The 57134-nt window shown below is 58.4% G+C and carries 51 protein-coding genes (1 of these 51 running past the window's edge); 19 read left to right on the forward strand and 32 right to left on the reverse strand.

Features of this window, described 5'->3' with window-relative positions:
• The first annotated feature begins 240 nt into the window (after positions 1-240).
• Positions 241-1761, forward strand: a complete 1521-nt coding sequence (locus AC24GY_RS13330) for a S1 family peptidase (RefSeq protein WP_487683656.1) — start codon at positions 241-243, stop codon at positions 1759-1761.
• A 6-nt stretch (positions 1762-1767) separates the two neighbouring features.
• Here AC24GY_RS13330 and AC24GY_RS13335 read toward each other — a convergent pair whose 3' ends face one another.
• The gene (locus tag AC24GY_RS13335) at positions 1768-4005 is read right to left on the reverse strand and encodes a redoxin domain-containing protein (protein WP_487683659.1); all 2238 of its coding nucleotides are present in this window, start codon (positions 4003-4005) and stop codon (positions 1768-1770) included.
• A 119-nt stretch (positions 4006-4124) separates the two neighbouring features.
• Between AC24GY_RS13335 and AC24GY_RS13340 the strand changes: the two genes are divergently transcribed.
• Positions 4125-5237, forward strand: coding sequence for an NHL repeat-containing protein (locus AC24GY_RS13340; protein ID WP_487683662.1), 1113 nt, complete (start codon positions 4125-4127; stop codon positions 5235-5237).
• Entirely contained in the window at positions 5237-5866 is a 630-nt protein-coding gene (locus AC24GY_RS13345; protein WP_422315942.1) for a hypothetical protein, read from the forward strand. The genes AC24GY_RS13340 and AC24GY_RS13345 overlap by 1 nt, the downstream gene beginning before the upstream one ends.
• On the opposite strand, the gene AC24GY_RS13350 is transcribed toward AC24GY_RS13345, so the two are convergent.
• Both AC24GY_RS13350 and AC24GY_RS13355 read right to left on the reverse strand, forming a co-directional pair.
• Positions 5821-6519, reverse strand: coding sequence for a 3-keto-disaccharide hydrolase (locus AC24GY_RS13350; RefSeq protein ID WP_487683666.1), 699 nt, complete (start codon positions 6517-6519; stop codon positions 5821-5823). The two genes, AC24GY_RS13345 and AC24GY_RS13350, sit on opposite strands and share 46 nt — an antisense overlap.
• A 174-nt stretch (positions 6520-6693) precedes the next feature.
• On the reverse strand, positions 6694-6858 hold the full coding sequence (locus AC24GY_RS13355) for a hypothetical protein (protein ID WP_487683669.1): 165 nt from the start codon (positions 6856-6858) through the stop codon (positions 6694-6696).
• Between the two features lie 90 nt (positions 6859-6948).
• Between AC24GY_RS13355 and AC24GY_RS13360 the strand changes: the two genes are divergently transcribed.
• Positions 6949-7158, forward strand: coding sequence for a hypothetical protein (locus tag AC24GY_RS13360; RefSeq protein ID WP_397381378.1), 210 nt, complete (start codon positions 6949-6951; stop codon positions 7156-7158).
• 53 nt (positions 7159-7211) lie between these two features.
• Here the strand turns inward: AC24GY_RS13360 and AC24GY_RS13365 are convergent, their stop codons facing one another.
• The 4 genes from AC24GY_RS13365 to AC24GY_RS13380 form a co-directional block, all read right to left on the reverse strand.
• Positions 7212-7640, reverse strand: a complete 429-nt coding sequence (locus tag AC24GY_RS13365) for a hypothetical protein (protein WP_487683673.1) — start codon at positions 7638-7640, stop codon at positions 7212-7214.
• 285 nt (positions 7641-7925) lie between these two features.
• Positions 7926-8516, reverse strand: a complete 591-nt coding sequence (locus AC24GY_RS13370; protein WP_487683676.1) for an RNA polymerase sigma factor — start codon at positions 8514-8516, stop codon at positions 7926-7928.
• A gap of 84 nt (positions 8517-8600) precedes the next feature.
• On the reverse strand, positions 8601-9089 hold the full coding sequence (locus AC24GY_RS13375; protein ID WP_487683679.1) for a Spy/CpxP family protein refolding chaperone: 489 nt from the start codon (positions 9087-9089) through the stop codon (positions 8601-8603).
• 20 nt (positions 9090-9109) lie between these two features.
• Positions 9110-9493, reverse strand: coding sequence for a hypothetical protein (locus AC24GY_RS13380; RefSeq protein ID WP_487683682.1), 384 nt, complete (start codon positions 9491-9493; stop codon positions 9110-9112).
• 147 nt (positions 9494-9640) lie between these two features.
• Here AC24GY_RS13380 and folD point away from each other — a divergent pair, with 147 nt between their 5' ends.
• The 5 genes from folD (at position 9641) to AC24GY_RS13405 (ending at position 17301) form a co-directional block, all read left to right on the forward strand.
• A complete protein-coding gene (gene folD, locus AC24GY_RS13385; protein ID WP_422315957.1) occupies positions 9641-10513 on the forward strand; it encodes a bifunctional methylenetetrahydrofolate dehydrogenase/methenyltetrahydrofolate cyclohydrolase FolD in 873 nt (290 codons plus the stop codon).
• A gap of 86 nt (positions 10514-10599) precedes the next feature.
• Positions 10600-12135 carry a S10 family peptidase gene (locus AC24GY_RS13390; RefSeq protein ID WP_487683686.1) on the forward strand — a complete coding sequence of 512 codons (1536 nt, stop codon included), beginning with the start codon at positions 10600-10602 and terminating at the stop codon, positions 12133-12135.
• A 60-nt stretch (positions 12136-12195) separates the two neighbouring features.
• Entirely contained in the window at positions 12196-13641 is a 1446-nt protein-coding gene (locus tag AC24GY_RS13395) for a sulfatase family protein (RefSeq protein ID WP_487683689.1), read from the forward strand.
• 117 nt (positions 13642-13758) lie between these two features.
• The gene (locus AC24GY_RS13400; RefSeq protein WP_487683692.1) at positions 13759-15963 is read left to right on the forward strand and encodes a DUF1549 domain-containing protein; all 2205 of its coding nucleotides are present in this window, start codon (positions 13759-13761) and stop codon (positions 15961-15963) included.
• Between the two features lie 42 nt (positions 15964-16005).
• Complete coding sequence (locus tag AC24GY_RS13405; protein ID WP_422315965.1) at positions 16006-17301, forward strand: DUF1501 domain-containing protein; 1296 nt, start codon at positions 16006-16008, stop codon at positions 17299-17301.
• Positions 17302-17396: 95 nt separating this feature from the next.
• On the opposite strand, the gene AC24GY_RS13410 is transcribed toward AC24GY_RS13405, so the two are convergent.
• Positions 17397-18485, reverse strand: coding sequence for a PEP-CTERM sorting domain-containing protein (locus AC24GY_RS13410; protein ID WP_487683695.1), 1089 nt, complete (start codon positions 18483-18485; stop codon positions 17397-17399).
• Positions 18486-18767: 282 nt separating this feature from the next.
• On the opposite strand from AC24GY_RS13410, the gene xseB reads away from it, so the two are divergent.
• The 3 genes from xseB to AC24GY_RS13425 all read left to right on the forward strand — a co-directional run bounded on the left by xseB (position 18768) and on the right by AC24GY_RS13425 (position 22458).
• Positions 18768-19115: an exodeoxyribonuclease VII small subunit gene (gene xseB / locus AC24GY_RS13415; RefSeq protein WP_422315969.1), complete on the forward strand. Its 348-nt coding sequence runs from the start codon at positions 18768-18770 to the stop codon at positions 19113-19115.
• Between the two features lie 4 nt (positions 19116-19119).
• A complete protein-coding gene (dxs, locus tag AC24GY_RS13420; protein WP_422315971.1) occupies positions 19120-21012 on the forward strand; it encodes a 1-deoxy-D-xylulose-5-phosphate synthase in 1893 nt (630 codons plus the stop codon).
• A 504-nt stretch (positions 21013-21516) separates the two neighbouring features.
• On the forward strand, positions 21517-22458 hold the full coding sequence (locus AC24GY_RS13425) for a formylglycine-generating enzyme family protein (RefSeq protein WP_487684184.1): 942 nt from the start codon (positions 21517-21519) through the stop codon (positions 22456-22458).
• Between the two features lie 70 nt (positions 22459-22528).
• Here AC24GY_RS13425 and AC24GY_RS13430 read toward each other — a convergent pair whose 3' ends face one another.
• The 3 genes from AC24GY_RS13430 to scpB all read right to left on the reverse strand — a co-directional run bounded on the left by AC24GY_RS13430 (position 22529) and on the right by scpB (position 25037).
• Positions 22529-23101, reverse strand: coding sequence for a CAP domain-containing protein (locus AC24GY_RS13430; protein ID WP_487683700.1), 573 nt, complete (start codon positions 23099-23101; stop codon positions 22529-22531).
• A 128-nt stretch (positions 23102-23229) separates the two neighbouring features.
• Positions 23230-24315: a chorismate mutase gene (gene pheA / locus AC24GY_RS13435; protein ID WP_422315977.1), complete on the reverse strand. Its 1086-nt coding sequence runs from the start codon at positions 24313-24315 to the stop codon at positions 23230-23232.
• Positions 24316-24335: 20 nt separating this feature from the next.
• Complete coding sequence (scpB, locus tag AC24GY_RS13440; RefSeq protein WP_422315979.1) at positions 24336-25037, reverse strand: SMC-Scp complex subunit ScpB; 702 nt, start codon at positions 25035-25037, stop codon at positions 24336-24338.
• 93 nt (positions 25038-25130) lie between these two features.
• Between scpB and AC24GY_RS13445 the strand changes: the two genes are divergently transcribed.
• Complete coding sequence (locus tag AC24GY_RS13445; protein ID WP_487683703.1) at positions 25131-26288, forward strand: hypothetical protein; 1158 nt, start codon at positions 25131-25133, stop codon at positions 26286-26288.
• An 8-nt stretch (positions 26289-26296) separates the two neighbouring features.
• Here the strand turns inward: AC24GY_RS13445 and AC24GY_RS13450 are convergent, their stop codons facing one another.
• Together AC24GY_RS13450 and AC24GY_RS13455 are read right to left on the reverse strand one after the other, a co-directional pair.
• Positions 26297-26710: a cupin domain-containing protein gene (locus AC24GY_RS13450; RefSeq protein ID WP_422315983.1), complete on the reverse strand. Its 414-nt coding sequence runs from the start codon at positions 26708-26710 to the stop codon at positions 26297-26299.
• A 77-nt stretch (positions 26711-26787) separates the two neighbouring features.
• Positions 26788-27048, reverse strand: coding sequence for a hypothetical protein (locus tag AC24GY_RS13455; protein ID WP_487683708.1), 261 nt, complete (start codon positions 27046-27048; stop codon positions 26788-26790).
• A 49-nt stretch (positions 27049-27097) separates the two neighbouring features.
• Here AC24GY_RS13455 and AC24GY_RS13460 point away from each other — a divergent pair, with 49 nt between their 5' ends.
• Positions 27098-28060 (forward strand): phosphoglycerate dehydrogenase, encoded by a 963-nt coding sequence (locus AC24GY_RS13460; protein ID WP_487683711.1) that lies wholly within the window; start codon positions 27098-27100, stop codon positions 28058-28060.
• 15 nt (positions 28061-28075) lie between these two features.
• On the opposite strand, the gene radC is transcribed toward AC24GY_RS13460, so the two are convergent.
• The 9 genes from radC to AC24GY_RS13505 form a co-directional block, all read right to left on the reverse strand.
• Positions 28076-28771, reverse strand: coding sequence for a RadC family protein (gene radC, locus AC24GY_RS13465; protein WP_487683714.1), 696 nt, complete (start codon positions 28769-28771; stop codon positions 28076-28078).
• 37 nt (positions 28772-28808) lie between these two features.
• On the reverse strand, positions 28809-29819 hold the full coding sequence (locus tag AC24GY_RS13470) for a polyprenyl synthetase family protein (protein WP_487683717.1): 1011 nt from the start codon (positions 29817-29819) through the stop codon (positions 28809-28811).
• Between the two features lie 101 nt (positions 29820-29920).
• The gene (locus tag AC24GY_RS13475; RefSeq protein ID WP_487683720.1) at positions 29921-30478 is read right to left on the reverse strand and encodes an N-acetylmuramoyl-L-alanine amidase family protein; all 558 of its coding nucleotides are present in this window, start codon (positions 30476-30478) and stop codon (positions 29921-29923) included.
• Positions 30479-30543: 65 nt separating this feature from the next.
• Positions 30544-31041: a LysM peptidoglycan-binding domain-containing protein gene (locus AC24GY_RS13480; RefSeq protein ID WP_422316678.1), complete on the reverse strand. Its 498-nt coding sequence runs from the start codon at positions 31039-31041 to the stop codon at positions 30544-30546.
• Positions 31042-31080: 39 nt separating this feature from the next.
• Entirely contained in the window at positions 31081-31488 is a 408-nt protein-coding gene (locus AC24GY_RS13485) for a hypothetical protein (protein ID WP_422316680.1), read from the reverse strand.
• A 176-nt stretch (positions 31489-31664) separates the two neighbouring features.
• The gene (locus tag AC24GY_RS13490; RefSeq protein ID WP_487683725.1) at positions 31665-32084 is read right to left on the reverse strand and encodes a type II secretion system protein; all 420 of its coding nucleotides are present in this window, start codon (positions 32082-32084) and stop codon (positions 31665-31667) included.
• Positions 32085-32234: 150 nt separating this feature from the next.
• Entirely contained in the window at positions 32235-32969 is a 735-nt protein-coding gene (locus AC24GY_RS13495) for a TlyA family RNA methyltransferase (RefSeq protein ID WP_487683728.1), read from the reverse strand.
• Positions 32970-32980: 11 nt separating this feature from the next.
• Entirely contained in the window at positions 32981-33550 is a 570-nt protein-coding gene (locus tag AC24GY_RS13500) for a hypothetical protein (protein WP_487683731.1), read from the reverse strand.
• A 46-nt stretch (positions 33551-33596) separates the two neighbouring features.
• Positions 33597-34487, reverse strand: a complete 891-nt coding sequence (locus AC24GY_RS13505) for a hypothetical protein (RefSeq protein WP_422316688.1) — start codon at positions 34485-34487, stop codon at positions 33597-33599.
• A gap of 317 nt (positions 34488-34804) precedes the next feature.
• Here AC24GY_RS13505 and AC24GY_RS13510 point away from each other — a divergent pair, with 317 nt between their 5' ends.
• The 3 genes from AC24GY_RS13510 (at position 34805) to AC24GY_RS13520 (ending at position 37178) form a co-directional block, all read left to right on the forward strand.
• Positions 34805-35062, forward strand: a complete 258-nt coding sequence (locus tag AC24GY_RS13510; protein ID WP_487683734.1) for a hypothetical protein — start codon at positions 34805-34807, stop codon at positions 35060-35062.
• Positions 35063-35151: 89 nt separating this feature from the next.
• Positions 35152-36411: an MFS transporter gene (locus tag AC24GY_RS13515; protein ID WP_422316692.1), complete on the forward strand. Its 1260-nt coding sequence runs from the start codon at positions 35152-35154 to the stop codon at positions 36409-36411.
• Positions 36408-37178 (forward strand): carbon-nitrogen family hydrolase, encoded by a 771-nt coding sequence (locus AC24GY_RS13520; protein ID WP_487683738.1) that lies wholly within the window; start codon positions 36408-36410, stop codon positions 37176-37178. Before AC24GY_RS13515 ends, AC24GY_RS13520 begins: the two co-directional genes overlap by 4 nt.
• Here AC24GY_RS13520 and gmk read toward each other — a convergent pair whose 3' ends face one another.
• Positions 37179-37781, reverse strand: a complete 603-nt coding sequence (gene gmk / locus AC24GY_RS13525; RefSeq protein ID WP_487683741.1) for a guanylate kinase — start codon at positions 37779-37781, stop codon at positions 37179-37181. It lies immediately after the preceding gene.
• A gap of 89 nt (positions 37782-37870) precedes the next feature.
• Here gmk and AC24GY_RS13530 point away from each other — a divergent pair, with 89 nt between their 5' ends.
• The gene (locus tag AC24GY_RS13530; protein WP_487683744.1) at positions 37871-39211 is read left to right on the forward strand and encodes a Gfo/Idh/MocA family protein; all 1341 of its coding nucleotides are present in this window, start codon (positions 37871-37873) and stop codon (positions 39209-39211) included.
• A 49-nt stretch (positions 39212-39260) separates the two neighbouring features.
• Here the strand turns inward: AC24GY_RS13530 and AC24GY_RS13535 are convergent, their stop codons facing one another.
• Positions 39261-40535, reverse strand: a complete 1275-nt coding sequence (locus AC24GY_RS13535; protein WP_487683747.1) for an efflux RND transporter periplasmic adaptor subunit — start codon at positions 40533-40535, stop codon at positions 39261-39263.
• Between the two features lie 138 nt (positions 40536-40673).
• On the opposite strand from AC24GY_RS13535, the gene AC24GY_RS13540 reads away from it, so the two are divergent.
• Positions 40674-41477, forward strand: a complete 804-nt coding sequence (locus tag AC24GY_RS13540; RefSeq protein WP_422316702.1) for an alpha/beta fold hydrolase — start codon at positions 40674-40676, stop codon at positions 41475-41477.
• Positions 41478-41580: 103 nt separating this feature from the next.
• Here AC24GY_RS13540 and AC24GY_RS13545 read toward each other — a convergent pair whose 3' ends face one another.
• From AC24GY_RS13545 to AC24GY_RS13580, 8 genes are all read right to left on the reverse strand, one after another.
• Positions 41581-44676: a PAS domain S-box protein gene (locus AC24GY_RS13545; RefSeq protein ID WP_487683750.1), complete on the reverse strand. Its 3096-nt coding sequence runs from the start codon at positions 44674-44676 to the stop codon at positions 41581-41583.
• A gap of 59 nt (positions 44677-44735) precedes the next feature.
• Positions 44736-45602, reverse strand: a complete 867-nt coding sequence (locus tag AC24GY_RS13550; protein ID WP_487683753.1) for an alpha/beta hydrolase — start codon at positions 45600-45602, stop codon at positions 44736-44738.
• 22 nt (positions 45603-45624) lie between these two features.
• A complete protein-coding gene (locus AC24GY_RS13555; RefSeq protein ID WP_487683756.1) occupies positions 45625-46914 on the reverse strand; it encodes a hypothetical protein in 1290 nt (429 codons plus the stop codon).
• Between the two features lie 33 nt (positions 46915-46947).
• Positions 46948-52947: an alpha-2-macroglobulin family protein gene (locus AC24GY_RS13560; protein ID WP_487683759.1), complete on the reverse strand. Its 6000-nt coding sequence runs from the start codon at positions 52945-52947 to the stop codon at positions 46948-46950.
• A 93-nt stretch (positions 52948-53040) separates the two neighbouring features.
• Positions 53041-54183 (reverse strand): 1-deoxy-D-xylulose-5-phosphate reductoisomerase, encoded by a 1143-nt coding sequence (locus AC24GY_RS13565; protein WP_487683762.1) that lies wholly within the window; start codon positions 54181-54183, stop codon positions 53041-53043.
• A gap of 19 nt (positions 54184-54202) precedes the next feature.
• Positions 54203-55108 carry a phosphatidate cytidylyltransferase gene (locus AC24GY_RS13570; RefSeq protein ID WP_487683765.1) on the reverse strand — a complete coding sequence of 302 codons (906 nt, stop codon included), beginning with the start codon at positions 55106-55108 and terminating at the stop codon, positions 54203-54205.
• 147 nt (positions 55109-55255) lie between these two features.
• A complete protein-coding gene (locus tag AC24GY_RS13575) occupies positions 55256-56245 on the reverse strand; it encodes an aminoglycoside phosphotransferase family protein (protein ID WP_487683768.1) in 990 nt (329 codons plus the stop codon).
• A 61-nt stretch (positions 56246-56306) separates the two neighbouring features.
• Positions 56307-57134 carry the 3' portion of a nucleotidyltransferase family protein gene (locus AC24GY_RS13580; RefSeq protein WP_487683772.1) on the reverse strand. Its footprint extends 93 nt past the window's final position, so 828 of the gene's 921 nt are visible here — the last part of the coding sequence; its start codon lies off the right edge, out of view; the stop codon is at positions 56307-56309.

Consider the following 57134-nt stretch of genomic DNA (forward strand, 5'->3'; position numbering starts at 1 on the left):
ATCCAAGCTTGATGCCTACAAAGGCCTCAATGCTCAATAATCCCCACCACCATGCTTACCTCACCCAAGTTTTGGCTTCTGGTTGTAATCGGCGGCGGCCTCGGTGGTTACTTTTAGCATGATCATACCGCCAAGCTCAAGGCATCAGAACTGGCTGTGCAGGAGGTCACTGCCCGACTTGCCGACCAACGCAGTCTCATCGCTCAAAAGAAAGCGTTCCTGAATCAACGCCGCGATACCATGGAAAAAAATCAGGTGCTTCTGAAGGCCAAGGGCATCCTCGACAAGCGCCTTGAAAAAATCAACGCCGACCTGGCGCAGAACACCGACTCATTCAAAATGGCAGTGGAGAACGCACGTTCCTCTGCCGCTGGCAAGGAATTGGGAGATTTCACACTAACAAATGGCAAGCTGGTCCGGTCTGCCAAAATCCGCAAAGTGGATGAAGCAGGCATCTCATTGATCTATGCCGATGGCGTTGGCACTGTTACGGTGGGTCTGCTGCCTGAGAATTTGAGAGAGAAATATGATCTGGGAGCGAACGCCCTGATACCCAAGCTGATTGCTGCAGTTACGGCTTTTAAAACATCACCACCAGAAGCAGCGCTCACATCAAAGCCCCCAACCAGTGAGCCAACACCGCCGGAAATGGCCAAGGCTCAAGCACCAGCCACCCCCAGCGTGACGACAACCACACCTGCGCTGGCGGCGGGTTCATCCTTTGATGCCGGTTGCCTCATCATCATCAAAACAGACCATGGCAGCGGCTCAGGTTTCATCGCCCAGGTGGGTGGCAAGACCTACGTCTATACCAACGCGCATGTCATCTGCGGCACTCCCAAAAGTTTCACCTCCAAGATTGAAAGCATCAAAACGGCATCGGGACGGAATATCCCGATTCCTTACGAGATCGAGCTTTCGAACACATACGATCCTAATTCATCCAATGGCCTTGAAGACGTTGCACGTTTCCCTGTGACACTCAAAGAGGGCGAAACTTCCTATGCCCTCGTAGACACCAATTTTTCAGTCAACGTCAATCAAAGGGTGATCGCCTATGGCAACAGTCTGGGAGGCGACGCTGTGACTTCGCTTGATGGTGCGGTGCTTGGTTTGGGAAGTGACCGAATCGAAGTCAGCTGTCAGATCGTACCTGGCAACAGCGGCGGGCCAGTTGTACTCACAGACACAAAGCAGGTACTAGGTATCTCAACCTACCTGGATTCAGGCAAAGGTGACATCTGGACCCGGGGAACCGTTTTCGAAAATGTAAGACGCTTTGCGGTGAGGCCTGACAAGGTGACCCAATGGCGGAAAATGCAATACACCTCACTGATGAGTTCCTTGGCCGAGCTGAAAGCTTTCCACCGTGATACTTTGACTTTGGCTGCCGCATGCTATCTCGACCCCAAGCCCAATCGCGGAGGGTTTGACATTCCCAGCCGGCCCCGCGGTGACTACATTATCCGCCAGGTCATTGTGGATGGCAGCAGATTTACATTAGGAGCGGCCATCAGCAACGGCATTGCCAAGGTCAATCAACGGCTGGGGTTCACGAAAGGCACAATGGCCATCACCCAGGTGGTTCCTGTCTTCGCTGAATTCTTTGGCTCCGTGGCCCAGGTTTCATCATCACAAATAAGCATGCTCTCCAATGCAGACCGAGCTCCCTATCTGAAGCAGTTCATTCCTGAATTGTTGGAGATCAGAAAAACGATTCATGCCAATTTCCTCAATGAAGGCGCCACGCGCTATCGCTGAGAAATATCACTTCCTCACGTCGGCGACCTCCGGGTTCAACGGCGTGTAGTGCTCCATGTAGCCGATCATCATCTCGTCGAAGGTCTGCTGTCCCCAGCGGACGGTTTTGGTGGGATCAGGGTTGGCCGGATTGCCAGAGCTGTTATCATACACGGCGGTGATTTTCACCGTGCTGCCGCGGGGCAGGAAATGCGGCACGGCATAGTCGTAGCGGAGCTGCCAGTTGAAGTCGTATTTGGGGATGTCCAGCAGCGTCTCGCTCTTGCCATCGGGCAGAGTGACCTCGAATTTGAAGGCCTTGCCGCGCACGTGCATGTGGGCCATCCAGGCCATCACATTGACGTCCACGGGCAGCGTACGCTGGGCCAACTCCACATGATTGGCCTCTCCCGGGGGGATGCTCAGGCGCGTATTGGACAGGCCGGTGGTGTGAACGACATATTTCGGTGGTGTCTTGGAAAACAGCAGCCCCATTCGGATCGTGTCTTCCACCGCTTTGCCGTTCGGCGTGTAGTGAATCTGGAAACTCACCGTCGCGCCCGCAGGCAGCTTGCGGGCAAATCCCTCGGGGTAAATCTGCTTCGTATTGCCAGGAACATAGGCCGCCCAGTAGCCTTCGGCGCCTTCATCGCCACCACCGCGCACTTTGCTGCCTTTTTCATGCACACTGACAATGACGTGATGCACCACCTCGCGGGCGCTCGGAAGAATCTCATAACCGCGCACCCAGCGGTCTTCGGGAAATTCGGTGACCACAGTCACGTGCTGGTAGGGCATCGTGCCTTCGGCCTTGATGGCAATCGGCTTTGCGGCGGCGATGATCGCATCCGGCTTGCCAATGCTCCATTCGCTGGGAAAAACACGAGGTTTGGGCGCATCCGCAATGTCGCCCTTGGCACGATCCGCACTCAGCCATGCCAGCAAATCTGAACGATCACGTGCCGATAAAGAACGGTCATTGATCCAAGGCGAGTGAGCACGCCCTTCGAGCGGAGCGGCAAACCACGGCGGCATGGCTCCGCGCTCCACCTGCTTGCGAATCATTCCAGCGTGCTCGATCACCGCCTCATATGAATCCAGTGCGAACGGCCCAACGCCGCCCTTGTGATGGCACTCCACGCAGTTTGCCTGCATGATGCGCGCGATGTCACGGTGATAAGTCACGGGTGTGCTGGCGATGCCTTGTTGCGACGGCAGATCCAGCGCACATCCCGGCGCACTGGTCGCGACCAGTTCTGCCGGCTCGCCACGCAGCATCGCGGTCACCGCATCGCGCAGGTAATGATGCTGCGGCGTGTCCTTTGAGTAGCCCAGGCCGTATTGATCATTCAGTGCACCGCGATAAACGAGCGTGCGTGCAGCATCGAGCAGGAACACCTCTGTGGTTGTCGTTGCCGTCAGTAGCTGCGCGAGTTTGCCATCCGCATCTGTGGCGACCGGAGACACCAGCTTGTGATCTGCGATGAACTGCGTGATCTCCTCGGCTTTCTGTCCCGGCGGAGCGTTCACCAGCAGCATGCCCACACATTGTTCCTTCAGTGACTCTTCAAGCCGGGCGGTCTCGGGTGCCAGCTTGCCGCTGATTGGGCAGCTCGCGCTGAACAGTGCAATCACGAGGCCGTTCTTGCCTGCGGCGCTGCTCAGTTTGACTTCACTTCCCTGCAAGGTCTTCAAAGCGAGATCGGCCACCATGCGCCCCACCCCATGATCGCTGCCCTTGAGCAATTCGGGCGCTTCCTTGAAGGAAGGATCCTCGGAGGCGGGTTTGATCGGGCGCTCAGTGGCCGCGCTTCCCGTGCTGCCGCGCTTGCGCAAAGTGGCGATCACCTTCTCCGCCTCTTCCAGCGTCACCGAGCCGTCTTTGTCCGTATCAAGGCCGTTAAACCATTTCTTGTTCGGCAACTCTTCAGCCGTCAGCTTGCCATCGCTGTTCTTGTCCATGCGCTTAAAGAGGACGGGCGTTGGCTCATCTCCCACTCCGGCGGGCAGATTGCCCGAGAGCTTGCGCATTTTCTGGACGGCTTCGAGCGCTTCGTCATGCGTCAGCTTGCCATCCTTGTTCAAGTCCAGCCGGGGCAGGTAGTTCGCGCCGTTCATTTCACTCCCGCTGATGATGCCGTCGCCGTTCTGGTCGAACGCTTTGAATTTTTCATCAAATTCGGTGAGCTGTGCCTGCGCACGCAGACCGACAACGGACACCGCCAGCGCCGCGCTGCCGAGCAGAATGAAGAGAGCTTTTTTCATGGGAAGATGCATGGGAACACGCTGTGTGACCTGAAGTTTCCTGCCGTATGACAGGATCATCCAGCAAAATCACCGTTGTACGATTGACGCTGCCTCTGCGTTCCGTTTGAATCCGCCTGATGAGCAACCGCATCCTCTCCCTCCTGTCCGTCATGGCCCTCGCCAGCACTGCTGCTGCCGAAGTGGCCTATGAATTCGTCCCGAACTTCATCACCCCGCCTCCTGGTAAAGAAACCATCGGCGACGGCCACGGCGAAATCGCCGTGGATTCCGCCGGCAACATCTACGTGAGCGTGCAGGACAAAGACCCCGCCCTGGCTGGCCTGCAAGTATATGGCAAGGACGGCAAGTTCATCAAAACCCTCCCCCTCCCCCCTTCCCTGCATGGCTTTGTGATTCGCAAGCTTGGCGGTGGTGAGCACATCTACGCCGCCGTGCTTGGCGAACAAAAGGTCATCAAATGCAATCTGGATGGCAGCATCGTGATGGAGATCCCGACCAGCGCCTTCCCTGCTGAGCAGCGTGATTTTGTGAGTGTCACCAAAACCGACGAAACCGACCCCAAAAAGAAGACCCCCATCGCATCGGGCCTGAAAATCGCAGATACCAAAACGGAGATCACCCTGAAGCTCGCTGACGGCACCGAGAAGAAAATTGCCAAGGAAAAAGGCGTCGCCGCAGCCGGCGGTCTCAAGCTTACCAACTGCGACGTGGCTCCCAACGGTGACATTTACGTCGTCGACGGCTATGGTCGCAGCTTCATCTTTGTGTTCAGCGCCGATGGCAAGTTCAAGAGCGTTTTCGGCGGCCCCGACAAGCCCTTGGCGCTGGCAAACGCCCACAAGATCTTCATCGACACACGCTTTGAGCCCGCCCGTGTCATGATCTGTGACCGCGGCCACAAGCGCATGCTGCACACCGACCTCGCAGGCAATTTCATCGGTGAAATCGCCACCGAGATGCGCAACCCCAGCTCCGCCAGCTTCCACGGCGATCTGATGTGCGTGGCCGAAATCGCCGGCAACGTCAGCGTCTGGGACAAGGCCAACAAGCGTGTGGCCGATCTCGGCACCAGCCCGGAAATGACCAACACCCCCGGTATTGCTCCCAAGGACTGGAAGCAGGGTGTCGTGACCAGCCCTCATGGCATCACCTTCGACAACGATGGCAACATCCTCGAAACCGAGTGGAACAAGTGGGGCCGTGTCTTGAAGTGGAACGTGAAGAAGTAATGATGCGCCTCGCGCGATCCATCCTCATTCTCGCCGCAGGGGGAGCCGTTCTGGCCCCCCTGTGTGCTTTGGGGCATGGAGCAGAGTTTTTGAGCGCCAAGCTCACCCTCCTGCCGGATGCAGAGGTGCTGCTGGAGGTCACAGCCGACTACGGCAGCAACCCGCTCATCATGGATGAATCTGCCGCGCTGGATGCGCTGGCTGACCCGGTGCGCCTGAAGCAGCACGAAACTCTGGTGCCGCTTGCCACTCTGGCCACGGCAAGCATCTCGCAGCATCACAACTGGGAGGATTACGCCCCTGCCGCCTACCTGCCGTCCGGCACTGAAGGCGAGGCTCATGCCTTGATCACCTCAGCCTGGCGCTGGCGCAGCGCCGAGCCAGAGATTGTTTTTGAAATGCCCAAGGGCAAACTGCACGACGTGCTGCTCTGGACACACGATGCGACGCATCCTGATGTAGCGCCCAAATGGATGCTCCTGCTGGCGGGAGATCGTTCCCGTCCCATTCCCATCCAGCTCACGCCTTGGTGGCGCAGCTGGATGGCGGCCGCAGGAGCAGGCGGCCTGGCTTTGATCGGAATTTACTTCGTTTCGCGGAACTTCACATTGCGCCAGCGAACGCTGTAGGGGCCCGTGCCGCCCTTGATGCCGTGCACTTGGAAGCCAATGCAGCCTTCGGGGTCATTGGGCTGGGTGAAGTCGGCGGCAGGCACTCCGTTGACGAAGCTCTGATAATGATCGCCTTTCACCACGATGCGGTAGTGGTTCCACTCGCCTTTTTTGAAGGCTGCCTTTGCGGCATCGGTCCGCACCGCGTCCGTTTTGGTCAGAATGCTCCACCAGGTACCGCGACGTGCTTCATCATAGAAATCACCGGCAGTGCCGTTGATGGCGATCTCGCACTGCGGTCCGTAGAGGCGTCCGGCTGGGAGCTTGCCTTTGGCGCCCTCAGGTACTGGATCGCCTTCTTTGGCGATGTGGCTGCGCACCTGCACGCCTGAATTCAGCGCATCATCCACATTCACTTCGAACTCGAGTTCGAAATCTTTAAACGGGCCGATGGCGAGGAAAGTGTTCGGACTGCCTTCGGTGGTAGTACCGGTGAGCATGCCGTTTTCGACTTTGTAGGTGGCTTTGCCGCTGATGATCTGGCCGCCTTGCAGTGAGCCGTCGGCAAACCAGTTCTGCCAGCCACCTTCATCCTTGGTTTGGGCGTTCAGACTGAGAATGGCTGCCCCAAGCAGGGCGGCAGGGAGAGAGATACGGAGTAAGCGTTTCATAGGGATTGGGCGGTTTTGAACGCTGTTCGAGACCGTTTTCCATCGCTAACCACCAGATACTTAACAAACCTTAAATAAAATCGGGGTTTTTATGGGGTTAAAACCCCAAATTAATGGAAGCCAACCTTGACCATCGGGTCAAGTTGGAATTAAAATGGGGTTATTACCCGGTTATTATTGGATGGCCCGCCCCTCAAACACATTCGACTCATTGTCACTGACGATCGCGATCACACCGCAGATCAAGCAGTACCTCGAAGACATGACCTTGAAGGGCACGTTTGGCAGCAGCCCCGCCGAGGCGGCGAGGATGCTGTTAAGCAATGGGATCGATGCCATGTTGAACTCGGGTGCTTTGGACAGACGCAAATGGACTCTCAAGAACGGACAGCTCGTTCTTTTGACGCCGGATCAACCTTCACTATCATCATGACACTGCAACACGATCCTCAGGCTGACTCCACTGTCTTCTCCACCCTCGTTGAAGTCGAAATGACCGACATGGACCGCAGCAAGAAAGGCAGTTGGAAATCCGAAACCCGGCTCTCGATGCTCTCGCACGAGATCACCCGCTACATGCCTGAACTCGCCGCCCTGCTGGCTGAAGGCGGCAAACAGAAGCTGCTGGCTGCAGCCTGAGGTGGTAGCCGCCAGACGCGCGGCTGAATGGAGTTGAAGTAACGCCAATAGAGTTACCGCTTGCCACTGAGCAGGCCCCAGGGACCCAGCCGTTCGGCGGCTTTTTTGCGCAGGATCGCCTGCTTTTCAGCAGGGAGATGCTGGCAAATACGATCAAGCGAACCCGACACGCTTACGCCGGCCTTCTGCCAGACTTCACGGCGCAATGCCTTGAATTCTGTGGCGGCTTGCAGCAGTTCCGCATGCACCGCGCTACGCTCGGAATCCGTGAGATCAAGCTCCGCCACCATCTGGGATTCGATCTTGCCCACGACCCGGTCAACCGGAGCGTGTGACTCATCAGGATGTACCATGGCATGCTGAACGATTCGACGCAGCACAAGCAGTCCTCCGCCGATGCCGCAACCTGCCCCCAGAGCAAAGACCAGCAGCAGAAGAAGAACGGCTTTCCAGCGTGACGAGGTGTTGGATGGAGGGTTCATGGAGATCAAATGCCTGCGAACACGGGGCCCTGAAGCTGCCAGATCCAGGCAATTTCATTCACGACTTCGAGGCTCTCGAAGCAGGCCAGAACGGCTGCAACAGCGAGACACGCAAAACTAGTCTGCAGCCATCGGGAACGAAAGAGACTGAGAACATCGTCAATTAGAGACGCGGCTTGTGACGGGGAGGAGGTGATTTCAGCGCGAATGGCAGCACGCAGATCCATGTCTGCTGGCGCAGGAACCGATCGGGCGTGGAGTGTGATCTGGTCCCACGAAGTGGGTTTACGAGAGGGTGTATCCATGACGTGTGAGAATGGTTTTAAGTCGCTGCCGTGCGCGGAAGGCTTTCACCTTGGCGTTGACTTTGCTCCAGCCGAAATGCGCGGCGATGTCACCCAGCGGCATTTGTTCGAGGTGGAGCAGCGTGAGCAAGGCACGGTCATCCGGCGGGAGATGCGAAAGGATGAACTGCGCACTGGCGAGAGCGTCGCTTGCAGTTGGGACGTCGTCAGCACTGGCGATGTGGTCGAGAGGATGTGATTCATCGGTCGGCTGAACGAGGCGCGAAAAAGGTGAGCGCTGATGCTTGCGGCAGAATTCGAGGCCGATGTTGGCAGCGATCCGCTTGAGCCAGTGCAGAAAGGGTTTGTCCGGCCGCCACTGCGGCAGTGCGCGCCAGGCACGCACAAACGTCTCCTGCACCATGTCCTCAAGATCGGCACGGTTGGCGGAGAAGCGGTGAAGCATGGCGGTCATGGTAGACTGGTGGCGTGTGATGATTTGATCAAAGGCATCGAGATCTCCAGCCTGCGCCGACTGAATCAGGACGAGGTCATCGTCCACGAGGCTTTCAGTTTGAGCGGCGGCGGTCACAGCTGGTAACGCAGGTAATTCCAAAACGGAGAATGGCAACGAGGCAGACCTAAGAAGATCAAGCCTCGTTGCCGTGGAGCGCATTCAGCGCAGCGCTGAGGCGAGCGCGCCATCGACCATGCCTTCGATCTCTGTGCGGGCTGCTTCGAGCTGTTTTTGCTGCTCCGGCGTGAGCAGGGGCCGGACCTGCGCACCGATGCGGGCCATAAGCAGCGCACGATCTCGTGCGGCATCGCCGATCTTTTCCGCAGCAGCCTTGGCGCTGCCGTTTTCTTTGACGGCCGCCTCCATGGCATGGCGAGCGGCGCGGCTCTGGTTGATCTGCGCATGAATTTCCTCACGGTGCTCTGCGAGGATCTTGCTGATCGCCGCCTTCTGTTCTTCGTTGAGCGGCATCTGCTTGCGGAAGTTCAGGAAGTGACGCACCGCCGTGCGCACGATCTCGCGGATGGAGGAGCGTGTTTGATCAGGGATGATTCCTTCGCAGATGTCGGCGCTGCGGCCGAACGCCATCGCAGGGATGGCGGTGGCAAGGCCAAAGACGGCGAGCAGTGACAGTGTCAATGTTTTCATAGGTTGGCAGTGTTGGAGGTTTATTGATTCTTTGTCGTGGTGGTGGTTGCGGATTTCGTCTGTCCGTTCGGCCCCGTGGCGCTGCGGGTGGCGGTGCGGGTACCATCGGCATGTGTCACGGAACCACTGGTCGTGGCAGTTTTGCCATTCGGGCCGGTGACCGCACCACCGGAGGCGCGACCGTTTTCGATGCGAGTCACCTGCTGGCTGGCGGTGGCAGTTTTGCCTTTGGCTCCAGTCGTGGCGGCGGTGCGACTGGCACCGGTGCCAGGAGTGACATTACCAGCAACTGCACGCGAGCTGGTGCCTCGTTTGGTGGTAAATGAGGAACTGCGGCCGAAATCGCGCGCATGCACGCTTCCGAGGGTGAAACCGAGAGTTAGGAGGATGAGGATAGTTTTCATGATGTGATGTGGGTTTGGATGGATCGCGGCTTGAGAACCGCACAGTGAGCCGAATGCCGGGCAGAACCGTGTGGTTACAGAAAAAGCCGCCCTGCGGTTTTTGGCGTCGGCTGTTGACTCGCCGCCACGTCTGCATGACCAGAAAACATGCAGATCATCTCAGGAACCGCCGTCGCCGAAAAAGTCCTCGAAGAATGCCGTCGCGAAATCGCCGAACTGGCCGCGCAGGGGCGCAAGCCGGGCCTCGCGGTCGTCCTCGTGGGTGATGATCCGGCCTCACGGGCCTATGTGCGTTCCAAAGATAAAAAGTGCCGTGACCTGGGCCTGCACTCCGTCAAACTCGAACTCCCGGCCACAACGACGCAGGACGAACTGCTGGCCCATGTGCACGCCTTGAACAACGATCCGGCGATTCATGGCATCCTGGTGCAAAGCCCGCCGCCAAAGCACATCGATGAGGCCGCCATCGTGCGAGCCATTGATCCGGCCAAGGATGTGGACGGCTTTCATCCGGTCAATGTGGCCAAACTTGCGCTGGAAGATCCCACGGGATTCGTTCCCTGCACCCCGCTGGGCTGCCAGCGACTGCTGATCGAAGCCGGCATCGAAACGAGCGGCGCCCATGCCGTCGTGGTCGGCCGCAGCATGATCGTGGGCAAACCCATGGCCCTGCTGCTCATGGCCAAGGGCAAAGGCGGCGACGCCACCGTGACCGTCACGCATTCCCGCACACGCGATCTCGCCGCGATCACCCGCACGGCGGACATCATCATCGCCGCGATTGGCCGCCCGCATTTCATCAAGGCCGAGCATGTCAAAGAAGGCGCAGTCGTGATCGACGTGGGCATCAACCGCGTGGACGATCCCACCACCGAAAAGGGGTACAAGCTCGTCGGCGACGTTGCCTACGATGAAGTCGCGCCGAAATGCCGTGCGATCACCCCCGTCCCCGGCGGCGTCGGTCCGATGACCATCGCCATGCTCATGGCGAACACGATCAAGGCCTGCAAGCAGGCGTGACCGTGGTGGTTTCATGCGGATTTTGATTCTCAAGGCGTGGCGCGCATGCCATGCTTCCGGTCACCATGCGTATCCGACCGACCCTTTTGACCTCCGTACTGGCCCTGGCGATGCCCGTTTGCCTTGCCGCTGAAGAAGACAAGCTCGCCAAACCTGAAGCACCCCCTGCCGAGAAAAAGGAAGGCAAAGCGGATGAGAAAAAAGAAGCCAAGAAGCCTGATGCCGACAAGCCTGTGGTAACGAGCGGCAAGGTGACCATCGGCGGCAAAGAAATCGCCTATGAAGCCAAGGCTGGCACGCTGCCCATCCTGAAGCCAGACGGCAAACCTTCGGCGCAGGTCTTTTATACGGCCTACACCATGAAGGATGTGAAGGACGCGGCCACGCGGCCTGTGACGTTTTGCTTCAATGGCGGCCCGGGCAGCAGCTCGGTGTGGCTGCATCTGGGAGCCTTCGGACCCAAGCGTGTGGATTTACCAGCGGATGGACTGACGCCCCCGCTGCCCCCAGGCGGACTGGTGAACAATGAGTTCTCCCTGCTGGATGTCACCGATCTGGTGTTCATCGACCCGGTGAACACTGGCTTCAGCCGTGCCGAAGATCCGAAGAATCTCAGCGAGTTTCTAGGCGTGCAGGAGGACATCGCCAGCGTGGGCGAGTTCATGCGCTTGTGGGTCACGCGCGAGCAGCGCTGGCGGTCACCCAAATTCATCGCGGGTGAAAGTTACGGTGGCATTCGCGGTGGCGGGCTGGCGGAGCATCTGCAGCAGCGGCACCGCATGTACTTGAATGGCATCGTGATCGTGTCCGGCCTGCTCGATTACGCGACTCTGATCCCCGGACCGCTGAATGAAACACCGTATCTGGTGGGATTGCCTGCGATGACCGCGACGGCTCACTACCACAAGAAGCTGCCGGCGGATTTGCAGGCGGATTTCAAGAAGGCCGTGGCGGAATCGCGCGCGTTTGCCTTCGGTGAATACGCTTCGGCCCTGCTCAAGGGAAGCGAGCTGACAGCCGCAGAGCGTGAGGCGGTGGTGAAAAAACTGGCCCGATTGACGGGTCTGGAACCGAAGCTTATTGAAGAGCAGGAACTGCGGATCGACAGCGGGGTGTTTCGCGAGCGGCTGCTGCGCAAAGAAAAGCTGGTGCTCGGTGCCTACGATGCGCGGGTGACAGGGCGGGATGGCGATGAGTCGGAAAATCGCCCACAGATAGAGCCTTTCATGCGCGTGGTGGGCAGCATCGCTGCGGCTTCGATGAACGCCTATTTGCGCGAAGAATTGAAGTATGAAAAAGACCTGCCGTATGAAGTGCTGGCACCGCAGCCGAACTGGAACCATGGCAAGGGCAACAGCTACACGAGCGTGAGCGGCCAACTGGCGGAGGCGATCAAGCAAAACCCCCATCTCAAGGTGCTGGCATTGGTGGGCTGGCGTGACTTGGTGACACCGCCTGACAACATGCTGCTGAGCGTGCGCCAGATGCACCTGCCGGATGAACTGCGCGGGAACATCGAATTCGCCGAATATGAGTCCGGCCACATGATGTACACGAACCGCCCCGATATGGAGAAAATGCATGCAGACATCGCCGCATTCATCGCCAAGGCCCTGAAGTAACATCTGCCCAAGTCATCCATGAAAAGCTGCTGGATCGCTCTGATGCTCGTTTCTGCGACCATGGCCGCGGACAAACCCAATGTGGTGCTGCTGTATGCGGACGATCTTGGATACGGAGATGTGTCCTGCTACGGCGCCAAGACCATTTCGACCCCGCATATCGACAAGCTGGCGGCTGAGGGGCTGCGCTTCACGGACGGACATTGTGCGGCGGCGACCTGCACGCCCTCACGATTCGCGATGCTGACAGGCGAGTACGCGTTCCGGCAAAAAGGGACGGGCATTTTGCCGGGGGATGCCAAGATGATCATCCCACCGGGCCGGGCGACTCTGGCCTCAGTCTTCAAAGGCACAGGCTACCAGACCGGAGTGGTCGGGAAATGGCATCTGGGGCTGGGCGACGGTGCTATGGATTGGAATGGCTCGATCCAACCAGGACCGCTGGAGATCGGCTTCAACCACTGCTTCATCATGGCCGCCACGGGTGACCGGGTGCCTTGTGTGTTTGTGAAGGATCATCAAATCGAGGGACTTGACCCAGCAGACCCGATCCAAGTGAGCTACAAGCAGCCTTTTTCTGGAGAACCGACGGGCAAGGCCAACCCCGAACTGCTCAAGATGCACCCCAGCCACGGGCATGACATGGCCCTGATCAATGGCATCAGCCGCATTGGTTATATGAAGGGAGGAAAAGCGGCCCTTTGGAAGGATGAGGACATGGCGGACACTTTTACCAGCCAAGCCGTGAAGTTCATCGAGGCCAGCAAGGACGGCCCTTTCTTCCTGTACTTCGCAGCGCATGATCCTCACGTGCCGCGCGTTCCCCATCCGCGTTTTGTCGGAAAAAGCGGCATGGGACCGCGAGGAGATGCCATTTTGCAGTTCGACGACAGCGTGGGCACAATCCTAGCCACACTCGACCGACTGGGCCTGAAAGACAACACCCTTGTCCTCCTCAGCAGCGATAATGGCCCCGTGGTGGATGATGGATATCAGGACCAAGCGGTCGAAAAGCTCGGCAAGCACAAGCCCGCCGGCCCCCTGCGGGGTGGAAAATACAGCGCGTTCGAGGGCGGGACGCGGGTGCCTTTCATTGTTCGCTGGCCCGCGAAAGTGAAGCCGGGTGTGAGTTCCGCCCTCGTCTGCCAGGTCGATTTTCCCGCCAGTTTTGCCGCTTTGACCGGCCAGCCAACTCCACCCGCCGCCGTGGACAGCCAAAATATACTGCCCGCCCTTCTGGGAATGGACATGACTGGCCGGACACAACTGGTCGAACAGGGCGGTCCAGTTAGCCTGCGGGATGGGAACTGGAAATTCATCCCTGCCAGTCCCGGCGCCGCCAAAAATAAGAACACCAATAGTGAGACCGGAAATGCCCCCGACCCTCAGCTCTATGACTTGTCCCAGGACCTTGGGGAAAGCCAAAACTTGGCTAAAACAAGGCAAGATCGGGTCAAAGCCATGTCATCCGCGCTGGAAAAAGCTCTTTTGAGGCCGGGTAAATAGGTCCTTTCCCGCGTCCCAGCTTGCCGAAACTGCAAAAAAACCGCTAATTAGCCTAATTGGATGCCCCTCCGGCACGTTCAAACCATTGGAATTCCATTCCCTTCATTCCACACCACCATGAAACAAACCACGAAACTGCTCAGCAGCCTGCTTGTTTCCGCGCTTTGTGCGTCTTCCGCCTTGGCGGAAATTCGCACTTGGACGGACACCTCGGGCCGCCAAGTCACCGCCTCATTCATCGGACTCGATGGTGAGGACATCATTCTGAAAACCGCAGACGGCGCCACTCACAAGTTTGCGCTGACCAGATTGTCTGCGGAAGACCAGGCGCTGGCAAAAAGCATGAAGCCTTCGGACCAGCCGGTGATGCTGGCGAACGCCACGGTAGCCCAGGCATCCGCCTCAGTTGACCGCCTCGTGGCCAATGGCCTTGTACGTGCCAATCCTGAGCGCGCCAAGGGTGGCAAAAAGCCGATTACCGGATTCAACCCGCTGGCAAGCGACGAGCAGTTCGTGCGCCGCGTTTATCTCGACATCGTCGGTCGCATTCCGAATTACGCGGAAACCAATCAGTTCGTTTCGGACAGCAATCCGAACAAGCGTGCCAAACTGATCGACATGCTGCTCGACAGCCCCGGCTACAACAGCAACACGTTCAACTACTTTGCAGAAATGCTGCGTGTGAAAGACCGCCTCGAACAGGACAACCTTCGCGGCGTTCCCTACATCAACTGGATGCAGCACGAGATCGAGAAGAACACCTCGTGGGACAAGATGGTGTTTGAGATGCTGACCGCCAAGGGGAAGATGTGGCAGGATGGTGCCGCTGGTTATCTCCTCCGTGACGCAGGCATGCCGCTGGACAATCTGGCCAACACGCTCGCTGTGTTCCTGGGCACCGACGTGGCCTGCGCCCAGTGCCATGACCACCCGTTCTCCGACTGGACTCAGCACCAGTTCTATGAAATGGCCTCCTTCTTCGGCGCCACCACCACCACGATGCGCGCTTACGGCAAAGGCAAGGGCAAAGAAAGCCCCGGCATGGCCATGAACGCCATGAATGATCTGATGCCTAAGATTGAAGAAATGGTCACCCAGAGCGGCCAGGACATCAAGCGCATCCGCAATGGCATCCGCAACTACATGGGAGCCAACCGCTACATCGTCGGTGACATGGACACCAACACCATGAAGCTGCCGCATGACTACAAGTATCCTGATGCCAAGCCCAATGACCCGGTGGAACCCAAGTTCATCACCTGGAGCAAGGACGACAAAAATCTTCCTGCCTACAAGCAGAAGATGAAGTCCGCAGAAGAGCTTCGTCCGGCATTCGCCAAATGGGCCACGGATCCAAGCAATCCCCGCTTCGCCATGGCGATCGCCAACCGCATGTGGAAGCGTGCTTTCGGCCAGGCCATCTGCGAGCCAGTGACCAACATTGATGACCCCAAGCAGTCCGTGAATCCCGAACTGCTCATCCATCTGGCTGAAGAAATGAAACGGGTGAAGTTCGACATCAAGAGCTTCATGCGCATCATCTACAACACCCGCGCTTATCAGTCTGAGGCCACCTCGGAAAAGATTGCCATGGGTGAACCCTACTACTTCCAGGGCCCCCTCCTCCGCCGCATGAGCGCTGAGCAGGCCTGGGACTCTTACATGACCTTGGTGCTCGGCGACCCCGACAAGTATGCCAAGCCGCTTGAAGATCTCTACAGTCGTTCCATTGACCTGGACCTCAGCAATCCAAAACTGGATGCGCAGACCGTGCTGGTGAAGTATGACGCCTTCCGCAAGATGGCAGAAAAAGAACGCGCCCTCATGGGTGGTGGTCTTGCCGAAGCCGGTGGTGACGACATGATGATGGACAGCGGCAAAGCCAAAGGAAAGGCAGAAGCCAAACCTGCAAGCGGCATGATGGAAAACGCCTCCCTGACCTACAACGGCATGGTTCTTCGCCGGGCCTCCACTCTGGAGCAGCCTGCTCCAAACGGCCACTTCCTCATCGACTTCGGTCAGTCCCCCCGCTCCCTGATTGACGGCAGCGTCAAGTCCGGCTCGGTTCCCCAGGTGCTGATGATGATGAACGGCAAGGCGCAGCAGATGCTCACCAGCCCGGATTCACTGATCTTCCGCACGATGGCGCAGGTGAAGTCCCCACCTGAAAAGGTTGAGGCTCTGTTTGTCTCCGTGCTCAACCGCCGCCCAACGCTTGCGGAAAAGGACATCGCCAAGCGCGCCCTCTCCGGAGGTGATGACGGCTATGCCAACATGATCTGGGCGCTCATCAACACCCGCGAATTCATCTTCATCCAATAATCCCAAGTTTAACCGACAACACGTAACGCGCAGACATCTCTTATGAAACCAGCACTCAACAAGCTCAACCCTATCGCCCGTCGTGACTTCATGATGCGCACGGCTCAGGCCGCGCTCGGCGTGACCGTCATGCCCTCTCTGAATCTGGCGGCTGCCGGCACCACCGGTGCAGGCACCCCCGGCTTCGGCAAGGCCAAAAACGTCATCTTCCTCTGGATGGGTGGCGGCATGACCCACATCGACACTTGGGATCCAAAAGACGGCCCAACCAAAGGCCCTACCGATCCTATCAAGGCAAATGCTGGCTCCGGCAACATGGACCGCCTTGGCGGGACCATGGAGAAGATGGCCAAGGTGGCCAACAAGTTCTCCATCATCCGTTCCATGAGCTCCAAGACCGGTGTGCATGATCAGGGCACTTATGTCATGAAGACCGGCTATGAGCCGCGCGGCACGATTGTCCATCCTTGCATCGGTGCCTGGGCCTCCCATTTCCTGGGCCGTATCAAAGGGCCAACCCTCCCAGACAGCGTGGTCGTCAACAGCGGCAATGCTTTCCCTGGTGCAGGCTTCTTCCCCACCACGATGAGCCCCATCCCGATCTCCAATCCAGAGACCGGGCTGCAGAACATCAAACCGACCACTTCGGAAGATCAGTTCAAAAAGCGTCTGTCCCTGACCGATGAATTCGACACCTCCTTCCGCAAAAAGTTCCAGTCAGACGATGTGAAGTCCTATTCCGAGTTCTATGACGAAACCGTCAAGCTCATGAAGAGCGAAGACCTGAAGGCCTTCGACCTCAGCCAGGAACCAGCAGCGGTGCGTGAGAAGTTCGGCAGAAACAACTTCGGCCAGGGAGCCCTCCTTGCCCGTCGTCTGGTGCAGGCCGGTGTTCGTTTCGTCGAAGTTCAATCCGGCGGCTGGGACATGCACAACACCATTGACACAGCTCTTGGTACAACTGCAGCGACAATGGACAGCGTCTTCGCCGCCTTGATCGAAGACCTTGTTTCCAATGGCTTGTTTGAATCCACGATGATCGTCATGGGTTCAGAATTCGGTCGCACGCCGGACATCAACGAAAATGATGGCCGTGACCACTACCCGCTCGCCTACTCCACCGTCTTCGCAGGCGGCGGCGTCAAAGGCGGCTTCGTCTACGGTTCCACCGACAAGGAAGGCCGTCGCGTTGCTGACAAGCAGTGCACACCGCAGGACTTCCAGGCCACCATCGGCCATGCCATGGGCCTGCCTGTGGATGAAGTGGTCATGTCTCCCTCCAACCGTCCGTTCACGGTCGGCGACAAGGGCGTTCCTGTCCTCGACATCTTCGCGTAACCACTCGCAGGATCATCTCCTCAATGAGAAGCACCCGGTCGCAAGACCGGGTGTTTTTTTATGGGGTCTTGTTCAGCTTAACCCGCACCTAGAGCTCACGCACGCCGGCGTCGGGCATGCAGCAATGCGACGCCTAGGATTAAGAGCAACGCGCTGCCGGGCTCGGGCACTGGTATGACTGAAGTGATCGCAAAGTCAAAGTCGTCAAAGCTTTGAATGTAGCTCACCGCACCATTGTCCAGACTGCCTCCGCGTAAATCCCACTGCAGTCCGGTAATCGCGCCGCTGACCAGCCCAAGACTTTGACTGTTGAGTACGCCAATGCTGCTTCCCAGCATTGAACTTCCGTCATTGAAGGCGCTTATGCCGAGAGTTGCGGTGTTGTTCAGTGTATCCAGCGCCACGGTGATTTCTGACCAGCCCAGCGTACCCATTTGATAGGCTGTCGTTTGCCAGGCGTCGCCCATCATGCGGTACTGCAGGAAGTTGTCGCCGGTGTACCCCACTTCAAACACGGGCTGATTGGCCGCATCAAGCAGCGATAGCCCCATCATATTACCAGTGTCCGGGTCATCCCAGTCCGAGGGCTTGACCCAAAACGACATTTGCACCTGCAATCCCGCCGTACTCGCGGGAGTAATCCCGTCATAATCGCGCGAATCCATGCTGTAGCGGTAACTGAAGCTTTGATCCGAAGCCATCAGGTTCAGGGTCTGCGACCCGGAGTTCGGCATGGTGTTCCGGTAAGCGACGATCTGATTCCGATAGTACTGGCTCCCATAATAATAGGGGGCCGAAGCATCCTCGTACAGTCTGCCTCCTGACAGCACTTGCCAAAGGCCTGTGCCGTCGGCAATGTCCGTCGCCCCTCCTCCGGGGCCTGAGTGGTTGGTGCCATATTGACCCGCGTTATAACGTGTGACGTCGGGCCCGTTCGTGCCGTCCCCCAAAGAGTTGGGGTAGGCACCCAGCGGCACCACCCCGGTATAGCCGTTGACGGAGTTATTGTTGAGATAGAATTGGGCATCCCCCGCCAGATAAGCAGACAGAATTTGGCCGTTCATGGGGACCCGATAACCATCTTGCTCCTCAAAACTGCCCAAATAGGCAAGAGCGTCATGGGACCAGATCATGGCCCCAATGACGCACGCATGGAGACAAAATCTGCGTTCGAGGATCTTCACGGGCTAAATATTACCTTAGCCAATATGAATATAAATTCAATAATTAACGTAATATTCCATATTCGAGAGGGTCTTAACTCTTGGCCATCGGTGAGCTTGGATATGCTGAGGGCGTCAAAACCAACCACACGCCACCTCCATCCCACGCGTCATTTTGAATCCTCCATCACCGCCAAAGGGGGGGCAAATGCCTTTCAAGCACGCCTTTTCCTGCTTGCGGCCTCCTATGAAGCCCGGATAATGACCGCCCTTCCGTGCCTCCTTGGCTAGTGATAAACACACATGAGCAAACCCAGCCCCAAGTCCGACGAACCCTCCTTTGAAGACGCCATGCAGCGCTTGGATGAGATCGTGGCGGGAATGGAGGACGGCCAGCTTTCCCTGGAGGAAATGATCTCCAGCTACGAAGACGGGGTGCGACTCCTCAAACTTTGCCGGCATCGTATCGATGGTGCCCGCCGTCGTGTGGATGTGATCAGTGCCGATCTTGAAGGTGGCAAAGCCTCGCTCAGTTCATTTGACGATGCCGCTGATAACGACGAGAGCGCCGAAGACACCGAAAAACTCCGCTCCCCCGCCCGCCGCCGTAAAACCGCCGAGCCTGAAGGTGGCGAAATTCGACTTTTTTAGACCTGTGGATACCCAACTGCCTGCCATCAACTCCCCTGCCGACCTCAAAGCCCTGCCGCTGGAGAAACTGCCCGAACTTGCGGAGAAAATTCGCCAGACGCTCATCGAGACCCTCAGCCAGACCGGCGGCCACCTCGGCCCAAATCTTGGTGTCGTGGAGCTTAGCATCGCCCTGCATCGGGTGTTCGACACCCCCAAGGACCGCTTCGTCTTCGATGTGGCTCACCAGGGCTATGTACACAAAATGCTCACCGGCCGCTGGGACCGCATTCACACCATCCGCCAGCATGACGGCCTGAACGGCTTCCTCCTTCGCACTGAAAGCGAACACGACTGCTATGGTGCAGGCCACGCTGGCACCGCCCTCTCCGCCGCCCTCGGCATGGCCACGGGTCGTGACCTTTGCGGAACGGACGAAAACGTCATCTGCGTGGCCGGAGACGCCGCCTTCACCTGCGGCCCGGTGTTTGAAGCGATGAACAATGTCGCTGCGCACACCAAGCGCCTCATCGTCGTGCTCAACGACAACGAATGGTCCATCGACCGCAACGTCGGCGCCATCGCGAAATACTTCAATTCAATCGCCACACACCCTGCTTACGCGAACCTTCATCAGAAAGCCGGCAAACTGCTTGAGTTCATTCTCGGTGAAGACGCACGCCGCATTGCCAAGAAAGTCGAAGACCACGCCAAAAACATTCTGCTACCGCAGAGCCAGACCCCGTCCAATCGCAGCTCGCTCTTCGACGAATTCGGCATCCGCTACTACGGCCCGATCGACGGACACAACATCCCCCTGCTCATCCAGACCTTCGAGTTCCTCAAGACTCAGGATGAGCCGGTGATCCTGCACATCATCACCGAGAAAGGCCGCGGCTACACCCCTGCCCTCAACGATCCCGGCAAGTTCCACGGCCTCGGCAAATACACCATCGAGACTGGCGAGACTCCCACCAGCGACAAGCCCACCTACTCCCAGGTCTTCGCCCGCAGCGTCACCGATTTTGCGAAATCCGACACAAAAATCGTCGCCATCACCGGAGCCATGCCCGGCGGCACTGGCTTGAGCGTCTTCAAAAAGGAAATCCCAGAGCGCTATTTCGACGTGGGCATCGCCGAAGAGCATGCGGCGCTTTTTGCCTGCGGACTTGCCACCCGGGGGCTGAAGCCCTTCCTTACCATTTACTCCACCTTTATGCAGCGCGCGTTCGACATGATCGTGCATGACATGGCAGTCCAAAATCTCCCCGTGCGCCTCTGCATGGATCGTGGCGGACTCAGCGGCGATGACGGCCCCACGCACCATGGGCTTTTCGACATCGCCTACCTCCGGGGCGTCCCCGGCATCGTCCACATGCAGCCGCGCAATGAAGACGAGTTTGTGGACATGCTGTGGACCATGGCCTGCTACGAGAGCGGTCCCATCGCCATCCGTTATCCGCGTGGCAACGGCCCGGGCATCATGCCCAAGGACAAGCCCGTCCGCCTCGAAATCGGCAAGGCCGAGGTCATTGCCGACGGCAACGATGTCGCCCTCATCGCCCTTGGTGATATGTTCCCCATCGCTGAAGCCGCTAAAATTGAACTCGAAGCCAAAGGCCTCTCTGTCGCCCTCATCAATCCACGCTGGATCAAACCCCTCGACATGGACTGCATCTCATCCTTCGCTAGAAAAGTGAAGGTTGTCTGTACCCTTGAGGACCACGTCCTGCGCAATGGATTCGGCACCGGCGTCATCGAACAGCTCAGCGACGCAGGCATTCATACTCCTGTCGTCCGCATCGGCTGGCCCGACCAGTTCATCGAGCACGGCACCCCCTCGGTCCTTCGTAAAAAACACGGCCTTAGCGTCGAAAACACCGTCGCGAAGGTGCTCGGTGCTCTAGGCCAGGCGTAATGCCCGGTCTGGAGTGATGGCAGCGTTGGGAGGAGCTTGCTGAATCGTCTTTTCGAGAAAGCCGAGACAGCCATCCTAAATATTGATTTATCTGTGATGTTCCGCTGCTTTCTTTCTGGAAATGTCAGCGCCATTGAATCATCCTCTTTTTGCTCTGGGCCACGCATGACAATGGTCAGGAGAACAAGAATGTTTGTATTCAGTTTTGCAGCTATTGAAAACTGCTGATCAGACCTTTTCACAGGCCGCTCTAGAGTCCCAATGCTATTTCGTGATGATGCCGTTATTCCTCTTTCGCCCCAACAATTGGGTGATGCCGGAGGGCTGATGAACAGGGCACGTAACCGGGCAGGGCTGGCTGAAGATGGCCAAAAATCACGTGCGACCCATGCTGCGCCGACCGAGGTGATATGGAGCAATGAGAGGCCGTTCTACAGCCGCCCCGCTCAGTGCAATCGGCGCATGCAGCCTTTTCAAAAATGGTTCGTTGCAGCAGGCTTTCTAATGGCCGCCCTTCTAGGCTACCTTCTCGGCCTCAGTCATCGACTCCCCACATCTCGGCCTGACCTTCCAAGCAAGGATCTCGCATCTTCGTCAGCGATGAAGTCAGGAACGGAACTAGTGCCGCTCAAGGGGGGAAGCTACTCCATGGGGGACCCCTTGGGTGAATTGAAAGATGCACGGCCTCATCAGGTCACTCTGGCGCCGTTCATGATTGCCAGACATGAGGTCACCTTGGAGCTATGGGACAGCGTCATGATTTGGGGACGGGAGCATGGCTATCCAGATCTCCCTGCTGGCAACGGCAAAAGGCACAACCACCCTGTCTATGGCATCTCCTGGGGCGACGCTGTGAAATGGTGCAACGCGCTCAGCGAAAAAGAAGGCCTCACGCCTTGCTACTATACCGGAACCACCGGGCAGAACGTCGCACGCAAAGACAGGGTGGACATCGGCAACCAGCATGTCAACTGGGAGGCCAATGGTTACCGCCTGCCCACGGAGGCTGAATGGGAGTTTGCCGCCCGTGGGGGCCTCGCAGACAAACGTTTCCCCTTGGGCAATGAGATCACCCATGAGCAGGCCAACTACCATGGATCACCCCTCATCGAGTATGACAAAAGTCAGCGTGAAGGAACTGTACCTGCTCTGATGAGCAGCAAACCCTACACCGCTGCCATTGGCAGTTTTCAGCCCAACGGATTCGGTCTTTATGACATGGCAGGCAACGTGTCCGAGTGGTGCTGGGATTTCTACGATCCAAGCTACGGGGCTCCAGAGCCACAGCTGAAAAATCCCCATGGTCCTGACAAGGGCCAAAACTGCGTCGTCAGAGGTGGCAGCTGGCGGCATACGGCCGCTGAAGCCCGCTGCGCGAGTCGTTTCAGCCTGCCTGGAGATCTTCCAGCAGCTCATGTCGGCTTTCGGGTCGTTCGCTGCCGCTGAGACGCCTGTCGTATGCAACAGGTCACTATTTGCCCCCTCACCTCCTGAATCGGCCGAGCGCCCATGATCTTCAGGGAACCACCGATGCGAAATTCTGCGTGGCATAGACATGAAATTTCGGACAGGTGCAGGCATGCACGCCGCAGCCTAAAAAGAGGAGATTGCGGTTCAGAATGTTTGCCCGGTGGCCCGGAGAGTTCATCCACAACTTCACCATCTCATCTGCAAAGGCGAGGTAAGTGAGGCCGTTCGTGGTGCGCATGGCGATGTTTTCAGCGCGCTCGCCACTTTTCAGGCCCTTGGCCTCCATGCGCTGCCAGGCGGTGCGTTTGGAGGGATCATTCGGATTCTCGTGAGAAAAGAAATTCTCCAAGGCCATGTCCCGCGAGTGCTCATAGGCACACGCCGCCAGCGCACGTGAAGTTTGGAAAATCGGCAACTTTTGCTTCTCCCGCTCCGCGTTGGTGGCAAAGAAAACCGCCGCGTTGAGCAGGCCAACATCCATCTTGGCATGATCCATTACCCTCATCGCAGGTGCATACATGCGAAAAGTGGCAGGATTAAATCGCTCATAGTCAGCAAACGTCCAAGCCGCAGGCTGCACCGTGTCCTCAGCACCCAGCGACAGCGTTAAAAGAAGCAAGAGCGAGATCAAGCGCATCAAGGCTGAAGAAAGTCAGAAGTGTCCTGAAGGCAACTGGATGAGGCCTTCCTGCTTAGAACCCGGTGAAATTCAAAGTACAATGTTATGGGGACAGCCGTGCGGCGGCATCACCTCTCCTCCACCCAGCCCGGAGCCGGATAGCTGCCGAGGATCTTCACCTGAACAGCGATGCCTTCGACTTCAAGAGCGGTGATAGCCTGCTGCAGCGTGGCATCGGAATGATGGCCGCTGATTTCAAGGAAGAAGCGGGCCTGAGCGCCGCTGGTGGTGGGGCGGTTTTCGATCTGGCGGACGTTGACGTTGCGTGAGGCAAAGACCTGCAGAACCTCCATGAGTGCGCCAACGCGATCCTTGGAATGGATCATGAGCATCGTGTTGTCATTGCCTGATGGAGGGCCGGAGCGGCGCCCCAGGATGATGAAACGCGTTTGGGTAGCGTATTCACGAGGCGAAGTGGCAATGACACGCAGATCGTGTAGTTCGGCGCTCAAAGGCGTGCCGAGAGCCGCCACGGTGGGATTCTGCGCGGCGAGCGTGGCTGCGGCGCTGGAACTGGCGGACTCGATCAGTTGTGCGCCAGGGAAGCTCTGCATGAGCCAGGGACGGCAATGGGCGAGCATCTGCGCCCGTCCATGGATCTCAGTGATGGTGCTGTTCGGTCCCTGCGCCATGACGGCGGCATCGGCCTTCCACAAAATTTCGGCATAGATCTGCAGCGCGCTGTCGGCCAGATGGTCCAGCGTGTGATGCACCGCGCCTTCCGTCGAATGCTCAATGGGCAGCACGCCGTAGTCTGCGGTCTGCGCGGCCACTCGGCCAAAGACGCCTTCGGTGCTGGCTTCCGCGAGGTATTCGACGCAGTGGCCAAACTTGTTCACCGCCGCCTGATGCGTCCAGGAGCCCGTGGGGCCGAGGTAGGCGATTTTGAGGCTGTCCTCCAAAGCGAGCGCGGCGCTCATGATCTCGCGGTAGATCGCACGGATCGCCCGCTCGGTCAGGCGGCCGTTTTGCGCGCGGTTGATCTCCGCCAGTTTGCGCAGCAGTTTGTCTTCGCGGCCCGGCACATAGATGTCCAGGTCGTCCTTGCGTTTGATCTCGCCAACGGCGTGCACCAGTTCGGCACGCTCGTTGAGCAAACGCAGCAGCTGCTGATCGATGCTATCGATCTTGTTGCGGACTTCTTCGAGGGACATGGACCGCAGGAGAAAAAAGGTTAGGACTCGTCCGCCGCAGGCGTGACGGGAGCCAGGGAGAGCTGGTGCTCCTGCGGGTGCTCGGCAGCCGCCGCACTTTCTTCGGCGGTCGGCAGTTTCACCCGGCGAAGCTCGGACGCGTTGGGCATGTCATCGAGACTGCGCACGCCGAAATGGTCAAGGAAAGCCTCCGTGGTGCCATACAGCAGTGGACGGCCCGGCAGATCGGCCCGGCCTTCGATTTTCATCAACCCGCGGTCAATGAGCTGTTGCACCATCGCATCCACCGAAACACCGCGCACAGCTTCAATGCCGGCTTTCGTGATCGGCTGGCGGTAGGCCACGATGGCGAGTGTCTCCAAAGCGGGCTGGCTCAGGCGCTGCACTTTTTTACCGGGATAAAGCGCCCGGCACCACTCGGCGTACTCGCCACGGGCGGCGATTCGCCAGCCGTTTGCACGCTCGACGAGGGTGAAGGCATGCTTTTCCGCGGCGTAGCGGGCGATCAATTCATCCAAACTCGCCCGCACCTGCTCCTCGGTCGTAGCCGCCAATGGGGCCACCCACTCGGGGATCTGGATCGGACTGCCTTCGGCAAGCGGCTCGCTGGCGGCATCACAAATGTCCTTGGCCGTCTCTTTGACGGCGGCACACATCTGCGGCACACCCAGGGGCTCCTGGGTGGCAAAAAGAAGAGCTTCGACGATCGAGATCAGTTCCATGGCGCGGACAGGCAATCTCAAGCGAGCCAGAGGGGAGAGTCAAGCCATGCCTTAGCCTTGACACTGCCGCCAAGCCCGCTCTCTCATGCGCGCATGGCCCTGCGTCTCGATACTGCCGTCATCCGTGGCGAAATCGACAACACCACCCGCGACAACGTACGTGGCAAGCTGTGGCTGGTCGGTCGGGAAGACCCCGTGATCATCGACCTGAGGGGAAATGCCTGGCGCGATGTTGCTGGCTGCAAAATAACCTTCAACAATCCCAACCCCTCGCCGGGGCCCGCCTCGACCTTACAGCCGAAGCAAAAGGGCCATGTCGGCGATATCACCGCGTCCTATAAAGTGGAGTTAGAGAGCGCCAATGCGCTCTACATTGAATGGTTCTCCGAGGAAAACGGGCGTGTATACATCGAGGGCACAGATTTTGAGGTCAGCATCTCCGCATGGGTCTGGGAAATGGACGAGGCGGAGGAAGAAGCGCAAAAAATGAGCAACCTCCAAGCCATGCGGGAATGGCTGGCCGGCATCATCCAACGCCCCGAACCGAGGAAGGATGACGACGATGAGGAATTCGATGCCAGTGAGGAATCCTGGGAAGACTCACTCAAGCAGTCTGATCGCCTCACCGATGCAAACATGGAGGCCATCGAAAAATACGGTATCGATGGCCTGCATGATGACCGCATCGCCTTTGTCATGGGCTGGGATCACATGCTGGAGGGCAGCCGCGGACGCGAACGAGGAGACGACGATGACAAGGGTGAAAACTGGAAGGAAGGCCATGATGGCATGCCAGAATTGGACGGGATCGAGATGGAACTCGATGACCAAGCCTTCTCCGACTACCTAGAAGAGGAGAGCGAGCGTGAAGCCCACCCGCTGCAAACCATGGCCCATGACTTCGTCCTGCGGCTTCTGACCGAGATCAAAGAGGAACGCGCAGAAAACGCCGCAGAGAGCGATGGCAGCACAGCGCTCGACCGTTTCATCCGCAACTCGATGAACATCAGTGGCAAGCTGGCTGGAGCGCTCGGCACGCAAGATTTTGGCGGTTCATTCCAAACAGGCCACACGCTCGCCATTCTTCGCCGTTGCCTCAACTGGGCTAACGACGCCTTCGCTGCATTGAACGAACTGATGGAGGCCCCCGAGTGGAAGGACCGGCAAGATTTGCTCAACGACTTCCGAGCCGAACTCTTCGCCATTCGTGACGGCATCAACGATCTGCGCAAACAACTGCGCGCTGAGTAGCCACGGGGCTACTTCCGCAGGGATTTCCAAGGCTCTTCTTCACTATGATCGACGAGGCCGGGCTCATCCGCCTTGGCTGGAGAAAGAATGGCCAGGAAAACGAGCATTTCTTCGCCCACGTTCCACGTGCCGTGGATTTCTCCCATGGGAATAAAAGCCGTGTCACCAGGGCCGAGGATTTTCTTTTGCTGGCCTACCCATTGTTCGGCCTTGCCCGAAAGGATGTAGATCATCTCCTCCCGGGTGGGGTGTGAGTGAAAGGGGTGGCTGCGCCCCGGCTCCATGTTGGCCCGCACCATCATGAGGTGCTCGTTGTTCACGATGTCGCTGCGGCAGATCCACTCCTCCAGTGTCCACGGAGAGAGGTGGTCGATTTTTTCGGCAGCGGTGACGAAACGGCGGTTGGCGATGGCTTCGGACATGGTGGGCGGATGCTAGCGTGATGAAATCACCCCGGCAAGCCGGGCGATGCACCTGTGACTATCCGTTTTGCCACTTCTCAATACGTGAACAAATCCTTCACCACCCAGGGACGCTCGATCTCCACGCCCTTCTGCTTGAGGAGGAGGTTCAGAGCGTCCGCCATGCGCTGTTTCATGTGCTTGGTCAGGCGGCGGCCTTTGCGGGCGCGCTGCACGGCTTTGTGGGTCATAGGCTCCGTACTGGCTGCCACAAGGGCGTGATTTCCCAGTTCATGCTCGGTCATGATCCCGTCCAGAGGCTGCACGCCCATGTTGCGCTCGATTTCGTCTTGTCCCATGATCACCCTCTCATTCCGCAAACCGTCATCTGCAATCTGAATTCCAGCCATGCGCATCCTTCTCACCACCACCAGCTATCAGGACACCCCCGGCGACCACCACGAACTGCTCGCCGCGCAAGGCTACGAAGTACACCGGGAGCGCGGCCCCCTGCCGGAGAAACGCATGCTGGAGCTCGCGGGCGAATTTGACGCGTTCCTCTGCGGCGACGACGAAATCACCCGCGCCGTTTTGGACAAATCCCTGCCTCGCCTGCGGGTGATCTCGAAATACGGCATCGGTTTGGACAAAATCGATGTGGCGGCCTGCACGGAGAAAAAGCTGCCTGTGCTTTTCACCCCGGGCGTGAACCACACCACCGTGGCCGAGCACACCTTCTGCCTGCTGCTCGCCATGGTGCGCAATCTCGTCGATTCCGCCAACTCCGTCCGCCAAGGCCAGTGGAAGCGTGTCACCGGCCATGAAATCTGGAACAAGACAATCGGCATCGTCGGCCTGGGCCGCATCGGCCAGGAGGTAGCTAAACGTGCCACCGCCTTCGGCATGAACATCCACGCCATGGATCTGCCGCAGTACTGGCCCAAGGCTTTTGCGGACGTTCACGGCATCACCCAGCATGAGGAAATCGAAACGATGCTCCCCCACATCGACGTGCTGAGCCTGCACGCGAATCTAAGCGAAAGCACCCGCAACCTGATCAACGCCGAACGTTTGAAACTGGCGAAGCCCGAACTGCTCGTCGTGAACACCTCGCGCGCCGAACTCGTCCACATGGCCGACATGATCGCTGCGCTGGATGCCGGCAAAGTCGGCGGCTATGCAACTGATGTGCTCGACGAAGAACCACCACCAGCCGATCACCCGCTGCTTAAACACCCAAAGGCACTCATCACGCCCCACATCGGTTCACGCACTTACGAAAGCGTGCCCCGCCAGGCCATGCGCGCCACGCTGAATCTCGTGAACTACCTCAAAGGGGAGAAGGACGTGATCCAGGCGAACAAGTGGTGACCTCCACCAGCAGCATTAAAGCATCCCGTGCTCCTTGAAGCTGAAGTAAGGCAGCGGGCGTGATTCAGCAGGTGTGCCGATGATGAGGTGGTCCTGGAGAAACAGCCCGGTGGCTTCGGAAGCTTCACGAAGTCGGCGTGTGATGCGGCGGTCAGCCTCGCTCGGAGTGGGATCTCCGGAAGGGTGATTGTGAACGAGAACGAAGGCGTAGGCGTTATGAATGAGCACTTTCCGCAGCAGATCGCGCGGATGAGCGACGCATTCGTTCAAGCTTCCTCTGAAAGCTTCCTCACTGCGCATGACGGCGAGCTTGGTGTTGAGCAAAATGATGCGGACTGACTCATGACCGAGGGCCTGCATCTCGGAGCCGATGTAGTCATAGATGCGCTGCGGACGATCGAGGATGACTTCTGTATGCGATGGCTCCTGTGCCGAGCGGCGGCCAAGCTCAAAAGCAGCGGCGAGCAGCGCGGTTTTCGCAGGCCCCAGGGCTTTGATCTTTCTCAAGATGGCAGGCTCCAGGCGGGAGAGGTCACGCAGGGATTTGTAGTCTCGCAGGATGCGCTGACCGATCTGAAGGGCGTTTTCACCCTTGGTGCCGGTGTTGATGAAGAGGGCGAGAAGTTCCGCATCTGAGAGCGCCTGAGGGCCGAGCCGGAGCAGACGCTCACGCGGGCGGTCGTTTTCTGGGATGTCGTGGATTCGACTCATGAATCGGTGCTCACTTCACACGACTAAATTAGAAAATTCAATGAAGAGCCCGGCACTGGTCCAGCAGGCTGTGCAGATAACCCACGATGTCTTCGAGCGCCTGTTTGTGCGGCGAGGCATTAAGGCAGACCAAATCGGCGCGGGCTTCGACCAGCATGTTTTGCGCGAACTTGACGGCGCGCTCGACAGCGCCTTCGTAGTCGGCGATGCCGGCAAGAATAGTGGTGTCCATGGGCTCGCCTTTGAGCAGCATGCGATTGAGCTTTTGCTTCTGCGCATCGGTGGCTCCTTCAAGGAGGTAAAGGATGGGCAGTGTGAGCTTGCCACGTGCGAGGTCGGTACGAAGCGTTTTACCCACCGTTTTTTCGTCACCGACGATGTCGAGGCAGTCGTCGTAGATCTGGTAGGCAGTGCCGAGTTTGAGGCCGTAGTCCTTCAATGCCGCCTGCACGGAGTCGGGCTGCTGATTGAGACGGGCGCCAAGTTCACTGGCGGCGGCGAAGAGCGCGGCGGTCTTCATCTCGATCATCTTGAGATAATCGGTGACGGAGAGATTGAAATCAAAGCGGCGCTGGGTTTGCAGGATTTCCCCAGTGCAGACATCACGCGAGGCGCGGGCGATGGTGCGGCAGACATGCGTGTCTTCAAACTCAGTGGCGAGCTCAAGCGCGTAGGCGAAGAGGCTGTCCCCCAGCAGGACGCTGAGACTGCTGCCCCATTTCGCGACGGCGGTCGGCTGGGCGCGGCGAATGTCCGCACCGTCCATGATGTCGTCATGAACCAAGGAGGCGATGTGGACGAGTTCGAGAATGACGGAGAGGCGCGTATGCCCCTCGTGAGTACCACCTGTGGCACCACCGGCGAGCACGGCCAAAGCAGGGCGGATGCGCTTCCCTGAAGTTTTGCAGACATAACTCACGTAACCTTCGACACCGGGATCAAATGCACGTGCTTGTTCGAGGATGGCCGTCTCCACGCGTTCCAAGTCTGCCCGCACGAGGTGAAACGGAAAAACAGGGTTGCTGGCGCTGATGGCTGGGGCTGACATGGAATCTAGCTTATTCCATCCACCACGGCAGGGGCTTCGTCAAATGCCGTGCAGATGCCTCGCTAAAGTGAACTTTCAAAAGAAATGAAAGCCGGGCTTCACTATTTTCGTCTGGCGGCCAGAAGTCCGCTGACGATTGCATCGGCAAGTTTCTGGCGGTGAGCAGGATCCGCGCAGCGCAAGGCCTCGCGCTTGTTGCTGAGATAGCCGCATTCGACAAGCACGGCAGGCACCTCGGTCTCACGCAGCACTTTATAATTGCCATGAAAAATACCGCGAGTGCCACCGGTGACCTTGCTTTTGATCGAACGGCTGATGGCTGTGGCGATCCGTTTGCCGCGCGGGCTGCGGTAATACACCTCCCCACCCGAGATGATGGTTTTGCGGCTGCCATTGAAATGAATGCTGACAAAAACTGACGAGGGTACGCGATTAGCGATCCGCGCCCGCCGATCGAGTTCCACAAAAGTGTCCGTGCGACGAGTCATGACGGTTTTAAGCCCCCTTGCTTTCAGCGCCGTTTCGACACGCTTCGCGACATCCAGGCAGAGCTTTTTTTCGACTAACCCATTCCAGACGGAGCCGCCGTCTTTGCCGCCATGGCCTGCATCAATCACCACCGCGGAAAAACGCAGCCGCCCCTCTGCCACAACAGCCACCTCTCCTCCCACGAACAACGCCAGGCAGAAAGCAGCGATGCGTGAGGGGTGAGAGTACACAACTGCTAGGGAATTTTAAGCGTTCTGCCCGCGCGGATCTTGTCGGAAGACAGCCCGTTTGCAGCCTTGAGTTTCGCCACCGTGGTGCCGTTCCTGCGGGCGATGGCCCCCAGGCTGTCACCGCTCTTGATGGTGTATGAGCCGCCTTTGCGGGTGCTCTTGCTCCCGGAGCTCTTGCCGCCGGATTTGGATTTGGAGGAAGATTTTTTCTTGGAAGAACTGCGGGAGGAGGAACCGCCATGAGAGGAGCGCCAGGAGGAGTAGTCCATGCCAGCCCCCTGCCCGCCCTCGGCAGCCCAGTCACTTTTGTAATCACCGTTGGCCGCAAATGGATAATCTGCATGCCCCAAGCTGTGTGGCGGCGTGTCCGGCGAACCATGCAGATTGATGACCGGCAGGTCTTTGGGCAGCCCCTTGATGTGGCCAGAATTTTCACACGCTGCCAGCAATAGCAGCGGTAAGACCAAACAAGCTTTGAGCAGCAATGGCGTACAATGGTTCATGCAAGAGTATGCGTCACTTTCGCCTGTTTCGTGCAGGAATCAATTCGCCGCATGAAAACGACTGATGCGCTGTTTGACCCGAGGAACACCATTTTTATCCTTCACGAAAACAATGGTGCGCTCATGATAATACCCTGCACCGCTGGCTGGCAGGCTGTAACGCCAGTTGGCAACATCCGCACTGGGATCATTGCCTTCCATGGGGTTTCTGATCGTGTTATAAACAGTTCTGCCATCCATGCCGGGCCTCACCAGCGAGAAATTTCTTTCCGAAAACCCCATGGAATAGCGCGTGCCTGTGGAGCCTATATGGAACACCGCATTGATGGAGTCAGGGACAGTATAGCCGTATTTCACAGTACAAAAAACAACCATCAGCGCAGGGATAAGGATGATCACGGCCGGGGTGAAAAAATACCAGTTCTTTTTGACGAATGCAGAATTCATGAAGCCCGCATGCTGGTGGAAACGATGGCCGCAGGCAAGGTAAAACACATGGCAAATCAAGACCGCCTATTGCTCAGCTTGCGACAAAAAAATCCCCCTCGTTCTCAGGCAGATTTGAGCAACAGGACACTTCCACTGAAGGCAGCATCGCGATTCCGATTCTGCTGCCCCATTGATTACAAGTGCTGATCTCCAGGTGGAGACGCTGTTGTGGTGTAAAGCAGTAGACCATCTTGCACCCGAAGGTATTTCGCAGCCCCTTGGATGTCTTCATCACTGAGACCCGGAACCACAAAGACCCGACCACGCATCGCCCCGCGCACCGACATGCCACCGCGCACAATGGCACGCACGGTATCGATCACACTCTCATCCTGCACAAAGTTCAGGTCTGCTGCCTGCGCCATCATGCAAGTCGAGCACAGCTCCTGCGCATTGCGGCGATCACGCGCTGCATACGCGGCATCATTCTGTCCCAGCATCGGGACCACCATTCCGACCATCACCCCAATAATGGCGATAAACATCAGGACCTCAAACAGACTGAACGCCGAACAAGCTCGGCATTGCTTGGATAGGTGCGCGTGGTTTTTCATGACTGCCTGTATTTATGATGGTAATTTGTGATAATTATTGCAGAGATGCAACTTCGAATTGTCAATTTTCGGTAAAAAAGTCATATGAGCGTCTCACTTTTGATAACCTTAAGGCATGCGGACACACATTTGAAAACCCACTTTCGTGGTTCACAGCTTGCCAAACCAAGCCAGAAACTCGCGATTACCTTCCGTTCCTTGAATGGAGGACTCAATCAAACCCCGCCATTCCAGTTCTGGCTGCGACTTCACAAACTCCTCAATTCGCGAACAGGCTTTGGCATGCAGTTCTGGTTCACGCACAATGCCGCCTTTGCCAATCTCCTCACGTGAGAGCTCAAACTGAGGTTTGATCAAAACCAAGGCCTGCCCACCCGAACGCAGCGCCTGAAGCACCGCAGGCAGGACCAAGGTCAGGGAAATGAAAGAGAGATCAGCCACCAGGATATCGACCTCCTGGCCTATATCTTCCCGGCGCATGTGCCGAAGATTGAACTGCTCCCTTGAGACCACCCGCGGATCACTGCGCAGTTTCCAGGCGAGTTGATTGGTGCCGACATCGAAGGCGAAGACCTTCACAGCCCCGCGCTGCAGCAGGCAATCGGTGAATCCCCCCGTGGAGGCACCGACATCTAGCGCGGTCATTCCAGTCACATCAATGCCAAAATGGACCAAGGCACCTTCGAGCTTCAAACCACCACGGCTGACAAATTTGGGGCGCTCCCGAACGACGATCTGCTGGAGCTCAGCGACCAACCAGCCCGGATGGGTGATCCGCTTGCCCATGACACTGACCTCACCCGCCATGATAAGGCGTTTGGCCTGTTCACGTGAAGGCACAATGCCGAGCTTCAGCAAGGCGAGATCAAGACGTTCACGCGGCATCTGGATGGTCTTTATTTCCGAATCGGCAGAATCAACTCGTCGCCTGCTTCAATGCGAACACCTGGAAGCGAGGCCGTGTTGTCGATGTCCACGACGGCTTCCGCTGCTTCGATGGTTTCACCCACGATCACGCGGCCGACCAGTCCGTTGCCGCGGCGGACATCGAATTTCATCCCGCCGGCCAGTTGTTTGTCTTTTCCAGCACTGATCACGGCAAAGCCCTGATCAGTGTGTACTTCAATCACCTTGGCGAAGGCTGGCATGCCCAAAAGCTGCTTTTGCAGATCAGTCAGAGGCGCTGCTGCCGCTGCAGGTGAGGCATACGTGGCCGGGGTTCCAGGCATCAGGTTGCTTCCGGCCAGAGGCGGCACTGAGGTCGCCGGCACTTCCGGCGGCGGCGGCAAAGCTGTCACCGTGTCAGGTTTCGCCGGCATGGCCATCTCATGGGCTGCCTGCTGCCTGCGCACCAGTTCGAGTTCTTTGCGCGCTCCTTTGGCCTCCTCCTGTGCCTCCCAGGCCAGATAGCCGGTGATGGCGAGCAGAATGATCGTGAGAGCCAGGGCATAATGAGAGAGACGCATGCCGCATGCTAGACGCAAGCTCAGCGCGGATCAACCCCCTCTCACTTCAGCGCAGCAGTCCAAGCAGTTCACGCATGCGCAGCTCGATGTTGAGCAGGCTGGCCTGCACGCCGGCCAGCCACTCCATGTCAGCACCTTGGGGATGCTGCTGCACCAGCTTGTCTGTCGCATTCAAGGCCGCCGCAAACAGGGGCAGACTTTGTTCAAGATCGACCACCAAAAACTGCCATTGATCTTTTTCTGCTTGGGCAAACTGACGCAGCACATGGATAAGATGCGCAGCCAGATCTGCCACCGTGGAGAGCAGACGCAGGACCGCCGGGCGGGTGCGCACCTCCTCATTGAAAACAAGCAGACTTTGAAAACGCCGCAGTTCCTTGGCCAGCGCCGCAGAGCGCGCCACGGGATTTAGACCTGTGCTTCCCTGCCCTTTGGCGGGTGTTTGACGGGGCGGCTCGATGGTGGGATCATTCTTGATTGAGGCGAATGGATCGCTGCCTGGTTTGGCAGGCTGAAATGGGTCGTCAAACCCGGGACTGTGCAAAGCATCAGCAGATTTTGAATTTCGGCTGGTCCCCAGCAGGAAATGCTTCCGCCTGGCCCGGTTCTGTCGCAGCAAGGCGGCCTCTTCCTCCTTGGTCAGCTGCCAGCGCGGTGATGAGACACGCATCTGCAAATGCCAGGACTGAATCAGGATGCGCTGGTGATCCTGATTGAACCACTCAAAAAACAGCAGATTTTTCAGCCCGGGCGGCTCAGGCAAAGTACAAACCGTGCCAGATTGTGATCTTCGGCGCGGGAGTTTCAGGACGCGGGAGGAGGCTGTCATCAAGCCGCTGTACCCATACTGCATGGCCGAGATGGCATCCACATGGTCTTCATTGGCATTTGGAAGTGGATTGTGAAAGTCCACCCGGCAGCCGGCAATATCGCGCATAAAATTGCCCACCAATTCAACTCGTACGGGCTGATTCTGACCTGCGAGGTGAAACACTCCTGTAACCAAGCCGGGTACTTCGTTGGAAAGGTACCCGCCGAGGATGGACGATTCTAGGCAAATAATCATTAATTGTCATATAAACTAGAGGCCAGTGGGGGGTGTCGCAAGCAGACATGCCTCCAATAAAGCAAAAATTAGTCCTAGTTTAGCCTGCCCCATTTTTTGTGGAACTGTGGCAAGATTGATGCTTGTTCCACAGCTCATGTGATGTTACGGCCCAGTTCCCCAAAACCTAAACACCAATAAAACATACCATGAAAGACCTCGTCTACCTCAGCCGCGCCTTCGTTGAATTCGGACCATTCGCCAAAAAAGAAATCCTCGATTTCCAGAAGCGCGGCCTCCTCACTGCAACCGACTATCTTCGTGATGAAGGCAGTGACAGCTGGGTTCATTATCAGGAATGGCTGACCGTCGTCCCGATGCCTGCGCCAAAACTGGTCAAGAAGGCCGCTGAGAAGGCTCCTGCGGCCAAGGCCCCTGCTGCAAAGAAATCCAAGAAAGCCGCGTGATGCGGGGGCGAGGCGCGCAGCGCCTTGCCTGTTTGCGATCTCTAGTCTGATGCGCGCCCAGCCTCCGTGCTGGACGCGCATCTTTGTTCATGCGAATAGCCCGTGTGAACGAAGCCGATGCCATCACCTCCCGAACCTTGCGCAACGAACTGTGGCGCTCGATTCCCTCGGGAGTCATCGACACCCTGACCGCCACCTTCGGCATGCTCATCGCCGTGCGGGTGTTTCACATGAGCGATGTGGCAAAGTCCGTCTTTCTCAGCGCCACCAGTGGCGGCATGGTGGCCAGCTTGTTTGTGGTGCCACTTCTGCTGCGAGCCAAAAGCACCATCGCGCGCACAGCGGCCAAAGTACAGTTGCTGGGCGGTGGCTGCATGGCCGTATCAGCGGCGTTTCCACACAACCCTCTGCTTTACATTGGCGGACTGAGCCTTGGCTTGTTCTGCCTGACCATGCAGATCCCTTTGCTGACACAGATTTACCGCATCAATTACCCTGCCGAAAAACGCGGCAAACTGTATGCGGTCACTGGGGTCACACGGGCGGCGGCGGCGGTGTGCTTCGGCTTTGTGGGCGGCAAACTTCTCGGCTGGGACATTGCGAACTACACCTGGCTGTTGTGGGCCTTTGCCGCCAGCGGCTTCATTTCAGGCTTCTGGACCTATGGCCTGCCGGTCACCGCGTGGGAGGCACCGGAAAATTCCAGCACCAGCCTCTGGAGCTCCATGCGCTGGGTACGTGAGGACCGCGATTTCCGCACGCTGCTCATCTCCTGGATGATGATGGGCATCGGCAATCTCGCTGCCGCATGCCTTTTCGTCGAATACCTCGCCAATCCCCGCCACGGCATTAACCTGAGCGAGTTCAATGTCGCCTGGATCACCGGGGTGGTGCCGGTGCTGGCCCGCGTCGTCTTTTCCTATCCCTGGGGGCTGGTTTATGACCGCTTCCATCTCTTCACTGTACGTGCGGTGCTGAACGTCTTCTTTGCGGCCGGCATCCTCTGTTTTTTCCTTGGGCACAGCCTCTTCTGGTGGACCTTTGGCATGGCCTTGTGGGGCATGGCCAATGCGGGTGGCAATGTCACCTGGGCGCTCTGGGTTACCAAGCTCGCCGACAAACATGCAGTCGCCGAATACATGAGCGTGCATACCTTTCTCACTGGCGTGCGCGGCCTCATTGCCCCTTCCCTGGCTTTCGCCATGATCAAGGTCATGTCGTTCGACACCTTCGCCATCGTCTGCGGTCTTACCATTCTTTCCGCCAGCGGATTCATCGGCGTTCGCGCCCGCAGCAATTCTGAATCCACTGATCGTCTCCGTCCAGGTGCCCGTAAAGAACGACTATGAATGTCCACCTCGTCCAAATCAATTCCGTCTGGGAAGACCGCTCTGCCAATCACGCCAAGGCGCGCCAGTTGATTGCCAGCGCCAGTCCGCAGCCCGGATCGCTCATCATCCTGCCGGAGACCTTTTCCACCGGCTTCAGCATGAATCTTTCCGTCACTGCCGAGCCAACGAATGGCCCTACCGAGCAATTCCTGCGCGAAATGGCCGCGCAATACCAAAGCTGCGTCATCGGTGGATTGGTGACCTCCAACGAAGATGGTCGTGGCATGAACCAAGCACTCGCCATCGCGCCGAATGGCGTCGTCCTTGCCCGCTACACAAAAAATTACCCATTCAGTCTGGGCGGCGAAGACCGTGCCCATCTCGCAGGCACGGACGTCAGCATCTTTGAATGGCAGGGGCTGCGCATCGCCCCGCTCATCTGCTATGATCTGCGCTTCCCTGAACTCGCGCGCACTGCCGTCCGCGCCGGAGCTGAAGTGCTTGTCTTCATAGCCGCCTGGCCGGTCAAACGCATCCATCATTGGATCACGCTGCTCCAAGCCCGCGCCATCGAAAACCTGGCCTATGTCATCGGCGTCAACCGTTGCGGCACCGACCCCGATTTCACCTACACGGGCCGCAGCCTCGTCGTCGATCCTCACGGTCTCATCATCGCCGATGCCGCCGAGCAGGAACGCGTCATCAGCGCCCGGATCGACCCAGCCGTGCTCCGCGACTGGCGCAGTCAGTTCCCTGCTCTCAGAGACGCCGGCATCCTATCCTGATCACCGCAGGCTTGTCCGCATCCGTCCAGCTTCGAGGATGGCATCAAATCGCCGTGCATCGTCTTCCCGCGTGCCGCTGACGAGAACGTAGCCATACTTGCGCCAGTGCTCCATCTCCGCAGCTGCGTTCTGCATGCGCAGTTCAAACGCAGCAGCATCCTCCGTAGCGCGGCCGGAGAGGCGGTTGCGCAGTTCCTCCAGGCTGGGCGGCATCACGAAAATCTCCAGCAGGCAGCGCTTCACCAGTTCGTCCTCGCAGGCGCGCACCTGCATCGCTCCCTGCACGTCGATGTCCATGATCACATCCACCCCGCGTTTGAGATTCTCATACACATAGCTCTTTAGGGTTCCGTAAAGTCGGCCATGCACCCGGGCATACTCAAACAGCTCTCCACGCTCCACCCGTGCCAGGAAATCCTCCTCGGTCAGGAAAAAGTAATCCTTCCCATCCACCTCTCCCGCTCTGGGGGCACGCGTCGTGCAGGAAACGGAAAAGACCGCCTCGCCGCGATCACACACTTTCCGTGACAGCGTCGTCTTGCCGGTGCCCGAAGGCCCCGAAACGATGATCAACTGCCCAAGCCGCTGTTTTGAGAATTCCATCCTGCCGAATACCCACGCCAACCCCGAGTGCAAGAGACTTGGCAAATGGACTGTACTGCTCCACCCTAAAATCCCACCCAACACCAACCATGCAAACCGCATCCTCACGCCGTCAGTTCGTCAAAGTTGCCGCCGCCTCGGTGGCAGCTCCCTTCATTCTCCCCTCACGTGTCTGGTCGCAATCGGCCAATGGCAAGATCCGCATGGGCTTCATCGGCCTCGGAAAGCAGATGGGCGGCCTCATCAGCAAATTCCTCCAGTATCCTGACATCGAGGTCGTCGCCGTCTGCGACGTGTATGACGTGCGGCGCGATCTTTACAAAAAGAAGGTCGATGACCACTACGCGAAGACGGGCGGCAGCGCCAAGCCCTGCGAGACCACTGGCGACTTCCGCAAGATCACCGAGCGCACCGACATCGACGCCGTGTGCATCGCCACACCGGACCACTGGCACGCCATCATCACCAACAGCGCCCTTAGCCACGGCAAGGACGTTTACTGTGAAAAGCCGCTCACGCATAACATCCACGAGGCCGTCTCCGTTGTCGAAACGGTCAAAAAGAACAACCGCGTGCTTCAGACCGGCTCCATGCAGCGCTCCAGCAAGGAATTCCGCATCGCCTGCGAACTCGTGCGCAACGGCGTCATCGGCAAGGTCGAGCGCGTCACTATCACCATTGGCGATCCCGCCAAGCCGAACGCCTACCCCGAAGAAGCGACGCCCGCAGGCCTCGACTGGGACATGTGGTGCGGCCCGGCTCCGCTCGTCCCCTTCAACCACGAGCTCTGCCCCATCGGCGAAAGCACTACCTTCCCCAACTGGCGCAAGACCCGCGAATTCGGCGGTGGCATGATCACCGACTGGGGCGCGCATCACATCGACATCGCCCAGTGGGGCCTTGGCATGGATGAAAACGGTCCGGTTGAGGTCAAAGCGCCCGCCGACTACCAAAACGCCAAGCGCGGCGCGCAGCTCGTCTACGCCAGCGGTGCGGTGCTCTCTCACGCAGAAGGCAGCCACGGCTGCACCTTCCACGGCACCGAGGGCGAGGTGAACGTCGGGCGCGGCAAATTTGCCCTCAGCCTCGGCGGTAAAGAAGTCCACGCCTTCCACGGCAAAGATAAATCCGCAGGCACTTCCGTCGATCGCGAAGTCGCCCTCGCCGAACGTGACTTCCTCAAGGACAAGAAAGTCTCACTCTACGAGAGCAAGGATCAGATCGCCGACTTCGTCGCCTGCATGAAGAGCCGCAAGCAGCCGATCTGTCACGCCGGCGTGGGAGCCAGCAGCGCCATCGCCTGCCACCTCATGAACTTCGCCTATTGGTACGGCGCCAACATCAAGTGGAATCCCACCGAGCACACTTTCGTCAGCGGCGGCGATGCCAAATGGCTCACCCGCGACTACCGCGCCGGCTGGAAGGTCTAAAACAAAGCCCGTCAGCACTTCCAAGGCGGCCTCGAAAGAGGCCGCTTTTTTATTTTACCTCAGCGCGCTTCACCACGCTTGTTCCATCCCGCACGGTATCCGGCGGGTGCATCAGCACTTCATCCCCTTTCTTGAGGCCTGCCAGCACCTGGGTGAGTTTACCGTCAGTGCGTCCAGCCTTGACCACCACAGCCTTGGCGCTGCCGCCATCAAAAACAAAGGTCTTCCACTCGCTGCCTTCGCGGAACAACGCCCCCGCCGGCACCAGCAGGGTGTCATCGCTGTGCCATACAGCCACACGCACTTCCACGCGGTAGCGGTCTCCCAGTGCTTTTAATGCGGGCGTCTGCTCCGTAAAATCACTCAGTACCAGCACGCGCTGCTCTTCCACACCCAGCGCGGACACCTTGGTGAAAGCTGCTGGTTCCACACGACGCACGCGGGCTTTTGCCGGCTCATCGCCCCCCCACTGCTCCACCGTGACGAGCGCCCCAGGTTTGATCGTCACCGCATCGCGTGAGAGGATTTCCGCCTCGATTTCCAAATCCGTGGGGTCACCGATTTCCAAAATGGGTGCTCCCGGTGCCACGATCGTCGCGCTCTCCTGCTGCACACGCAGCACAACGCCGCTGACCGGAGCACGCACTTCGATAAATGCACCGCCTGCGCTCGGTTTGTCGATCTGCTGCAAAGCCGCCTTGGCCTGCACGAGTTCAAAATCGGCCACCTGAAGGGCAAACTCCGCCGAACGAACTTCTCGCGATTTCATTTCTGCCTCACGCTCGAACGTATCGCGGTCCGTGTCGCTGACGGTCCCCTTGTCCGTGTTGTTCTTGATGCGGTCCCAGTTCGCCTGGGCGTATTTCAGACCGGTGCGTGACATCTCAATGTCTTCGTTGGCCCTGCTGCGGGTGGCAGTCGCCGCATCAACACGTGCCTGTGCCTGGGATCGCGCACGCGCATCCAGCAATGGTGAAAGCGTCGGCTCGATGCGGGTGAGCACTGTTTCTCCTGCCTTCACCGCGTCTCCAGCCTTTAAAGTCACGCGCTGCATGCTGCCCGCCACCGGTGCGGCGACGATGTGGCGGTTGCGAATGCGTGTCTTGCCTTCCTCGGACACATACACCGTCAACGGCCCCTGATGAACCACTCCAGTCTCAACTTCCACCGCCCGCGGCTGCAAGGCGTAGAACATAGCCAGCACCAATGCGCCGGCCACAGACCAGAATGCCAGCTTGCGTGACAGGCTGCGTCGCGTGATCGGAACTTTCGTTTCCCAGGGCGGCACGGAGGGTTGCTGTGTTTCGGTTGGAGCGTCAGGCATGGCGTGCGCCCACTATGCGCGAAGTTCGTGCGGCGGCAGGTGATTTTTGCTTGTTGCTTTCACCGATCTCTGTTCACAGTTTGCCGTTCGCGGCCTGACCTGCGAACAGCCAACCATCCAACCGACAAATTCACTCTTATGCCCCACGTCGAAACCAACGGAATCAAGATGTTTTATCAAGAACGCGGCAGCGGCGAACCGCTCGTCTGCATCATGGGAGTCACCGCTCCCGGAGGCGTGTGGGACGCGCATGCCCAGGCATGGGAAAAGCACTTCCGCTGCATCCTCGGTGACAACCGCGGCGTGGGCGAAACCGACAAGCCCGCCGGCCCCTACACCACCGCCATGATGGCCGACGACTACGCCGGACTCATGGACAAGCTCGGCATCAAGCAGGCCCGTGTCGTAGGCTGCTCGCTCGGCTCAGTCATTGCCCAGCAGCTCGCCCTGCGTCATCCCGAAAAGGTGAAGAGCATGATCCTCATGTGCACCTGGGCCCGGCAGGATCGCTTCGGCCTCTACACCTGGCAGCACCTCATGAAGGCCAAGGCGACCATGCGTCCTGAAGACTTCATGCAGTGGATTCAGATGCTCATCTTCACCAAGCCGTGGTTCGACAACGACGACTGCTGGAACAACATGCAGCAGGGCCTCAAAGACGCCGCCACCAATCCTGCGCCACAGCCCCTGCACGCCACCGAGGCGCAGAGCGCAGCCGCTATGACGCACAACACCCTCAACGAACTCAAAAACGTGAAGTGCCCCACTCTCGTGATCGGCGGCAAGGACGACACCTTCACCCCTCAGTGGATGGGCAAGGAAGTCGCCGCCGCCATCCCTGGCGCCGAACTGCACCTCTATGACAACGCCGGCCATGCTTTCCACTGGGAACAGCTGGGTGATTTTAATCCGCGCTCGACTGAGTGGCTGCTGAAGCATTGATCCAGCCAGTATTCCCGCTCATCAAGAAACAGGCACGCGAGGTTGAAACTGCGTGCCTGTTTTCGTTACCGGTTTCGTCCTGCTGATGACTGAAGAATAAGCATCACCGCTTCTTCCTGCCTGGCTCGTATGGAAAGCGGCAGGTCACGACGACTCCACGCCGGGGCTTGGCCTTGATCGTCAGCCGCGCTCCGATGAGGTTGGCGCGGTAATCCATCACCCGCACGCCGATGCCGTTGTGCTGACCGCCTTTGGTCTTTTTCAATCCGGCCCCGTCGTCTTCGATTCGCAGCTCACACTCGGTCTGGCTAACGTGCTGCAGGGACAGTTTTACTTCCGAGGGCTTGCCATGGCGCAGGGCATTGTTGACCGCCTCCTGTGCAATGCGGAACAGATGAGCTTCAATATCGTTGTTTTGAATCGCGATACCCGCGTCCACGTCGCACAAGCATGGCGTGCGGAAGTTGGTGCGCACAGTTTCGGCCAGCAATTGCAGCGCACCCACGAGACCGCGGTACTTCACACTGGTGGGCGAGAGACCGTGTGACATGCGACGAACTTCGGAAACGGACTGGCGCAGGAGTTCATGAATGCGCTGAGCCTGCTGCCGGGGCTCGCCATCCAGGTCTGCCTCCAATGCTTCCAGCAGTGAGACAATGCCGGTCATGGTCTGGCCCACGCCATCGTGCAGATCGTGCCCCACACGCGCCTGTTCCTGCTCCACCACACGCAGCACCTCCTGCTGCAGACGATTGCGTTCCGTCATGTCTGTTCCCGTGACCACGATGCGGTCCAGCGTGCCATCCGGTTTGCAGGTGGCAATGCTGCGCAGTTCGACAATGCGCCACTCCCCGCTCTTCGTCCGCAGGCGAGAATCCGTGGGCGGATTTTTTTCCCCACGCAGGAGACGGGCAAAACGCTCCTTCGAGCTCACCGTCTCCGCCTCATCCATGAGACCGATTTCCCAGGGGGTTTTGCCGATCACGTGCTTGTTGCTGTACCCCATGGTTTCGCTGAACGACGCATTGGCATGCACGAAGCGCCCGTCCAGATCCAGCACGACGATGAATGCGGATGTATGGCTCACCAACGCCTGGTTGTAGGCCAGTTCGCGACGGTAGTCGAGCTCCACACGTTTGCGCTCTGTGATGTCTTCCACCACGGCGACATGACGCAAGGGCGGCTCACCGGGAAGCCACATCGGTGCAACGGTCAGATTCACCCACTTCAGGGTGCCGTCTGGCAGCAAGTTGCGTTTTTCGAGGTTGTAGCTGCGAATCTTTCCCGCCTTCAATTCCTCCATGCGCTGCAAGGATTTCGGCAAATCCTCCGGCAGGGTCACATCACTGAAAGTCAGTTTCAGCATCTCATCGCGCGAGCGCTGATTGATCTCACAAATGCGCTGGTTCACGCTGAGAAAACGTCCCGTGGTGGTGTCCATTTCAGCAACGCCTACTGCGGCCTGCTCAAACACGGCACGGAAACGCTGCTCGCTGGCCAGCAGCGCCTGCTCAGCCCACTTGCGGTCTGAGATGTCTGAAATGGTGCCAGTCATGCGCACCGCCTCTCCTCGCTCATTCCAGTCGGCTTCTCCCCGGGTGAGAAACCAGCGGTATTCGCCGTTCTTGTTGCACAATCGAAGTTCCACCTGATAAGGCACACGCTTTTCAAAGTGCGCCTTTCGTGCCGCTTGCACTCGCGGCCAGTCCTCCGGGTGCAACCGGGACATGAACGACTCCTGGTCCTTGCCAAGATGATCAGCCTCCTCAAATCCAAGCATCTGCTTCCAGCGCGGTGAGAGGTAGGTTTCACCTGTCACAATGTTCCACTCCCACAAACCGTCTGTCGTGGCACGCATGGCACGTGCATAGCGCTCCTCGCTGACCAGCAGCGCCAGCTTGCGTTCTTCACGTTCAATGGTCAGTGCGGCCAGGCGTGCAGCGGCTGTGATCGCTTGAATTTCCTTCTGGTCCGGCGTGTGAATCTCACGGCGATAGCAGGCGAAGGCCCCCAGCACCTGCCCTGCGCCACTCACCACTGGCTCAGACCAGCAGGCAAGCAACCTGGCCTTCTCCGCGAGTTTGTGAAATGGCTCCAGACAGGGATCGGCCAGTATATCCGCACATATCACCCGTTTGCCACTGAAGGTGGCCACACCGCAGATGCCGGTGTCAGCAGCAATAGGTGCTCCATCCAGTGCCTTTTTCACATACTCGGGCAGACTGGGGGCAGCGTGCAAACGCAGCCTCGTGCCAGTTTCATCAGCCAGCATCACGCTGCAGCGCATGCCGGGATGCCCAGCCTCAACGCTGCGCACGATGGCCTCCAGTACGGCGGCGCACGGAGCCCCCTCCACGATCAGCTGCAAATTATGCTCCTCCCGCTCCTCGGCTGCCTTGCGGCGGGAGATGTCTTCCAGCGTTCCTGTCATGCGCAAGGCTCGCTGCTGATCATTTCGGCGAATGACCTTGCCACGACCCATCACCCATTTCCACGAACCATCCTTGCAACGCATGCGAAACTCCCGGTCAAAACCGTCGGTTCGCCGCATCAAATGATCATTTACTGCCAGTTCGGTTCCCGGCAGATCTTCGGGATGCACCATTCCCTGCCAGCCGATTGCTGCGTCTGGGGTTGGCTCATCTCCACGATAGCCGAGCATCACCTTGAACTGGCTGGATCGGAAGATTGTGTTACGTGTTAGATCCCAGTCCCACACTCCAAAACCTGAACTCTCGAGGGCAAACTTCCAGCGTTGCTCTCCCTCCTGCAGGCGCTGTTCCGCCAGCACACGCTCCGTGATGTCCCGTCCGACCGACTGCATCTCCTTCAGCAGCCCCTGATCATCGAAGAAGGCACGATTGACGAACTCCATCCACCTCAACCGCCCTTTGCCGTCATAAACCCGGTTCTCAATGACAACGACCGGAGTCTTCGGCGAAAGCAGCCGCAGCCTCTCCTCGATCAGCTGCACGTCCTCGGTCACTGCGCCAGGCTGCCATCGCTGGCCGATCAGCTGCTCACGTGTCCTGCCAAAGAAGCGACAGTAAACTTCGTTCACATAGGTGAGGGTGCCATCCGGAAGAAAGCGGCAAATAATCTCCGTCAGATCCTCCACCACGATGCGGTGGGAATCTGGAGCTAGCAGCTCACTCGCTGTAGCCGGCGGGGCTTTGGTTCGGGCATTGCGTGTCTTCATGCAGGCACAGCGTCACCATAGTCCGGTTCGGAGTACAAGCCACCACACAGATGAGGGGATCACGGAATGTATCCCATCGACTTCATCCATTCCGCCACACGGTTTGGCCAGTCGTTTACTGGACCACCGCTTTTGCGCATGCCGAAACCGTGGCCTCCTTTGGCGTAAATGTGCAGCTCGCAGGGGATGTTGAGCTTTTTGTATTCTAGATAGAGCAATGCGCTCGCGCTGGCCGGCCACGGATCGTCATTGGCATGAACGAAGCACATCGGCGGCGATTTGGCAGTGACTTCAAAACCCGGCAGCAGATGCGTGATGTCCTCCTTGCTGACGAGGTAGGCTGGGTAAACAGGGATGGCAAAATTCGGTGTCGCGTCCTCGACATCGAGCGCAGGATCAGTCGTGTAAGTCCGCGCATTCGCATGCAGCGCCGTCATCACTGTCAGATGTCCGCCGGCTGAAAAGCCGAGAATGCCGATGCGATCAGGCTTGAGACCCCACTCCGCTGCGTGATGACGAATGATGCCCATCGCGCGCTGTGCATCCTGCAAAGCCTCGCGGCCTGGGTCCTTCGGATCACGCTTCGGCACACGGTATTTGAGCAGAATGCCGGTGACACCATGCTGTTTGAGAAATTCACACACCTGCGAGCCTTCATGCTCATACGCGAGGATGCCGTAGCCGCCGCCAGGGCACACCATCACCGCCGTGCCGTTTGGTTTCTCTGGTTTGAAAACCGTGATCATGGGATCGGTCACGTTCGTGATGCGCTGCACATCATCTGCCGATTTTTTCGGCACTTCCTTCTCAGCCTCGATCTTCACCCCGGGCAGTTCTGGCGCACCTCCCGGCCAAAGTTTCACAACGATCGGTTCGGCGGCAAAAAGCGACGATGAGACAAACAGAAGGGCGGGAATAAGCTTCATGGTGCCGCCAATGGAGCGGAAATCACCTCGCAACGCAAGGCAGCATCATCGCATCCCGCATGCCGTGGAGGATTTTTTTGTCCGCCGGACAGACCGTGGCCAGCACCCCGCCGAGCGCAGGGTCATTGTCTTCCTCAGACGTAGCAAAATAATAAGGGCACAACCGCACCCGGCTCTGCATCGCCCGCGTTGCCTGCTTGTCTTCATCCCAGGCCGGATGCGTCACCACCCTGGCGCGATGAAACTCCTGCAACACGAAAGGATTCGTCGGGAAGCTAGCTAAAGCCTCATCAATCGCCGTGCCCCACTGCTCTTGTGACAAATCGTGCCCGATGAACACCCCGCGCGATCCCCAGCCGCGCTCGGAAAAACCGCTGATCTTCAGCACGAGCTGCCGCTGCTTGCCCCCGAAAGCTTTCATCTCATGCCAGCTCTGAATGTCGAGCTTCGGCCACACCGCAAAAGGCGGCAGTGGCACCGGATCGACCACCCAGCCCATCGGGATGCATTGCTGCAAGAGCGTCAGATGCTCAGCGCTGAGTGCCGAGCTCCAATAATCCACCAGTGCGGGCGACCAAAACAACGCCAGCCACAGCTTCTCTTCGAGGAAGGCTTTGATCGGCGGCGTAAACCTAAGCTCACCACGCTCCGCCATGCGCAGCATCACATCAGAATTTTCCACGTTCGCGAGATCAAACAGCTCGAAAAAGCGGTAAATTGCAGCGCCATTGAGCTCATAAGGCTGCACCTCCCACGGCCGCAACACGCGACGTCCCAGGCGCTCCGCCAACCAGCTCATTTCCGGAAGATAATCGCCCGATTCACGCGAGATGAGGATGTCCTCGCTCGGAAACGCAGCGGCAAATGCCTCAATCATTCCAGTGGCTCCACCGATCACGTCTTGATCCAACGCTGCGTAGGTCTCATTCAGCCAAGCCGTTAAACCAATGCCGCCGGGAAGCGAATCCAGCTCCGAGATGGTCACCCCGGTTTCCGTCAGCACCAAGTCCGGCCGAAGAACGCGGGGCAGTTCTTCATGCCAGCGAGGATTCCGCCCCAACTCGGTGACCCGCTGCGGCTTGCCCTGATCCAGCAGCTTTGCCACCCATGGATATCTCTCATCGAAGTACAACCGATTGCACACCCGCTGAAATGCGCGCAGTGCCGGCCCTAGATTGCGGATCAACGTCACCGTTGCCGCATCCAACGCGAACGCTTCTGGAGAAAGCACCCATTCCTTCTCCGCAAAGAAGCCCTGCTCCGGGAAGGAAGCGCGGATTTGGGAAATAGATTCAGCGGCAGATACTGGCATTGAAAACGATTACGACGGACGAATTCATCTGTCTCATTTCACTTCTGCGACTTTCGTATTTCCCGAAGGCAGAGTGCGAATGCGCTGAGTCGGACTGAGGCCGTATTTATCGGGCTGATACATAGCCTCAATGCGGGCGGGCGGGGCGGTCGTGTCACCTTCGGCGATGACGCGGGCGAGGTATTGCAGGCTGAACTTGCCTTTCGCAGGTGCGAAGTCGGTGAAGAACAGGGCGCGGTCGGTGCGGATTTCGCGGTGGTCGCAGAACCAGGCCTGGGTGCCGTCGGGCAGTTGGTCGCCTTCGCGTTCACTCTGGGTGCCGAACTCAGGATTGATGGCTTCGAAGACGGCAGGCAAAGCATCGTCGATGGCGAGGTAGCGATCACCACCGCCAATCTCGATCTTGAGCGTGACGACCACCATGTCTCCGACGCGGAGGTCATCGGTTCCGGAGGTGGAGCCGTCCATGTTCAGTTCTTCGTAGCTGCGCTCGATGGCGTAGCCCTTGTTTTCACCCGCGAAATCGCGCTGCGGCGGGAAGCTGCGGGCCTCGATGCGACCGTAGATCTCGCGACCTGCGGGAAGTTCGACACTGAGCGGCTTTGCGCTGAGCGCCTGATTGAGCGCAAAATTCACACGAGTGCTGGAGAACCCTGCGGCAAGATTCAGCGGGATGGCCTGGGTATCCCAATGCCCCGTCGCAGTGAGCGGTTCGCCGACTTTCTTCAAGCTGCGTTCGTAGGCGGCAAGGGCGGTCAGCGTCCAGGCATTGGTGAAGGTGTTGCCCCACTCACCGCGACCATTGCGCGATTGCAGAATCGAGACGGCAAGGTTCTCCGCGTCTTCAGTGAGGCCGAGATGCGTGTAACAGATCAAACGCAGCGCCTTGTTCGCACCGTTGCCAGCCCAGTGGCTCCAAACGACAGGTCTTGGTGCTGGTGCCGCCTTGGCCTTGGTTTCTGATTTGGATTTGGTCACTGTTTTCGACTTGGCCTTGGCGACCTTGGCCTTGCTGTCAGCCTTCGCGGGAGCGGGATGCTCGACAGGTTTCCAGCCGAGCGTGTCCTTGATCTGCTGCTCAGGGGCATTGGTCAGGCACATGGAGAGAGCGAGATAGAGCCTGGCGATTTCAGGCAGATGTTCGCGCCGACCAAAAAGCAGGTTCTGATAGGCAGGTTCGGGTTTCCCTGCCTTCGCGAGAGTGTAGAGCGCCAGAGCGGAATCGGTGATGTTGTAGAGGTCTTTTTCCTCATCAAGACCGCGCAGCTTCTTTGAGAGGAATTCGACGAGCTTGTTGATCGCATCCGCAGGCACATCGGCGCCTTGATCGCGCGCGCGCAGCAGCAGCATGCCGCCGTAAGCACTGCCCCAGAAGCTGGACTCGGTGCCGCCGGGCCAGTAGGCCAAACCGCCTTCATCCGTGGTCATTTGCAGGAGTTTGTCCACACCTGCCTGCACCACCTGCTTGGCCTTGCCGCCACCGAGTTGATCGGGGAACAGCGGCTCGTATTTGCCGAGGGCGAGCCAGGGCATCGTAGCCGAGGTCGTCTGTTCAACGCAGCCATACGGATAGTGCAGCAGGTAATCGAGAGCATCACGGGCCTCAAAGAGGCGGCTGTTGCTGATGCCAAGTGAAAGCGAGCCTTCGCCTTCGAGCAGCGCGGGGTTCACGTCCTTGATGAGGTTCTCGTTCGGTTCATCAGCTTTAAGTCGCGTGTAGCTCACGTAGCGCAGCTCAGGCACAGGATGATTCACCTCAAAAGTCGATTCCGTGCCGTCGCTGGCGGCAACAGGCCAGTTCACGCCGCGTGCGGTCCATTTCCATTTAGCAGTGCCAAGCTGCACGAATTGCACCGGAAAGGCGGTGGCGGCGGTCTCACCGGCTTTGATTTGCAGGATGATCTTCTGCTGCTTGGCGCTGCCACCGGCATCTGCCTTCAGTGAAGCAGGGACAAAATCACGTTTCTCCTGAATGAAGTTCGCCGTGGCGTCGAGTTCTAGCGTGACCTCCACCGCGCCGACATTTGGCGTGGTGTTGTGAACAACGGCTTTGACGAGGAATTCATCGCCCAGGCGGGCGAAGCGCGGCACGGCGGGCTCAATCATGAGCGGCTTGTTGATCTTGAACGCGGATTCGCCGCTGCCAAAACGATCCACCCCCTGCGCGGCGACAGCCATGATGCGATAACGCGTGAGATTGTCCGGCGCGGTGACACTGGCGGTCAGCCTGCCCTGCACATCCGTGGTGCCAGATGCGAGCCACAGCGGCGTGGCGATGAAGTTTTTGCGTACGCTGATCGGCCCCATCTCGCCATCACCACCCTTGTTGGCATCGCCGACGACGAACCCCTTGTTGCCCCTGTCTCGTGCAGCAGACTCTTCAGATAGCAGATTGTCAAAGGAGGTAAAGCTGTCGATGGCGAGCGGGAGTTCGGCATGAAAGAACGCGGAAGGATCAGGCGTCTCATGCTTCATGAGGCTGAGCACGCCTTCATCGACGGCGTAGAGCGTCACATCAGCCCCTGAGACAGCCGCACCTTTGGCATCGGTGATCGTCGTGGTGATTTTCACCTCTTCTGCAGGACGCACTTCATCATGATCCGGCTTCACCGCGAGCTTCAATTCTTTCGCATCCGACTCAACCGTCAGAGCGCAGTATCCGACACGATACTCAGGCATCTTGTGCTGCTTGGTGCTGGCGGCTGAACCACGGATGACGATGACGGAGACGAAGACATTCGGGAACTCGTCTTCACCAAGAGGCACGCGGATGATCGGATTTTCGAGTGTGAGTTCGGTCACAAACTGGCGGTGCAGCTTGTTGCGCTCCACGGTGACGAGGGCAGTGCCAGCGATGGGTGTCTTGACCACGATGACCGCATCCTCCCCAGGCTTAAGCGTGGTTTTCTCCGGCTGAAGGTTCATGCGATTGCCATCCTCCATCGCCCATGGGAACTCTTTGCCTCCGACGGCATAGAAAGGCATGCGGGAGAGAACCTTCGTGCCTTTGGCATCCACAGCCTCCGCAGTGACGAAATACACACCGCCGCTGGCGGGAGTGAAGGGAACAGTGACCGAGGGAGCGGAACCTGCTGTAGCGGCTTTCAAATCGAAGCTCTGCTTCAACTCCTCACGCAGAATAACCTGGTCCTTGGTCGTCGATCCGCCGCCAGCAGTGGCGATTTTGAGCGTGTGGTATTCCTGGCGCTCGACTTTGAGATCCACGTGCACAGTGCCTGCGGCAGGAGCGCCTTTGGAATCAATCGCGACGACTTCAAGCTGCAGCGCCTTGCCAGCACTGCCGAAATAATCAGGACCTTTGAGGCCCAGGAGAAAGTTCGCGCCGGGCACTTCAAACTCAGCGCTGGAGCTGATGGTCTGCTCGTTGATGTCGGTGACTTCAGCATTCACCCGCACGCGCTGTGGCAGTGCAGCACGGTCTGGCGGCGGCTGCGGCATTTCGAGCGTGGCGGTGCCGTCTTCGGCCAGGAAGAGATTGCCATTAACGAACCACTCGTTCTCCACATCGTCATTTTCATGACCGGCGTAGTCGCCATCGGCATCACGATCCTGGGCATAGTGTGCCCACAAAGGCGCTTCGCCAAAATGATACTGGCGGTAGGACTCTGGCGCTTCGTAGTCACGCTGCGAGTTCGCGCTCCACTGCACCTTGGCCACGGAGAGAGCCTTGCCCATGTAGTAATTCGCACTGAGCGGCACGTGAATGCGGTCGGGCTGATATTTGATGCCTTTCGTGTCCAGCTTCACCTCAAAGGTGTTCGGCTTGTAGTCGTCAATGCGGAAGGTCATGCCGCCACCGTCATTGCTCTGACTGTTCGGATTGACCGCTTTGAGATTGATCGAAAGATCATACCAGCCCGCAGGGCCGGTCGGAAGAACAAGATCATCCGCCCAGGCACCGCCGGCGGTGAACGTGACAGGCTTGTCGACCACGACGCGGTAACGCGGATCGCGAATGACAAGACGTCCCTGCGCAGGTTCCTGATCAAGGCTCAAATCATCACCAATCAGCAGCCGAGTGTGCGCCTTGAAATGCGCAGTGTCACCGGGCTTGTAGAGCGGGCGATCAGAAAAAACAAAGGTTCGCCGCTGCGGCTGCCAGACGTTTTCATAGGCCTGCGAGATGTCGTAGGGAATGGAGATGCTGCTGTCGTTGCACTCAATAACGGCGCTATCTCCGTTCTTTTCAGCAAGCACGAATGCAGGTGTGGCCCCCGGAGCGGTGGCGATGCCGCTGGCGTCGGTGTCACCGTAACCGATGAGTTTTAAATCGGTGTCGACAAGGGTGAGACGCACACCAGGCACTGGCTTGCCTGTTTCCAGGGAAGTCACGAAGATCATCGATTCGCGACCATTGCTTTTTTGCATGATGCCCAGATCGGTGAACTGCACGAGCGTTTGGGTGACAACACCTTTCTGCGCGATCCCATCTGCAGCTGTACCTTCAAGTTCAATGAAAAGCGGCGCAGCAGGGAAATCGCCGAGCACTTCGCGCCAGTTCAGCTTCAGAATCTCGCTGTGATCCAGCGGCTTATTCACTGGAAAGCTACGGTCAAACACCTGCGTACCGGGGTAGGCATCGATGGACTGAGTCTTATAAGCCGCCTTTTGTTTGTCGTTGCCGTAGTAGGCAGTGCGATAGGCGCGATATTGATCGAGAGCTTTGAGCAGTTCGGGACCGTTGAGCCGTTTCGCCCGCACCCGCACCTGCTTCACGTTTGCGGCACTGAATTCATAATTCGCATCACCCTTGGCCAGCTGCGCATTGATGAAGGTTGGCGCGGCCAAGTAGGGAGGATTGGGAATGAAGGTGACCTCGTTTTTATAATTCGCCTGCAGCGGCAGATTGTCCCCCGAAGTCATCGCCATATCGACTGTAACGGTGTACTTCTTGTTCACTTCGAAAGGCCCGGTGAAGCGCAGCGTGCGGCCTTGAATTTCGACCTTGAGTCCCGTCACTGGCCCCTCATCTTTGTTTACCACCGACGCCAGCTTCTGACCGAGTGATGTGCGGCGAATGGTGACAAACGGGGCAAGCTTTTGCGCAAAAGCTTCGACCATCTCCTTGGTCATTTCATCGTTGGTCGGCGGCAGCAGACGCTTGTTGAAATCGACATCAATGTAGTAGTCGCTGTCGAACGGCGTGTGCGCTTCGACTTCGCGCACCTCGAACGGTTTGATCTCACCGAGCTGGATGTCGTCACCCGTGGCGATCTGATTGACGCCGGAAGTATTGCTGAGGGTTTCAGCGATGGTGAGGCGCCATTTGCCAATGGAGAGCTGTGTTTCAGGCTCAATGATGATGGCACTGAGGCGGGCGGCATCATCCCCCACGGAAGGCTTCACCTTGGAGATCTGCTCCGCCCAGGTCGCCTGCGGCTCGGTGCCCATGCGAGTGAAATCCTTGCCCGTGGCATGGCGGATTTTGGCAGCGACCGGCTGCGGCGATGATTCAGAGACAAACTTGATGTGCTTGACGACCTCCGCAGGCATCACGCTGTCGTTGAACTCAAAGAGAAAGCGCGGGGCGCGATTCTGCGCATCATCGTCGAACCAGCGCGGATGCTGGTCGATGATGCGAAAGCGGGCGCTTTCCACGGAATCGAGCTTTTCGGCGGCGATTGGTTTGCCCGCGAGGTCCGTCAAACCGGCGCGAAGTTTGAACTCGTAGCTGGCGGCAAACTTCGGTGCCTGAGTCAGGTGGAACTGACCGCTGCGGGTGCTCGTCCACTCAAACGTGCCGGTCAGCTCTGGCAGGATGACCAGGGGTGAAGTGGCCGCAATTTTGCCGATTTGCTCCTTCGCCACCATCGCAGTCGGAAATACGACTTCGATGGTGGAATCCGGTGCCAGTTCCTCCGGATTGATGGTGATGTCCGCATGCAGTTCCTGCGGTGGCGGCGCTTTTGTGTCAGGACGGCCTTTAGGCGGAGCCGCGTGAGAGATGGCAGAAGCAGCAACAAACGCCAGCGTCATGGCTGGCAGCAGCGCGAGGCTGAAAGAGGTTTTCATGGCGAACAGTGGGTTCGCCGTGAGAGTAGCACGCCCCCCGCAGGGGCGAGGATATTTTTGGAGAGTTTTTGGAAACTCCGACCTGGCCTCGAATCAGATCAATTCAGCCGCTTTTCGCCGCGCCCACGCATCCGCCTCGATGAGCGCCTCAAGATCTGGATGCTCAACCGTCTGATGCGCCGTCATAACGCGCTCAACTGTCTGCCAGATGCCGGGGAATGAAATCTTACCGTTAAGAAATGCTTCGACGGCGACTTCGTTGGCCGCATTCAGGACGGCAGGCAGGGTGCCGCCGACCGTCCCCGCCTGACGGGCGAGGTTGATCGCGGGGAAATCATCCACGCGCGGCGCTTCGAAATGCAGGGCTCCTACCTTGGCAAAATCGAGCGGCTTGAGATTGTTCGTCACGCGGTCAGGCCAGGTCACCGCGTATTGGATCGGAAAGCACATGTCGCTGTGGCTGAGCTGGGCGATGACGCTGTTATCAGCAAATTCGACCATGCTGTGGACGATGCTCTGCGGGTGCACGACGACCTCGATCTTGTCCATCGGCACATCGAAGAGCCACTTCGCCTCGATCATTTCCAGGCCCTTGTTGAAAAGGGTGGCGCTATCGATGGTGATCTTGCGCCCCATAGTCCAGGTGGGATGCTTCAGCGCCTGGGCGACGGTGACACTAGGCAGTTGATCAGCAGGCAACTGGCGAAAGGGGCCGCCGCTGGCGGTGAGAAGGATGCGCTGGACGCTGCTGTGCCGGTGGCCTTCGAGACACTGGAAGATGGCGTTGTGCTCGCTGTCCACGGGCAGGATGTTCACACCTTTGCGTTTGGCGGCTTCGGTGACGGCTTCTCCGGCCATGACGAGGATTTCCTTGCTGGCCACGGCCAGGTGCATGCCGCGCTCAATGGCGGCGAGCGCCGGTGCAAGGCCGGCGGTGCCGACGATGGCAACAAGCACCATGTCGGCATCGGATTCGTTCACGAGATCGACAAGCCCCTGCGTGCCGGTGTGGACCACGACATCTGCGGGCAGCAGTGCACGTGCCTTCTCCGCAGCGGCGGCCTCGGTGAGGGCGACCTGCTTTACGCCGGTCTCGCGGACCTGCTCCACAAGCGCCTCGACACTGCAATTTGCTGCCAAGCCGACAATCTGCATGCGCTCGGGGATGTCGCGCGCGACTTTGAGGGCACTGGTGCCGATGGATCCGGTGGAGCCGAGGAGGAGAACTTTGCGCATCACGAATGCTTGCTTTGGCTTATCGTGCGATGGCGGACAAGTAAAAATAAAACACCGGCGCGGTGAAGAGCAGGCTGTCCGTCAGATCCAGGATGCCGCCGATGCCGGGAAGCGCGTGACCGCTGTCCTTGATGGCCACGCAGCGTTTGAGCACGGATTCAGCCAGATCCCCCGTGACAGCAGTGGCACAAAGCAGAGGCGCGAGGATCATGCCATGCACCCAGGTGATGGGGGCAATTTTTTCGGGGATGGTGGCCAGCAGCACCGCAGCAGCGCCGAAAGAGCCGATGAAGGCGCCGACAAAGCCCTCCCATGATTTCGCAGGGCTGATGTGCGGGATCATTTTGTGCTTCCCAAACAGCACGCCAACCACATAAGCCCCCATGTCGCTGAACTTGGTGACCATGATGAGGAAGAGCACGAGAAAGATGTCAGTGATGCCCTTGCCATCCGCATGGAAGTACATGAGCCGCACCATGAAGCCAAAGAAGATGACGGTGTAAACGGTGCCGAAGACGGTGTTAAAGATGCGCTGCAGCGTAGACGCGCCTTCGAGCTGATGGCGGTAGCAGAGGATGAAGGAGCCGTGCACGCTGGCGGTGAGCGCCGCGAGATCAAACTCCATGGGTGGCGCTTTGTGACGGGAAGTCGTGTACCAGAGAACCACTCCCCAGTAAACAATGCAGATGACAAAGCCCAGCGCATTGAAGGAGCGCGCATGCGGATCATTGCGCAGCAGCCTGAAATACTCGACTGCGCCAGACACACCAAAAAAACCCGTGATGGCGATGATCAGCCAGGTGTTTTGCCACTGCAAAAAGGCCAGGGTCAGGAGAGACCACAGCAGCAGGGTGCTGAACAAACGGGATGCGAAAACGCGACGCTTGCTGGGCGCGGGGGTCGGCGTGGCGGCGGTTTCGGACATGCGGAAGGTTGGGGTGTGCCATTTAGAGCCTATCCAGCAGGTGAGAGCAATGCGATTTCGCATTTGGCTTTCCTTCCTGCCCCGTTAATTTCCACGCTCATGGCAGCCTGCGTCATCCAGCCCGGCCGGGAATAGCGCCAAATTTGATCACAGCCCGCCGGCAAAAAACGTGCGAAGTTCGTGCAGCCCCAGCCCTTCGGCGCAGACTTCGGCCAGATTCGACACCGCAGCCGGGATGTGATGTTCGTAGTGCGGTTTGCCGAGATTGCGGCTGAGATTGGCATAAGCCCCGAGCGCCTGCATGAGCCGCTGGGCGGCGCAGAGGTAAAATACTTCACTCACATCATGAAGCGGCAGTCCGCGATACTCGGCATAGTAGCTCAGCAAGCAGGCGCGCTCCGTTTTCGCGAGGCTCACATACGGATCATAAAGCAGCGAGGCGAGGTCGTATTCGGCGCGGCCGAGGCGCAGGCCTTGATAGTCAACCAGCCACGCGTCCTCACCGCGAATGAGCACGTTCTGGCTTTGAAAATCCCGATGCACCAGGCAGCGCGGTAGTCCGGCCAGGCGGCGGCGGAGCTGCCGGAGCGTTTCATGAGCGGCGTTGTACTCAGCATTGGCAACCTCGCGCCCCAGATAGCCTCCCACAAAGTGCTCGAGGAAATAGCCCTGCTCCCACTCGTAAAGCGCCTCATCAAAGCCGGGTTCCAGCTCGTTGATATCCACCGGTGTGAGGGTGTTTTCGCCGACGCCATGAAACTTGGCCGCCTCACGCAGGGTCGCCTGATAAAGGGGCAAACGCCGTTCCCAAGGATGGTCGTTGAAGGACTGCAGGTCGATGCGACCCAGATCTTCCAGCCAGACACAAAGGCGCTGCTCATCGAAGGCATACACTTGCGGCACATGCGCACCGATTTTCCTCAGCCGATAGGTGGCGGGGACGAACTTCGGATTATCACGACGCGCCAGGGTGTAAACCATGAGGATCATCGGCTCCCGCTCAGCCTGCCATTTGAGTCGGTAGAAGTGGCGGTCAGAGGCCCCCTTGAGGATCACCTCCACTTCACACGGAGTGCCGTTCAGTTCAGGGAACTGTTCGCGGGTGAAAATGAGCAAAGCCTCGTGTTCGGGGAGCATGGTGGGGAAACGTAGAATGACGAATGCGGACGCTGAATGTCCAACGCAAAGCAATTATCGCCTAAAAATCGACGTCTTCAGCCCTACCCGCCGCCGTGATGCCGCTGCGGACGATGCAGCGCTTCAGATCAGCACCTGCTTTAACCCGTCCCCCGGGCCAGACGATGCTGTCCTCCAACTGTGTTCCGGCCTCGATCACGGCTCCGGCACCGATGACATTGATGCCACGCAGCACGGCCCCGGCTTCGATTTGCGCCGCTGGATCGATGGCAGGGCCATACATGCCGTTCAAAGCTGAATGCGCTGACAAATAGGCCGTGCGGCTGCCCAGATCCCACCAGCTGCCCTCATCAATCACGACGGCACCAAGTTTCGCTCCGGAGCGGATCAGGTTGAGAAAGATGGGGATGACGGACTCGACCTTGCCGGGAGTGATCCAGTCATGAATGGCCGGATCGCAGGCGTAGATGCCGGTGAAGAGGTATTTCCCTTCGTCACCTGTGCCAAGCTTGTTGCGGATGTCGGTGACGAGACCACGCCGGGGATCAAAAGCGATGTGCAACGACGGCCCATGACTGCGCAGCACCAGGGTGACGAGATTGCCGTTTTCACGGTGCTCAGTGAGCAGCGGCTTCAATGGCAGGTCAGTGAGAATGTCGCCGTTGTAGACGAGAAAGGGCTCGTTTCCGAGCAGATCACGCACATTGGCTATCCCGCCGGCGGTTTCGAGGCGCACCGGGCTCTCATTTCGGAACTGGATCGGCGTGCCCTTGTAACTTTGATCCGGAAAGGCCTCGGCATAAGCCTCGGGGATGTGGTGCGTGTTCACCACCAGACGTGACACGCCCGCCGCCATCAGGTGATCAAATGCATAGGTGATCAGCGGCCG

Source organism: Prosthecobacter sp. Pr1, assembly GCF_057652315.1.

What these genes read in the sequence shown, in the direction of transcription:
- gmk (WP_487683741.1), bottom strand. Translation starts at nt 37,781, where the DNA reads ATGGAATTCTCAAAACAGCGGCTTGGGCAGTTGATCATCGTTTCGGGG.
- AC24GY_RS13515 (WP_422316692.1), top strand. Translation starts at nt 35,152, where the DNA reads ATGCGAATAGCCCGTGTGAACGAAGCCGATGCCATCACCTCCCGAACC.
- AC24GY_RS13570 (WP_487683765.1), bottom strand. Translation starts at nt 55,108, where the DNA reads ATGTCCGAAACCGCCGCCACGCCGACCCCCGCGCCCAGCAAGCGTCGC.
- AC24GY_RS13520 (WP_487683738.1), top strand. Translation starts at nt 36,408, where the DNA reads ATGAATGTCCACCTCGTCCAAATCAATTCCGTCTGGGAAGACCGCTCT.
- AC24GY_RS13445 (WP_487683703.1), top strand. Translation starts at nt 25,131, where the DNA reads ATGGCCCTGCGTCTCGATACTGCCGTCATCCGTGGCGAAATCGACAAC.
- AC24GY_RS13545 (WP_487683750.1), bottom strand. Translation starts at nt 44,676, where the DNA reads ATGAAGACACGCAATGCCCGAACCAAAGCCCCGCCGGCTACAGCGAGT.
- AC24GY_RS13460 (WP_487683711.1), top strand. Translation starts at nt 27,098, where the DNA reads ATGCGCATCCTTCTCACCACCACCAGCTATCAGGACACCCCCGGCGAC.
- pheA (WP_422315977.1), bottom strand. Translation starts at nt 24,315, where the DNA reads ATGTCCCTCGAAGAAGTCCGCAACAAGATCGATAGCATCGATCAGCAG.
- radC (WP_487683714.1), bottom strand. Translation starts at nt 28,771, where the DNA reads ATGAGTCGAATCCACGACATCCCAGAAAACGACCGCCCGCGTGAGCGT.
- AC24GY_RS13560 (WP_487683759.1), bottom strand. Translation starts at nt 52,947, where the DNA reads ATGAAAACCTCTTTCAGCCTCGCGCTGCTGCCAGCCATGACGCTGGCG.
- AC24GY_RS13530 (WP_487683744.1), top strand. Translation starts at nt 37,871, where the DNA reads ATGCAAACCGCATCCTCACGCCGTCAGTTCGTCAAAGTTGCCGCCGCC.
- AC24GY_RS13550 (WP_487683753.1), bottom strand. Translation starts at nt 45,602, where the DNA reads ATGAAGCTTATTCCCGCCCTTCTGTTTGTCTCATCGTCGCTTTTTGCC.
- AC24GY_RS13355 (WP_487683669.1), bottom strand. Translation starts at nt 6,858, where the DNA reads ATGGCATCGATCCCATTGCTTAACAGCATCCTCGCCGCCTCGGCGGGG.
- AC24GY_RS13330 (WP_487683656.1), top strand. Translation starts at nt 241, where the DNA reads ATGGAAAAAAATCAGGTGCTTCTGAAGGCCAAGGGCATCCTCGACAAG.
- xseB (WP_422315969.1), top strand. Translation starts at nt 18,768, where the DNA reads ATGAGCAAACCCAGCCCCAAGTCCGACGAACCCTCCTTTGAAGACGCC.
- AC24GY_RS13480 (WP_422316678.1), bottom strand. Translation starts at nt 31,041, where the DNA reads ATGAACCATTGTACGCCATTGCTGCTCAAAGCTTGTTTGGTCTTACCG.
- AC24GY_RS13335 (WP_487683659.1), bottom strand. Translation starts at nt 4,005, where the DNA reads ATGAAAAAAGCTCTCTTCATTCTGCTCGGCAGCGCGGCGCTGGCGGTG.
- AC24GY_RS13500 (WP_487683731.1), bottom strand. Translation starts at nt 33,550, where the DNA reads ATGCGTCTCTCTCATTATGCCCTGGCTCTCACGATCATTCTGCTCGCC.
- AC24GY_RS13575 (WP_487683768.1), bottom strand. Translation starts at nt 56,245, where the DNA reads ATGCTCCCCGAACACGAGGCTTTGCTCATTTTCACCCGCGAACAGTTC.
- AC24GY_RS13495 (WP_487683728.1), bottom strand. Translation starts at nt 32,969, where the DNA reads ATGCCGCGTGAACGTCTTGATCTCGCCTTGCTGAAGCTCGGCATTGTG.
- folD (WP_422315957.1), top strand. Translation starts at nt 9,641, where the DNA reads ATGCAGATCATCTCAGGAACCGCCGTCGCCGAAAAAGTCCTCGAAGAA.
- AC24GY_RS13365 (WP_487683673.1), bottom strand. Translation starts at nt 7,640, where the DNA reads ATGAACCCTCCATCCAACACCTCGTCACGCTGGAAAGCCGTTCTTCTT.
- AC24GY_RS13510 (WP_487683734.1), top strand. Translation starts at nt 34,805, where the DNA reads ATGAAAGACCTCGTCTACCTCAGCCGCGCCTTCGTTGAATTCGGACCA.
- AC24GY_RS13345 (WP_422315942.1), top strand. Translation starts at nt 5,237, where the DNA reads ATGATGCGCCTCGCGCGATCCATCCTCATTCTCGCCGCAGGGGGAGCC.
- AC24GY_RS13400 (WP_487683692.1), top strand. Translation starts at nt 13,759, where the DNA reads ATGAAACAAACCACGAAACTGCTCAGCAGCCTGCTTGTTTCCGCGCTT.
- AC24GY_RS13375 (WP_487683679.1), bottom strand. Translation starts at nt 9,089, where the DNA reads ATGAAAACATTGACACTGTCACTGCTCGCCGTCTTTGGCCTTGCCACC.
- AC24GY_RS13405 (WP_422315965.1), top strand. Translation starts at nt 16,006, where the DNA reads ATGAAACCAGCACTCAACAAGCTCAACCCTATCGCCCGTCGTGACTTC.
- scpB (WP_422315979.1), bottom strand. Translation starts at nt 25,037, where the DNA reads ATGGAACTGATCTCGATCGTCGAAGCTCTTCTTTTTGCCACCCAGGAG.
- AC24GY_RS13490 (WP_487683725.1), bottom strand. Translation starts at nt 32,084, where the DNA reads ATGAAAAACCACGCGCACCTATCCAAGCAATGCCGAGCTTGTTCGGCG.
- AC24GY_RS13425 (WP_487684184.1), top strand. Translation starts at nt 21,517, where the DNA reads ATGGCCGCCCTTCTAGGCTACCTTCTCGGCCTCAGTCATCGACTCCCC.
- AC24GY_RS13505 (WP_422316688.1), bottom strand. Translation starts at nt 34,487, where the DNA reads ATGCGCGATATTGCCGGCTGCCGGGTGGACTTTCACAATCCACTTCCA.
- AC24GY_RS13535 (WP_487683747.1), bottom strand. Translation starts at nt 40,535, where the DNA reads ATGCCTGACGCTCCAACCGAAACACAGCAACCCTCCGTGCCGCCCTGG.
- AC24GY_RS13485 (WP_422316680.1), bottom strand. Translation starts at nt 31,488, where the DNA reads ATGAATTCTGCATTCGTCAAAAAGAACTGGTATTTTTTCACCCCGGCC.
- AC24GY_RS13395 (WP_487683689.1), top strand. Translation starts at nt 12,196, where the DNA reads ATGGCCGCGGACAAACCCAATGTGGTGCTGCTGTATGCGGACGATCTT.
- AC24GY_RS13555 (WP_487683756.1), bottom strand. Translation starts at nt 46,914, where the DNA reads ATGCCAGTATCTGCCGCTGAATCTATTTCCCAAATCCGCGCTTCCTTC.
- AC24GY_RS13340 (WP_487683662.1), top strand. Translation starts at nt 4,125, where the DNA reads ATGAGCAACCGCATCCTCTCCCTCCTGTCCGTCATGGCCCTCGCCAGC.
- AC24GY_RS13360 (WP_397381378.1), top strand. Translation starts at nt 6,949, where the DNA reads ATGACACTGCAACACGATCCTCAGGCTGACTCCACTGTCTTCTCCACC.
- AC24GY_RS13350 (WP_487683666.1), bottom strand. Translation starts at nt 6,519, where the DNA reads ATGAAACGCTTACTCCGTATCTCTCTCCCTGCCGCCCTGCTTGGGGCA.
- AC24GY_RS13380 (WP_487683682.1), bottom strand. Translation starts at nt 9,493, where the DNA reads ATGAAAACTATCCTCATCCTCCTAACTCTCGGTTTCACCCTCGGAAGC.
- AC24GY_RS13470 (WP_487683717.1), bottom strand. Translation starts at nt 29,819, where the DNA reads ATGTCAGCCCCAGCCATCAGCGCCAGCAACCCTGTTTTTCCGTTTCAC.
- AC24GY_RS13565 (WP_487683762.1), bottom strand. Translation starts at nt 54,183, where the DNA reads ATGCGCAAAGTTCTCCTCCTCGGCTCCACCGGATCCATCGGCACCAGT.
- AC24GY_RS13450 (WP_422315983.1), bottom strand. Translation starts at nt 26,710, where the DNA reads ATGTCCGAAGCCATCGCCAACCGCCGTTTCGTCACCGCTGCCGAAAAA.
- AC24GY_RS13455 (WP_487683708.1), bottom strand. Translation starts at nt 27,048, where the DNA reads ATGGGACAAGACGAAATCGAGCGCAACATGGGCGTGCAGCCTCTGGAC.
- AC24GY_RS13540 (WP_422316702.1), top strand. Translation starts at nt 40,674, where the DNA reads ATGCCCCACGTCGAAACCAACGGAATCAAGATGTTTTATCAAGAACGC.